Origin of the sequence: Laedolimicola ammoniilytica (genome assembly GCF_025567165.1) — a bacterium.
In the GTDB taxonomy this organism is placed as follows: domain Bacteria; phylum Bacillota; class Clostridia; order Lachnospirales; family Lachnospiraceae; genus Laedolimicola; species Laedolimicola ammoniilytica.
Genome location: NZ_JAOQKC010000010.1, coordinates 57,672 through 115,342 on the forward strand (window position 1 = coordinate 57,672; position 57,671 = coordinate 115,342).

General features: G+C 50.2%; 54 protein-coding genes (2 of these 54 cut by a window edge). 42 read left to right on the plus strand and 12 right to left on the minus strand.

Annotated features, from left to right (window positions below; genetic code table 11):
* The 4 genes from OCV63_RS08915 to OCV63_RS08930 all read left to right on the plus strand — a co-directional run.
* A protein-coding gene (locus OCV63_RS08915) for a SpoVA/SpoVAEb family sporulation membrane protein (RefSeq protein ID WP_158363489.1) crosses the window boundary here: on the plus strand, positions 1–27 show its 3' end. The gene continues 330 nt to the left of window position 1, outside the view; 27 of the gene's 357 nt are visible here — the last part of the coding sequence; its start codon lies off the left edge, out of view; it ends in the stop codon at positions 25–27.
* A gap of 93 nt (positions 28–120) precedes the next feature.
* Positions 121–987, plus strand: coding sequence for a DegV family protein (locus OCV63_RS08920; protein ID WP_158363490.1), 867 nt, complete (start codon positions 121–123; stop codon positions 985–987).
* Between the two features lie 117 nt (positions 988–1,104).
* On the plus strand, positions 1,105–3,531 hold the full coding sequence (locus OCV63_RS08925) for a P-loop NTPase family protein (RefSeq protein ID WP_158363491.1): 2,427 nt from the start codon (positions 1,105–1,107) through the stop codon (positions 3,529–3,531).
* 1 nt (position 3,532) lies between these two features.
* Entirely contained in the window at positions 3,533–4,915 is a 1,383-nt protein-coding gene (locus tag OCV63_RS08930) for an MATE family efflux transporter (RefSeq protein ID WP_158363492.1), read from the plus strand.
* A 116-nt stretch (positions 4,916–5,031) separates the two neighbouring features.
* On the opposite strand, the gene pfkB is transcribed toward OCV63_RS08930, so the two are convergent.
* The gene (gene pfkB / locus OCV63_RS08935) at positions 5,032–5,964 is read right to left on the minus strand and encodes a 1-phosphofructokinase (protein WP_158363493.1); all 933 of its coding nucleotides are present in this window, start codon (positions 5,962–5,964) and stop codon (positions 5,032–5,034) included.
* Between the two features lie 202 nt (positions 5,965–6,166).
* Here pfkB and OCV63_RS08940 point away from each other — a divergent pair, with 202 nt between their 5' ends.
* From OCV63_RS08940 to glgB, 3 genes are read left to right on the plus strand one after another with little or no spacing between them, the layout of a single operon-like run.
* Entirely contained in the window at positions 6,167–6,745 is a 579-nt protein-coding gene (locus OCV63_RS08940) for a TetR/AcrR family transcriptional regulator (protein ID WP_158363494.1), read from the plus strand.
* Positions 6,746–6,783: 38 nt separating this feature from the next.
* Complete coding sequence (locus OCV63_RS08945; RefSeq protein WP_158363495.1) at positions 6,784–8,136, plus strand: alpha-amylase family glycosyl hydrolase; 1,353 nt, start codon at positions 6,784–6,786, stop codon at positions 8,134–8,136.
* 16 nt (positions 8,137–8,152) lie between these two features.
* Positions 8,153–10,189, plus strand: a complete 2,037-nt coding sequence (gene glgB, locus OCV63_RS08950; RefSeq protein WP_158363496.1) for a 1,4-alpha-glucan branching protein GlgB — start codon at positions 8,153–8,155, stop codon at positions 10,187–10,189.
* Between the two features lie 99 nt (positions 10,190–10,288).
* Here the strand turns inward: glgB and OCV63_RS08955 are convergent, their stop codons facing one another.
* Both OCV63_RS08955 and OCV63_RS08960 read right to left on the minus strand, forming a co-directional pair.
* Positions 10,289–10,741 (minus strand): FMN-binding protein, encoded by a 453-nt coding sequence (locus OCV63_RS08955; protein ID WP_158363497.1) that lies wholly within the window; start codon positions 10,739–10,741, stop codon positions 10,289–10,291.
* Positions 10,742–10,969: 228 nt separating this feature from the next.
* Positions 10,970–11,833: a YitT family protein gene (locus OCV63_RS08960; protein WP_158363498.1), complete on the minus strand. Its 864-nt coding sequence runs from the start codon at positions 11,831–11,833 to the stop codon at positions 10,970–10,972.
* A gap of 331 nt (positions 11,834–12,164) precedes the next feature.
* On the opposite strand from OCV63_RS08960, the gene OCV63_RS08965 reads away from it, so the two are divergent.
* From OCV63_RS08965 to eno, 14 genes are all read left to right on the plus strand, one after another.
* Positions 12,165–13,253, plus strand: coding sequence for a PucR family transcriptional regulator (locus tag OCV63_RS08965; protein WP_158363499.1), 1,089 nt, complete (start codon positions 12,165–12,167; stop codon positions 13,251–13,253).
* A gap of 32 nt (positions 13,254–13,285) precedes the next feature.
* Positions 13,286–13,975 carry a cell division ATP-binding protein FtsE gene (ftsE, locus tag OCV63_RS08970; RefSeq protein ID WP_158363500.1) on the plus strand — a complete coding sequence of 230 codons (690 nt, stop codon included), beginning with the start codon at positions 13,286–13,288 and terminating at the stop codon, positions 13,973–13,975.
* The gene (ftsX, locus tag OCV63_RS08975) at positions 13,965–14,873 is read left to right on the plus strand and encodes a permease-like cell division protein FtsX (protein WP_158363501.1); all 909 of its coding nucleotides are present in this window, start codon (positions 13,965–13,967) and stop codon (positions 14,871–14,873) included. The genes ftsE and ftsX overlap by 11 nt, the downstream gene beginning before the upstream one ends.
* 28 nt (positions 14,874–14,901) lie before the next feature.
* Positions 14,902–16,116 (plus strand): murein hydrolase activator EnvC family protein, encoded by a 1,215-nt coding sequence (locus tag OCV63_RS08980; protein ID WP_158363502.1) that lies wholly within the window; start codon positions 14,902–14,904, stop codon positions 16,114–16,116.
* Between the two features lie 38 nt (positions 16,117–16,154).
* Positions 16,155–17,372: a S41 family peptidase gene (locus OCV63_RS08985; protein ID WP_158363503.1), complete on the plus strand. Its 1,218-nt coding sequence runs from the start codon at positions 16,155–16,157 to the stop codon at positions 17,370–17,372.
* Between the two features lie 511 nt (positions 17,373–17,883).
* Entirely contained in the window at positions 17,884–18,987 is a 1,104-nt protein-coding gene (gene ulaG, locus OCV63_RS08990; RefSeq protein WP_158363504.1) for an L-ascorbate 6-phosphate lactonase, read from the plus strand.
* Positions 18,988–19,013: 26 nt separating this feature from the next.
* Positions 19,014–19,472, plus strand: coding sequence for a PTS sugar transporter subunit IIA (locus tag OCV63_RS08995; RefSeq protein ID WP_158363505.1), 459 nt, complete (start codon positions 19,014–19,016; stop codon positions 19,470–19,472).
* A 71-nt stretch (positions 19,473–19,543) separates the two neighbouring features.
* The gene (locus OCV63_RS09000; protein ID WP_158363506.1) at positions 19,544–21,034 is read left to right on the plus strand and encodes a PTS ascorbate transporter subunit IIC; all 1,491 of its coding nucleotides are present in this window, start codon (positions 19,544–19,546) and stop codon (positions 21,032–21,034) included.
* Between the two features lie 46 nt (positions 21,035–21,080).
* Positions 21,081–21,377, plus strand: coding sequence for a PTS sugar transporter subunit IIB (locus OCV63_RS09005; protein WP_158363507.1), 297 nt, complete (start codon positions 21,081–21,083; stop codon positions 21,375–21,377).
* A gap of 102 nt (positions 21,378–21,479) precedes the next feature.
* Positions 21,480–22,238 carry a DeoR/GlpR family DNA-binding transcription regulator gene (locus tag OCV63_RS09010; RefSeq protein ID WP_158363508.1) on the plus strand — a complete coding sequence of 253 codons (759 nt, stop codon included), beginning with the start codon at positions 21,480–21,482 and terminating at the stop codon, positions 22,236–22,238.
* Between the two features lie 43 nt (positions 22,239–22,281).
* Positions 22,282–23,331 (plus strand): hypothetical protein, encoded by a 1,050-nt coding sequence (locus OCV63_RS09015; RefSeq protein ID WP_158363509.1) that lies wholly within the window; start codon positions 22,282–22,284, stop codon positions 23,329–23,331.
* Between the two features lie 28 nt (positions 23,332–23,359).
* Positions 23,360–24,208, plus strand: coding sequence for an L-ribulose-5-phosphate 3-epimerase (locus OCV63_RS09020; protein WP_158363510.1), 849 nt, complete (start codon positions 23,360–23,362; stop codon positions 24,206–24,208).
* A 13-nt stretch (positions 24,209–24,221) separates the two neighbouring features.
* Complete coding sequence (locus OCV63_RS09025) at positions 24,222–24,923, plus strand: L-ribulose-5-phosphate 4-epimerase (RefSeq protein ID WP_158363511.1); 702 nt, start codon at positions 24,222–24,224, stop codon at positions 24,921–24,923.
* Positions 24,924–25,372: 449 nt separating this feature from the next.
* Positions 25,373–26,671 (plus strand): phosphopyruvate hydratase, encoded by a 1,299-nt coding sequence (gene eno / locus OCV63_RS09030; protein WP_158363512.1) that lies wholly within the window; start codon positions 25,373–25,375, stop codon positions 26,669–26,671.
* A gap of 95 nt (positions 26,672–26,766) precedes the next feature.
* Here eno and OCV63_RS09035 read toward each other — a convergent pair whose 3' ends face one another.
* Genes OCV63_RS09035 through OCV63_RS09045 form a run of 3 tightly spaced genes read right to left on the minus strand, consistent with a single transcriptional unit; the run spans position 26,767 to position 30,205 of the window.
* A complete protein-coding gene (locus tag OCV63_RS09035) occupies positions 26,767–29,220 on the minus strand; it encodes a CotH kinase family protein (protein WP_158363513.1) in 2,454 nt (817 codons plus the stop codon).
* Positions 29,217–29,885, minus strand: a complete 669-nt coding sequence (locus OCV63_RS09040; protein WP_158363514.1) for a YigZ family protein — start codon at positions 29,883–29,885, stop codon at positions 29,217–29,219. The genes OCV63_RS09035 and OCV63_RS09040 overlap by 4 nt, the downstream gene beginning before the upstream one ends.
* Positions 29,886–29,896: 11 nt before the next feature.
* Positions 29,897–30,205, minus strand: a complete 309-nt coding sequence (locus OCV63_RS09045; protein ID WP_158363515.1) for a DUF6514 family protein — start codon at positions 30,203–30,205, stop codon at positions 29,897–29,899.
* Between the two features lie 278 nt (positions 30,206–30,483).
* Here OCV63_RS09045 and OCV63_RS09050 point away from each other — a divergent pair, with 278 nt between their 5' ends.
* Genes OCV63_RS09050 through OCV63_RS09060 form a run of 3 tightly spaced genes read left to right on the plus strand, consistent with a single transcriptional unit; the run spans position 30,484 to position 35,169 of the window.
* Positions 30,484–33,087: a transglycosylase domain-containing protein gene (locus OCV63_RS09050; RefSeq protein WP_158363516.1), complete on the plus strand. Its 2,604-nt coding sequence runs from the start codon at positions 30,484–30,486 to the stop codon at positions 33,085–33,087.
* A gap of 18 nt (positions 33,088–33,105) precedes the next feature.
* A complete protein-coding gene (locus OCV63_RS09055) occupies positions 33,106–33,753 on the plus strand; it encodes an HAD family hydrolase (protein WP_158363517.1) in 648 nt (215 codons plus the stop codon).
* 48 nt (positions 33,754–33,801) lie between these two features.
* Positions 33,802–35,169, plus strand: coding sequence for an MATE family efflux transporter (locus tag OCV63_RS09060; protein WP_158363518.1), 1,368 nt, complete (start codon positions 33,802–33,804; stop codon positions 35,167–35,169).
* A 45-nt stretch (positions 35,170–35,214) separates the two neighbouring features.
* On the opposite strand, the gene OCV63_RS09065 is transcribed toward OCV63_RS09060, so the two are convergent.
* Positions 35,215–36,243 carry an aldo/keto reductase gene (locus OCV63_RS09065; RefSeq protein WP_158363519.1) on the minus strand — a complete coding sequence of 343 codons (1,029 nt, stop codon included), beginning with the start codon at positions 36,241–36,243 and terminating at the stop codon, positions 35,215–35,217.
* A 215-nt stretch (positions 36,244–36,458) separates the two neighbouring features.
* Between OCV63_RS09065 and OCV63_RS09070 the strand changes: the two genes are divergently transcribed.
* From OCV63_RS09070 to tuf, 9 genes are all read left to right on the plus strand, one after another.
* Positions 36,459–37,400: a GTP-binding protein gene (locus OCV63_RS09070; protein WP_158363520.1), complete on the plus strand. Its 942-nt coding sequence runs from the start codon at positions 36,459–36,461 to the stop codon at positions 37,398–37,400.
* A 62-nt stretch (positions 37,401–37,462) separates the two neighbouring features.
* On the plus strand, positions 37,463–38,959 hold the full coding sequence (gene glpK / locus OCV63_RS09075) for a glycerol kinase GlpK (protein ID WP_158363521.1): 1,497 nt from the start codon (positions 37,463–37,465) through the stop codon (positions 38,957–38,959).
* A gap of 16 nt (positions 38,960–38,975) precedes the next feature.
* Complete coding sequence (locus OCV63_RS09080; RefSeq protein ID WP_262670758.1) at positions 38,976–39,143, plus strand: DUF1667 domain-containing protein; 168 nt, start codon at positions 38,976–38,978, stop codon at positions 39,141–39,143.
* Positions 39,144–39,316: 173 nt separating this feature from the next.
* Positions 39,317–40,684, plus strand: coding sequence for a dihydrolipoyl dehydrogenase (gene lpdA / locus OCV63_RS09085; RefSeq protein ID WP_158363523.1), 1,368 nt, complete (start codon positions 39,317–39,319; stop codon positions 40,682–40,684).
* A 30-nt stretch (positions 40,685–40,714) separates the two neighbouring features.
* The gene (locus tag OCV63_RS09090; RefSeq protein ID WP_158363524.1) at positions 40,715–41,479 is read left to right on the plus strand and encodes an MBL fold metallo-hydrolase; all 765 of its coding nucleotides are present in this window, start codon (positions 40,715–40,717) and stop codon (positions 41,477–41,479) included.
* 202 nt (positions 41,480–41,681) lie between these two features.
* Positions 41,682–42,104 carry a 30S ribosomal protein S12 gene (gene rpsL / locus OCV63_RS09095; RefSeq protein ID WP_158363525.1) on the plus strand — a complete coding sequence of 141 codons (423 nt, stop codon included), beginning with the start codon at positions 41,682–41,684 and terminating at the stop codon, positions 42,102–42,104.
* Positions 42,105–42,467: 363 nt separating this feature from the next.
* Positions 42,468–42,938: a 30S ribosomal protein S7 gene (gene rpsG / locus OCV63_RS09100; protein WP_178038305.1), complete on the plus strand. Its 471-nt coding sequence runs from the start codon at positions 42,468–42,470 to the stop codon at positions 42,936–42,938.
* A gap of 21 nt (positions 42,939–42,959) precedes the next feature.
* Entirely contained in the window at positions 42,960–45,080 is a 2,121-nt protein-coding gene (gene fusA / locus OCV63_RS09105; RefSeq protein WP_158363527.1) for an elongation factor G, read from the plus strand.
* A 186-nt stretch (positions 45,081–45,266) separates the two neighbouring features.
* Complete coding sequence (gene tuf / locus OCV63_RS09110; protein WP_158363528.1) at positions 45,267–46,460, plus strand: elongation factor Tu; 1,194 nt, start codon at positions 45,267–45,269, stop codon at positions 46,458–46,460.
* 158 nt (positions 46,461–46,618) lie between these two features.
* Here the strand turns inward: tuf and OCV63_RS09115 are convergent, their stop codons facing one another.
* A complete protein-coding gene (locus OCV63_RS09115; RefSeq protein ID WP_158363529.1) occupies positions 46,619–47,101 on the minus strand; it encodes a helix-turn-helix domain-containing protein in 483 nt (160 codons plus the stop codon).
* Positions 47,102–47,345: 244 nt separating this feature from the next.
* Here OCV63_RS09115 and OCV63_RS09120 point away from each other — a divergent pair, with 244 nt between their 5' ends.
* From OCV63_RS09120 to OCV63_RS09140, 5 genes are all read left to right on the plus strand, one after another.
* Complete coding sequence (locus OCV63_RS09120; RefSeq protein WP_158363530.1) at positions 47,346–47,540, plus strand: DNA-binding protein; 195 nt, start codon at positions 47,346–47,348, stop codon at positions 47,538–47,540.
* A 13-nt stretch (positions 47,541–47,553) separates the two neighbouring features.
* Complete coding sequence (locus OCV63_RS09125) at positions 47,554–48,639, plus strand: site-specific integrase (RefSeq protein WP_158363531.1); 1,086 nt, start codon at positions 47,554–47,556, stop codon at positions 48,637–48,639.
* Between the two features lie 88 nt (positions 48,640–48,727).
* A complete protein-coding gene (locus OCV63_RS09130) occupies positions 48,728–49,711 on the plus strand; it encodes an AAA family ATPase (RefSeq protein WP_158363532.1) in 984 nt (327 codons plus the stop codon).
* Positions 49,712–49,815: 104 nt separating this feature from the next.
* Positions 49,816–50,049: a complexin-2 gene (locus OCV63_RS09135; protein ID WP_158363533.1), complete on the plus strand. Its 234-nt coding sequence runs from the start codon at positions 49,816–49,818 to the stop codon at positions 50,047–50,049.
* 267 nt (positions 50,050–50,316) lie between these two features.
* On the plus strand, positions 50,317–51,735 hold the full coding sequence (locus OCV63_RS09140) for a MobA/MobL family protein (RefSeq protein WP_158363545.1): 1,419 nt from the start codon (positions 50,317–50,319) through the stop codon (positions 51,733–51,735).
* A 366-nt stretch (positions 51,736–52,101) separates the two neighbouring features.
* On the opposite strand, the gene OCV63_RS09145 is transcribed toward OCV63_RS09140, so the two are convergent.
* The 3 genes from OCV63_RS09145 to OCV63_RS09155 all read right to left on the minus strand — a co-directional run bounded on the left by OCV63_RS09145 (position 52,102) and on the right by OCV63_RS09155 (position 54,638).
* The gene (locus OCV63_RS09145; RefSeq protein WP_055274453.1) at positions 52,102–53,295 is read right to left on the minus strand and encodes a tyrosine-type recombinase/integrase; all 1,194 of its coding nucleotides are present in this window, start codon (positions 53,293–53,295) and stop codon (positions 52,102–52,104) included.
* A 78-nt stretch (positions 53,296–53,373) separates the two neighbouring features.
* Positions 53,374–53,577 carry an excisionase gene (locus OCV63_RS09150; RefSeq protein WP_015527885.1) on the minus strand — a complete coding sequence of 68 codons (204 nt, stop codon included), beginning with the start codon at positions 53,575–53,577 and terminating at the stop codon, positions 53,374–53,376.
* A complete protein-coding gene (locus tag OCV63_RS09155; protein WP_268698017.1) occupies positions 53,577–54,638 on the minus strand; it encodes a replication initiation factor domain-containing protein in 1,062 nt (353 codons plus the stop codon). The genes OCV63_RS09150 and OCV63_RS09155 overlap by 1 nt, the downstream gene beginning before the upstream one ends.
* 487 nt (positions 54,639–55,125) lie before the next feature.
* Here OCV63_RS09155 and OCV63_RS09160 point away from each other — a divergent pair, with 487 nt between their 5' ends.
* The 4 genes from OCV63_RS09160 (at position 55,126) to OCV63_RS09175 (ending at position 57,236) form a co-directional block, all read left to right on the plus strand.
* Entirely contained in the window at positions 55,126–55,761 is a 636-nt protein-coding gene (locus OCV63_RS09160) for a helix-turn-helix domain-containing protein (protein WP_015527883.1), read from the plus strand.
* A gap of 269 nt (positions 55,762–56,030) precedes the next feature.
* A complete protein-coding gene (locus OCV63_RS09165; RefSeq protein ID WP_015527882.1) occupies positions 56,031–56,672 on the plus strand; it encodes a DUF2178 domain-containing protein in 642 nt (213 codons plus the stop codon).
* A gap of 3 nt (positions 56,673–56,675) precedes the next feature.
* Positions 56,676–56,879: a helix-turn-helix transcriptional regulator gene (locus tag OCV63_RS09170; protein WP_015527881.1), complete on the plus strand. Its 204-nt coding sequence runs from the start codon at positions 56,676–56,678 to the stop codon at positions 56,877–56,879.
* A 99-nt stretch (positions 56,880–56,978) separates the two neighbouring features.
* On the plus strand, positions 56,979–57,236 hold the full coding sequence (locus OCV63_RS09175; protein WP_055157184.1) for a hypothetical protein: 258 nt from the start codon (positions 56,979–56,981) through the stop codon (positions 57,234–57,236).
* A 177-nt stretch (positions 57,237–57,413) separates the two neighbouring features.
* Here OCV63_RS09175 and OCV63_RS09180 read toward each other — a convergent pair whose 3' ends face one another.
* A protein-coding gene (locus OCV63_RS09180) for an IS3 family transposase (protein WP_262670762.1) crosses the window boundary here: on the minus strand, positions 57,414–57,671 show its 3' end. It continues 636 nt past the right edge of the window; only the last 258 of its 894 coding nucleotides appear in the window; its start codon lies beyond the right edge, outside the window; the stop codon is at positions 57,414–57,416.

Below are 57,671 nucleotides of genomic sequence, written 5' to 3' on the forward strand. Positions count from 1 at the left end.
ATTTTCCAGCCGAAGATGAAGAAATAAGTTAAAATGAAGTGTAAATTCTTGCCTTTTTCCAAACAAATTGCTATACTTGTGGTATTTGCAGTGGAAAAGTAATGGAAGGGGGCAGCCCAGTTGAAAAAGATAGCGGTTGTGACGGACAGTAACAGTGGTATTACGCAGGAAGAAGCACAGAAGATGGGAATCCATGTGTTGCCGATGCCTTTTACAATTGATGGAAATGAATATTTTGAAGGAATCAATCTGACACAGGAAGAGTTTTACGAGAAGCTGAAAGGAGATGCGGATATCGCGACCTCCCAGCCGTCTCCCCACGCGATCCTGAAGCTTTGGGACGAGCTTCTAAAGGAGTATGACGAGATCGTACAGATTCCCATGTCCAGCGGCCTGTCAGGCTCCTGCCAGACAGCGGCAGCGCTGGCGGCGGATTATGAAGACAGAGTATTTGTAGTCAATAACCACCGGATTTCCGTTACCCAGAGACGTTCCGTGGACACAGCCCTTGCCATGGTGAAGGATGGAAAAAGCGGTCAGGAGATCAAAGATTTCCTGGAAGAAACCGGAAAGAATTCCAGCATCTACATCACCGTAGCCACCTTAAAATACCTGAAAAAGGGTGGCCGTCTGACTCCGGCAGTAGCGGCCATCGGGACCATGCTCCGTCTGAAGCCGGTGCTGACCATCCAGGGCGAGAAGCTGGACAGCTGTGCCAAGGCCCGCACCATGCACCAGGCCAAACAGCTGATGATTGACCATATCCGGGAGGACATTGAGACCCGTTTCGGCGGCGTGGCGGCTCATAAGGTTCACATGGATATCGCGCACACCAACAACGAGGTCGAGGCCCTGAAATTCCGCGACGAGGTCGAGGCGGCATTTCCGGGATATCAGGTCGGTTTTGTAGACCCGCTGTCCTTAAGCGTATCCTGCCACATCGGCGACGGCGCGCTGGCGCTGGCTATTACAGAAATTACAGAATAAAAGTATGTTACACCCGGAGAAATGGCGAATTTCTCCGGGTGTTTTGCTTTGACAAGCATACAGCCCTGTGATACACTAAAGTTTAAGAATGTGCGGAAATAACTGAGGTGAATATCGTTGGATAAATATGAATTTCAGATAAAGACAGAACAGCTGGAAAAGCAGCTGGACAGGAAAAATTACGAGACGGCGGCGAAGATTGCGGACTCCATCGACTGGAGAAAGGTCCGCAATGTGGGCCTTTTGATGGAAGTGGCGGAAGCCTACGAATATACGGAACGTTATGAGGACAGCTATGAGATTCTGAATATCGCCTATGACTGCGCGCCCATTGGACGTATGATTGTATACAAGATGGCGGAGCTGGCGGTGAAGATGGAGGATTACGACGAGGCGGTGGATCTGTACAAGGAGTTCGTGAAGATCGCGCCGCACGATCTGGGCCGCTACGTGCTGAAATACAAGATTTACAAGGGCAGAGGCGCTGCCATCGAGGATCAGATCGCGATTCTGGAGGAGTATAAGAGCCGGGAATATCAGGAGCAGTGGGCTTATGAGCTGGCAGAGCTTTACTATCAGGACGGACAGCTCTCCAAGTGCGTGGAGGAGTGCGACGATCTGATTCTGTGGTTCAGCGAGGGCGAGTATGTGCGCAAGGCCATGGAACTGAAAATGAAGATCCAGCCGCTGACCGCGTCCCAGGAAGAGAAGTACCGCCAGATGGTGGGTGAGGAGCGGGCAAAGGATATCGAGATCAGGCCCGTAAATATGGAAGACAAGTTCAATACCGTGAATCTGCAGGCAGCCCTGGCGGAGGGCGTGCAGGATTATATTGAGGAAGAGCTGCACCATGAGGAGCAGGCGGAAGAACTGAACCCGGAAGAGCCTGAGAAAGAGCTTCCGACGGCTCCGGAAGAGGTACCGGAAGTGCGGGAGGCGCAGCAGTTTGAGGCCGTGGATCCGGATAAGCTTCTGCGGGAGAAAAAAGAGCCTTCAGAGCCTGTAAAGCCTTCGGGGTTTCTGGGACAGACCGATACCGGACAGATTACCTTCGATCCGGACGAGAGTGTCGTAGAGAAACAGATCACCGGCCAGATGAGCATCGAAGACGTGCTGAGCAGCTGGGAGGAGAAGAAGCGGGAGACCGAAGCGGCCATTGCTGAGGCAGCCAGGCGTGACGAAGAGCGAAAGAAAGAGCGGGACTACTTACGGGCCACCGGCCAGCTTCCGGATCTGAATATCGAAGTGAAGCAGACGGTACCGGAAGAGGTATTGCGTCTGATCGAAGAGATCGAGGGACGGTATCCCTATAAGGTTCATGTGGATCCCATCGAGCGTGACAGCTCATCGCAGACGGTGAAGGCGGCGATGGAGCCGCAGACGGAAGCGTCTGTTGTGGAGAAAAAAGAACCGGAGAAATCGGTGGATAATAGAAAAGAACCGCAGGAAATTCTGGAGGTTCTGGAAGCACCGTCAGAGGTCGAGACAGAGTGTGAGCCGGAGAAGACAGAAATTGCGGAGCAGTCTGTGGATACTGTCGGGACAGTGAAAGAGCCGCAGGAGATTCTGGAGATTCTGGAAGCGCCGAGTGAAGCAGCCGCGACAGAGGAGCCTGCAGCAGAAACTGTGGTGGAAGGTGTAAAAGAAGAACAGCCTGCGCAGACAGAGGCGACGGCGCCTGAGGAGCAGTCACAGCCGGAAGAGGAAGAGACAGAGACAGAGTACATCTCCCCCATGCTGGACAACCTGAAAAAGGATCTGGAAGAAACCGTAGCGACCCTGCCCTCCGGACAGCTTTCCGAGGAGCAGAAGAAGCTGTTTGCATACTTCACCTCTGTGCGGGGCATGAACCAGCAGCTGGCAGCCCTCCTGGAAGAGGATCGGATGCGGAAAGAACGCAGGGACGATTCTCTGCTTGGCAATATCGTCATCACCGGCGAGAGCGGCAATGGCAAGACCACGCTGGCGGCCGATATCGTAAAGGCACTGCAGAAGCAGCGCCGCATTAAGGGCGCGAAGATGGCCAAGATACCGGCGGATAACCTGAACGGCAAGAATGTATCCGGCGTGATTCAGAAGCTGGGCGGCGGAGCCCTGCTGATTGAAAAAGCGGGAGCTTTGAGGAGTGAGACTGCCGTACAGCTGTCCCACGCCATGACCCGTAAGACCGGCGGCCTTCTGGTCATCCTGGAGGATGAGAAAGAGGAGATCCGCAAGCTGTTTATCCGTTGTGAGAGCCTGGGAGCAAAGTTCACCCGCACCATCGATATCCCGGTGTTTACCAACAAGGAGCTGGTAGCCTTCGGAGAGTCCTATGCGCTGGAGCAGGAATGCGTCCTGGATGAGATGGCCGTGCTGGCCCTGTACAACCGCATCGGCAACAACCAGCGCAGCGATCACCTGGTCAACGTGGCCGAGGTCAAGGAGATGGTAGACGAAGCCATTGACCGGGGTGGTAAGAAAGGACTTTTTGGCAAGGTGAAGAAGAGCAGACTGGATGAGTTTGGTCATACCATTTTGTTGGAAAAGGATTTTGAGATTTAAAATGAGACATACAAATGATTTGGGAAAGGATCCGATATTCCCGCTGGTGCTGCGGCTTGCGATTCCCACCATGCTGGCACAGTTTGTAAGCGTCCTGTATTCCATCGTGGATCGGATGTACATCGGCGCAGGTGTGGGAAGTCTGGCATTGGCCGGAGTGGGCGTGTGCGCGCCCATTGTCACCCTGCTGTCTTCCTTTGCTTCTCTGATTAGCCTGGGCGGATCGCCGATTATGGCCATGCGGATGGGAGCCGGGGACGAGCGGGAAGCCCAGAAGATATTGAATAACAGCTTTTTTATGCTGCTGGTGACGTCAGTGCTTCTGACCTTTGGTTTTCTGGCCCTAAAAGAAAAATTTCTGATGTGGTTTGGCGCGAGTCAGGCCACATTTGCTTATGCGAACACCTACGTGACGATTTATACGCTGGGAACGCTTTTTGCGTTGTTATCCACGGGCATGAACAGCTTTCTGATTGCCCAGGGCTTTTCCGGCCTGGGTATGGTGACCGTCATGCTGGGAGCCGTGCTCAATATCGTTCTGGATCCGGTCTTTATCTTCGGCTTTCATATGGGAGTGGCCGGCGCGGCTGTGGCCACTGTGATTTCCCAGCTTGCCTCTGCGGTTTTCGTGCTGGTCAGTCTGCGGGGAAAAAGAATGCCCATAAGACTTGGCTGGGGCGGCTTTGCCAAACAGACGATGCGGAAAATCATAAGCTTCGGATTTTCTCCGTTTCTGATTATCGCCAGCGACAGTATCCTGCTGATTGTACTGAACACGGTGCTGCAGCGCTACGGAGGTCCGGGCGAGGGCGATATTCTGGTTACCTGCGCCACCATTGTGCAGAGCTACCTTCTGATCATTACCATGCCCATGAGCGGCATTACCCTGGGCAGTCAGCCGGTGGTCAGCTTTAATTATGGCAGGGGCGATGCGGGACGGATTCGGAAAGCCATTTGGTGCATCACCGGACTTTGTGTGATTTTCTGCAGTCTGATGATGGTATTTACGTATACGCTGTCGCCGCTCTATGTGAGTATGTTCACGAAAGACACGGAAATCAAGCTGCGATCCGTACGGTATATCAAAGTATTTACCGCCATGATTGTGCCGCTGGCTGTGCAGTATCCGCTGGTGGACGAGACTACGGCGCTGGGGCACGTGAAACGGGCCCTGTTCTGTTCCGCTTTCCGGAAGCTGATTTATTTTTCCTGCCTGATACTGCTTCCGATGCTGGTGAGCGCGGAAGCGGCGTTCCTGTCAGAGCCGGCTGCGGATGTGATAGCCGCGACGATGACGACGGTTCTGTTTTTGAAGACATTTCCGGGGATAGTGCGGGAGACGGAAGCGATGGAGAAAGCAAAAGAGAAGAAAGGGCAGATATAAAAGTACCGCCAGTCTGTAGAGGACTGGCGGTATCGTATTTTCAGATATTCAGCGTTCAGGAGGAAGAGTTATGTCAACGGAACGCTTTTGCTGTCAGAACTATTTTCAAAAAACAGTCAGGCGATGATCTCCAGCTCCACCTGGGGCAGAAGTTCCTTCACGTCGGCCTCCTGGGCCAGCAGGGTGCCTTCCTGGCGGACGGAACCGGCCGCACAGGCCATGGCATAGCGGAGCATATCGGCGGTATCCAGGCGCTTGCGGAGAGCATAGCACATACCGGCCACCATGGAATCGCCGGCGCCGGTCAGCCCCTTAGCCTCCACAGGAACGGCTTTCGCCCGGTAGGTGTGCTCCTGATCCAGCAATAGCGCGCCGTCGGCGCCCATGGAAATGCAGACATAGGGGATGCCCCCATCTACGATTTGGCGGGCAACCTCGAGGGGACCCTTGCCGGATTTCAGTTCGTTCTTGAAGGCCTGCTCAAATTCCTTACTGTTGGGCTTAATCAGGAAGGGCTTCTCTTCCAGTCCCAGCCGGAACGGTTCACCGGTGGTGTCCAGCACAGTCTTGACATCTTTTTTGTGGGCCAGGTGGATGAGGCGCTGATAGATATTGGCGGGGACGCCGGGCGGCACGCTGCCGCTTAACACCAGAATATGTGTGTGATCCAGTCGCACATCAATTTCGTCCACCAGCTTTTCGATGGCAGCGAAGGAGACGTTAGGTCCGGCCTCATTGACCTCAGTCAGGATGTGGTTGGACTGGTCAAAAAGCTTGATATTCGTTCGGATAGCGCCCTCTGAACGGACAAAATAGTATTGCAGGCCCCGGGCTGTCATGGCATGTTCCAGAGTATTGCCGCTTTCACGGAAGTTCAGTCCCATGCACATGGTTTCTTCTTTCAGGTTATTCAGCACGGTGCTCACATTCAGTCCTTTTCCGGACAGGTCTACGCGGGTATTCTTCACCCGGTTGTAAGCGCCGACTTCCAGATTATCCAGATAAATGGTTTTGTCGATGCAGGGATTTAAAGTTACAGATAAGACCATAAGTATACCTCTCTTAAAAGTGATTCACGAAACTCCCTCTGAATTTATTATAAAAAATACAGAAAAGAAAGTCAACGCCATCCAATAATCTGAAAAATAAAAAAGAGAGGAAAAGATTGGTGAAAATGTTGACGCATTATACCGTTCGGTATATAATGAAATAAAACACAGGATCAGCGGCATTTTAAAGAGGGCAGACAGTATGGATAACAGGGAAACGATTCTTGAGACAGCGCTGGATTTATTTTACACCAGAGGCTACGACGCGGTGGGCGTGCAGGAGATCGCGGAGCGGTCGGGCGTGACGAAGCCGACGCTGTACTATTATTTTAAAAGTAAATATGGTCTTCTGGAGCAGCTTCTGAAGAGCCGGAGCGAGGGCTTCGCGGCGGAGCTTAAAGAAGCGTGCGCTTACCACGGCGACTTGAAGAACACCCTGTGCGCGGCGGCCCGGACGGCGGCGTCCTTCGTGGCGCGGGAACCGGAGTTTTCGGCGCTTTTCGTGGCGCTCTATCACTCGGCCAGGGGAAATGACGCCTATAAGGCGGTGCGCCCCCTGGTGCTCCGCCTGCAGCAGGCCATCGAGCAGATTTTCATTGACGCCTCGGCGGATCTGGGCAATATGCACGGGCGGCAGCGGCAGTTTTCTTTAGGTTTTATCGGCCTGGTTCTGTACTATATCGTCATGAAGCAGGAGACCAGCAAACGGGAGGACGTGCAGATTACGGAAGAGGAGATCGAGGCGCTGGTGCATCAGTTCATGCACGGTATCTATTCATGATGGATTTTAGAAAAGACTTGTAAAGGGAGGAAGATAAGATGGCCAAATGGTATGAAGAAGCCATTTTTTATCATATTTATCCGCTGGGACTTCTGGGCGCGCCCAAGACCCATACGGAAGAGGGAGTAACGCATCGGCTCCGGGAGCTGGATGAGTGGGTGCCGCATATGAAGGAGCTCGGCGTCACAGCGACCTACATTGGGCCGCTATTCGAGTCCACCACCCACGGCTATGACACGAAGGATTACAGGCAGGTAGACAGCCGCCTGGGCGACAATGAGGACTTCAGGCGTTTCGTAAAGCTCTGCCATGACCATGGTATCCGGGTCGTGGTAGACGGTGTGTTCAACCACACCGGCCGCGAATTTTTCGCATTCCAGGATATTCAGAAGAACCGGGAGAATTCTCCCTACCGCTACTGGTATCAGGACGTGAGCTTCGAGGGCAACACCCATTACAACGACGGTTTTTACTACAAGGCCTGGCACAACTGCTTCGAGCTGGCGAACCTGAATCTCTGGGATCGGGGCGTGAAGGATTACCTGCTGGACGTGGTGCGGTTCTGGATCGATGAGTTTGATATCGACGGCATCCGCCTGGACTGCGCCGACTGCCTGCAGTTTGATTTTATGAAGGAGCTGCGCTGGGTGACGTCCCAGAAAAAGGCGGATTTCTGGCTGATGGGTGAGGTGATTCACGGGGATTACGCCCGATGGGTTAATGATGAGATGCTTCATTCGGTGACCAACTACGAACTGTGGAAGGGCCTGTATTCCGGCCACAATGACCACAATTATTTTGAAATCGCGCACACGATCCGACGGCAGTTTGACGCGAACGGCGGCATCTACAAGGGCTGCAGGCTCTACACCTTCGTGGAGAATCACGACGTGGATCGCATCGTAGATAAGTTAAACGAAAAGGGCTTTTTACAGTCTGTATACACTCTGATGTACACGCTGCCCGGTATCCCCTCCGTCTACTACGGCGGCGAGTGGGGCGTGGAGGGTCGGAAAGAGGGAGCCTGCGATGATCGTCTGCGGCCGCGCCTGATTCTTTCCGAGATGGAGGCGAATCCTCCGGTTCCGGAACTGAAAAAATTATTATGTAAACTGGGAGCCATCCATCAGGCACAGCGAGCGCTGACCGACGGCGTGTACCGGGAGCTGCTTCTGACGAACCGGCAGTACGCATTTGCCAGAATCCTGGGAAATGAGGCCGTGGTCACAGCGGTGAACAACGATGCAAACCCGGTCCACATGGAAATCAACTGTCCGGTGTCCGCATCAGGCGCACAGGAAGTGCTGACCGGCACGGACGCAGAGATCCGGGACGGCAGAATTATCTGGGAAATGCCCGCGTATGGAAGCGCGGTATTCATTTTGAAATAAAAGCAGGGGTGAGATTATGAAGGGTAAGAGAACACGGGCGGATGCTAAAGTAAGAGAGGCAGAGAAAGCGGCGAAGAGAGCCGCGCAGGGAAATAAACCGAAGAAAATAGCTGCAGTAAAAGCGACAGAAGGAAAGGCGGTGGCACAGAAGCCGGAGGTATCCTGCTTCATCAGCGATTTTGACCAGTATCTGTTCGGACAGGGCAATCACTATGATATTTTCCGGAAGCTGGGGGCGCATCTGACGGAGCATGAGGGACAGAAGGGCGTACATTTCGCGGTCTGGGCGCCCCATGCGGTGCAGGTGCATGTTATCGGCGAATTCAACGGCTGGAATGAGACAAGCCATCCCATGAACCGTCTGGAGCCTTTGGGCATCTGGGAGCTGTTCGTGCCGGGCGTACAGCTTGGCTGTCTCTATAAATATCTGATTGAGGCGCAGGATCACAGTCTGCTTTACAAGGCCGATCCTTACGCTACCGAGGCGGAGATGCGTCCGGGTACCGCGTCGAAGGTATCCGATATCTCGGATTTCCGTTGGTCGGACAAGGACTGGATGGAGAAGCGGAAAAAGAAGGATCCGAAGGAAGAGCCCATGGCCATCTATGAAGTGCATCCGGGCTCCTGGAAGAAGCATCCCCATGGTCCCGATGAGGACGGGTATTATAATTACCGGGAGCTGGCCCATGAGCTGGCAGATTATGTGCTGGAGATGGGGTACACCCATGTGGAGCTGATGGGCATCGCTGAGCATCCCTTCGACGGTTCCTGGGGTTACCAGGTGACCGGCTACTATGCGCCCACCTCCCGCCACGGCAGCCCGAAGGATTTTATGTATCTGATCAATTATCTGCATCAGAAGAAGATTGGCGTCATCCTGGATTGGGTTCCGGCCCATTTTCCCAAGGACGCCCATGGTCTGGCGGACTTCGACGGCCAGCCGTTGTATGAGTATCCGGATCCCAGAAAGGGCGAGCATCCCGACTGGGGCACCAAGGTATTTAACTACGAGATGAACGAAGTGAAGAACTTCCTGATTGCCAATGCCCTGTACTGGGTCGAGGAGTTCCATGTGGACGGCCTGCGCGTGGACGCGGTGGCTTCCATGCTGTACCTGGATTACGGCAGAGAGTCCGGCCAGTGGATTCCGAATAAGTTCGGCGGCAATAAGAACCTGGAGGCCATCGAGTTCTTCAAGCATCTGAACTCCGTGCTGCTGGGCCGCAACCCGGGCGCGGTGACTATCGCCGAGGAGTCTACGGCATGGCCCATGGTGACGGGCAGCCCCGAGGAAGATGGTCTGGGCTTCTCCTTCAAATGGAATATGGGCTGGATGAACGATTTCCTGGAATATATGAAGCTGGATCCTTATTTCCGGAAGGGCGCGCATAATCTGATGACCTTTGCCATGACCTATGCCTACAGCGAGAATTATATTCTGGTGCTGTCCCATGACGAGGTGGTGCATCTGAAGCGCTCCATGATCAATAAGATGCCGGGCGAGTACGAGGAAAAATTCGCGAACCTGAAGGCGGCTTACGCGTTCATGCTGGGCCACCCGGGCAAGAAGCTACTGTTCATGGGGCAGGAATTCGCCCAGCTCCAGGAGTGGAGCGAGGTCAGGGAGCTTGACTGGTATCTGCTGGAGCAGGACCAGCACCGGGAGCTTCAGGCCTTCGTAAAGGCATTGCTGCATCTCTATCAGAAGACCCCGGCGCTCTACCAGCTGGATACCCATCCCGATGGTTTCCAGTGGATCAACGCCAACGACGGATACCGCAGCATCTTTTCCTTTATGCGCTTCGACAAAGCCCGGAAGAAGAACCTGCTCTTCGTCTGCAACTTCACGCCGGTGGAGCGCCCCGATTACCGTGTGGGCGTGCCGAAGAAGAAGCAGTACAGGCTGGTACTGGACAGCGATGCGGCGGAGTTTGGCGGAAGCGGCGTAGAGAAGCCGACCGTCTACAAGGCCGAGGTCGGCGAGTGCGACGGTCAGCCGTACTCGATCGCTTATCCGCTTCCGGGGTATGGAGTGGCTGTGTTTGAGTTTTAGAGAATAAAGGATAAGAGTATAAAATAACCAGGTCGTTTTGCAATATCATTTCTGATAAAGAAAGATATTTGTAAAACGGCCTGGTTTCTGTTTATTTGGTCAGGGTGTATCGTCTGCCTGCGGCGCAGCCGCCTTCTCCAGCGCCCGCTCTACGGCCCCGAGGATCACCTGAGAGGTGTACTGAGTGTCCTCTGAGTAGTCCAGTCCTTCCAGAGACTGGGTTTCGCAGATCTGCTCCGCCAGGTTGTCGAGGGCGGGTTGCATCAGGGGGTACATGGTTTCGATGGCTTCGCTCAGGTTATTATAGGCGATGGATTCGATGCGGGTCTCGCTTACGGTGACAGCTACGTCTACGGCGTTGCCGCCCAGGGTGATGGACGAGGTGTAGACGCCGGGGGTGTATGCAGCATCGGCAGATGCAGGGCTCTTTTTGCCCTTCGGCGCGAACATGTAGACCAGCAGCAGAATCAGAAGGATTCCCAGCGCCACAAAGATTCCGGTGTAAATGAGCTCCTTCATGCGGAGCACGACAATTTTGGTTTTCGAACTCAAGGAAAGCCCTCCTGCGGGGGATTCGATTGTTATAGGATATGCGGGAGGGAAGCGGGATATACGTATCATACCACAAACGGGCAGGGACTGTGTATTTATCTGTGCGCATCGTTTATCTGACACTGTATGTCTCCCACGGACGCAAGATCCGCAGGAGACACACAGCGTCCGCTAAAAAGCTGCACACATGATAAAATACACAGTTCCTGCCCTGTTGTATCGTATAGATTAGCGCTCGATGAAGCCTTCCCCGAGGACTTCCCGGACATCGGTTACGATGACGAAGGCATTGGGATCACACTCTTTCGTCAGTTCTTTGAGCTGTACGATCTCCTTTTTCGCGACCACACAAAAAAGCATGTTCTTCGCGTCTCCGGAGTACATGCCGGTGGCGGAGATGCCGGTGACGCCGCGGTCCAGATCGGTCATGAGGATCTGGGACAGCTCGTCGGGTTTTTCGGTGATGATGAAGGCGGCTTTGGAGAATTTCAGGCCGTCTATGAGGCCGTCGGCGATGTGGGAGGTCAGGTAGATGGCGATGATGGCGTAGAGGGTCATCTGGACGCCAAACAGGTACGCGCCGAACAGGACGATGAGGGTGTCCAGGATCCACATGATGGATGCTGTGCTATAGTGCCGAAGGAAGTGTTGAATCAGGGCGGCGATGAGATCAGTGCCGCCGGTGGTGGCCTGGGCTACGAAGACAAGGCCGATGCCGACGCCCATGATGAGGCCGCCGTAGAGGGCTGACAGCAGCAGGTCGCCTTCGGCGATGGGGATGACCGGAAGGACGGACAGCCAGAATGACAGCATGACGGTGGCGAAGCCGGTGCGCAGCAGGTAGCGGAAGCCTTTGAGCTTCACAGCCAGCAGCAGGAACGGCACGTTCAGGATCAGGTTGGTGACGGACAGCGGGACGCCGCCGGGCACCAGTTTTTTGGTGAGCTGGCGGATGATAATGGCCAGACCGGAAAAGCCTCCGGTGATCAGGCTGGACGGATCGAAGATGGACGCCACGGCGAAAGCCATCAGGGCGGTGCCGACGACGATGAGCAGGATGTCCCGGAGTTTCATTTTTCTTGTAACTGACATATGATAGTTTCCCTTTCAAGTATTTCTCTCCGGGATCAAAATTATCATAGGAAGGAAAAAAAAGCAAGGGGGAAGTGCTGGGAATCTCTTTGTGAACTATGTATAGGAAATATTTGGGTTGATAAATGAAAAAAGCTTGAGGAAATGCATAAAAATTTTGCATTTCCTCTTTTCAATTTTGTTGTTTTGCATTAATATATAAATTAGGTTTCTAGTGTTTTAAGAAAAAGAGGGGTATTTTCATTGTAAATATTGCCAGAAACGGGGTTGGAGAAGGATTGGCGATATGCACAAAGCGAAAACTATATGAACAAAAGGAGCGGAGAGATTTATGATTTCAAATCAGGTATTGCAGAACACGATTGACGGACTCAAAGGAATTACCAGAATCGATCTTTGTGTGATCGACACGGAGGGGAAGGTACTCGCGTCCACATTTCCGGAGGCGGACGCCTATACGGGTTCCGTATTGGCTTTCATAGATTCTCCGGCGGACAGCCAGGTGATTCAGGGTTTCCAGTTCTTTAAAATATTTGATGATAATCAGCTGGAATACATTCTTCTGCTGAACGGCGGAAGCGAGGATGCCTACATGATCGGCAAGCTGGTGGTATTCCAGATCCAGAATTTACTGGTTGCATATAAGGAGCGATTCGATAAAGATAATTTTATCAAGAACCTGCTTCTGGACAACCTGCTTCTGGTGGATATCTACAACCGGGCCAAGAAGCTGCATATCCAGACCGAGGTGCGCAGAGCAGTCTTTACCATTGAGACCGGCCGGGAGAAGGATACGGCTTCCCTGGAGAATGTGCGGACTCTGTTCGGCGCAAAGTCCCATGATTTTATCACGGCGGTGGACGAGAAGAATATCATCGTGGTGAAGGAGCTGGCGGACAATGAGGGCTACCCGGAGCTGAACCGCACGGCCAAGGTCATCTGCGATCTCCTGAACAATGAAGGGGACGAAAGGGTGCACGTGGCTTACGGTACAATCGTGGGCGAAATTAAGGAGGTGTCCCGTTCTTATAAAGAGGCGCGCATGGCTCTTGACGTCGGCAAGATTTTCTTTGATGACAAGGATATTATTGCATATAGCACTCTGGGCATCGGACGTCTGATTTATCAGCTTCCGATTCCTCTGTGTAAGATGTTTATCCGGGAGATCTTTGACGGCAAGTCTCCGGACGATTTCGACGAGGAGACGCTGACTACCATCAACAAGTTCTTCGAGAACAGCCTGAATGTATCGGAGACCTCCAGACAGCTCTATATCCACCGCAATACGCTGGTGTACCGTCTGGATAAGCTGCAGAAGAGCACCGGCCTTGACCTTAGGGTGTTCGAGGATGCGATCACGTTCAAGATTGCGCTGATGGTAGTGAAATATATGAAATACATGGAGTCCATGGATTATTAACAATTGGTAAGCTAAGGCTGAGGAGTGAAAAAATGATTGATATACAGAACGTGACAAAGTCCTATGCCACGGGCGTGCAGGCCTTAAATGGCGTCACGCTGCACATTGACAGGGGCGAATTTGTCTTTATCGTGGGAAACAGCGGTTCCGGCAAGTCCACGCTGATCAAGCTGCTCTTGAAAGAACTTGACCCCAGTTCCGGAACCATTAAGGTCAATGGAATCAACCTGAATAAGATGAAAGCAAAGGCGATTCCGAAGTATCGCAGAAAGCTGGGCGTGGTGTTCCAGGATTTCCGTCTTCTGAAGGACCGGAACGTCTATGAGAATATCGCCTTTGCCCAGCGGGTTATCGCCACACCCAGCAAGGACATCCGGAAAAATGTGCCGAAAATGCTTTCCCTGGTAGGTCTGGCGGAGAAGTACAAGTCTTTCCCGAAGCAGCTCTCCGGAGGAGAGCAGCAGAGAGTTGCCCTAGCGAGGGCTTTGGTAAACCGGCCGAATATTCTGCTGGCCGACGAGCCTACCGGTAACCTGGATCCGAAGAATTCCAGAGAAATCATGAAGCTTCTGGAGACCATCAACGAGCGCGGTACGACCGTGCTGGTGGTAACGCATAACCAGGAGATTGTAGATCAGATGAAGAAACGGGTAATTGTCATGAACAAAGGCGTCATAATCAGTGACGAGCGCAACGCTGGGTACACACAGAATGCGAATTAGTTCTATCGGCTACTGCCTGAAGCAGGGCCTGAAAAATATCTGGCGCAACAAAATGTTTTCCCTGGCGTCGATTGCCACCATGTCCGCCTGTATTTTCCTGTTTGGAATCTTTTTCTGTGTGGTAGAGAATTTCCAGTATATGGTAAAAGAGGCGGAGAAATCCGTGGCGGTTACCGTATTCTTTGACGAGGGAATGTCTGAGGAGGACATTCAGGCGATAGGTGAAAAAATCCAGGCCCGGAGCGAGGTGTCTGAGGCGGTCTTTGTATCCGCGGAGGAATCCTGGGAGCAGTATAAGGAGATTTATTTTAAAGATAACCCTCAGCTTGCGGAGGGCTTTGCAGATGATAATCCGCTGGCCAATCAGGCCCATTATGAGATTTATTTGAAGAATGTGGAACAGCAGGAGAGCCTGGTAGAATGGCTGGGCAGCGTGGAAGGCGTCCGTAAGATTAATCAGTCTGCCCAGGTGGCAGATATTCTGACGAATTTCAATATGCTGATTGGTTATATTTCTGTGGCAGTGATTATTTTGCTGCTGTGCGTATCGGTCTTCCTGATCAGCAATACGGTCACCATCGGTATCGCAGTCCGCAAAGAAGAAATTGCAATCATGAAGCTGATCGGAGCCACCAACGGTTTCGTCAAGGCCCCCTTTGTAGTGGAGGGTATTATCATTGGAATCCTGGGCGCTGCTTTCCCGTTGGCGCTGCTGTATTATCTGTATACACAGCTCGTGGGCTTTGTGGGAGATAAGTTTAATGCGCTGACAGGGCTTCTGCAGTTCCTTCCGGTAAATGAAATGTTCCGGATTCTGCTTCCGGTGGGCCTGGCGCTGGGCGTGGGCATCGGCTTCTTCGGCAGCTTCTTTACCATTCGGAAGCATCTGAAGGTGTGATGAGGTTAAAAAGAGGATATGTAACACAATGAAAAGAATGCGTGTGGCAGGCTCTCTCCTTGCGGTGGCGCTTGCAGTTGGCTGTATTTTCACGAATGAGAACCTGCGGGTGTCCGCGACGGCGAGTAAAATCGATACCAGCGATCTGGAGGATAAGAAGCAGGATACCCTGGATAAGATCAAGGATATCAAGTCGGACATCAGCGACACCAAAAAGCGAATCTCGGATCTGGAGAACAGCAAGAGTAATCTGGAGACGTATATCTCCAAGCTGGATCAGGAGGCCAATAACCTTGCGAAGCAGATCGACAAGCTGAACAAGGATATTGAGGCCAAGAAAGAGGAGATTACCGTGGCGGCGGAGAAACTTGCCGAGGCGGAGGCCACGGCGGCTCAACAGTACGAGGACATGAAAAAGCGGATTCAGTATCTCTATGAAAATGGGAATCCGTCTTACCTGGAGCTGTTCCTGACGTCGGAGAGCATGGCCGATTTTCTGAATAAATCCAGCTATGCGGAGCAGGTGACGGCCTACGACCGGAGTATGCTGGAGGAATATATTGCCCAGAAGCAGGCGGTGGAGGAAAAGAAAAAACAGCTGGAAATCGAGAAGGAAGATCTGGACGCCATGGCGGACGCGGCTTCCGAGCAGAAGAAAACCGTGGACGGCCTGATTAAAAGCAAGACAGCCCAGATTCAGAGCTATCAGGATCAGATCGACAGTGAGAACAGCAATGCGGCCGAATATAAGGCAGATCTGACCAAGCAGCAGAAGTTGCTCGATCAGATTGAGCAGCAGATCGCGGCGGCAGCAGCGGCTAACGCCCAGGCCGGCGACGGCGACGGCGGAGCCTCCGGTTTTCTGTGGCCCTGCCCCAGCAGCAAGCGGATCACTAGCGGCTTTGGGAACCGCGCCCAGCCTACGGCGGGAGCTTCAACCAATCATAAAGGCATCGATATCGGTGCTTCCTACGGAGCATCGATTATAGCTGCGGCAGGCGGGCGTGTGACCACGGCGGCCTACAGCAGTTCTGCGGGCAACTACGTAGTCATTTCCCATGGAAACGGTCTGTCTACCGTATACATGCACTGCTCCGCATTGTATGTGAGCGCCGGACAGACGGTCAGTGCGGGCCAGTCTATCGCTGCAGTGGGTTCCACCGGCTATTCCACCGGCAATCATCTGCATTTTGGCGTGATTAAAAACGGAAGTTATGTAAACCCGCTGGGCTATGTGGGCTAGGCGGAATTGGACGAAGGATAAGGACATATACTGGAATTATGGAAAATAAAAAGCAGTTTATCAGGGGAATTGCCGTCGGCGTGGTGATTACTGCGCTGGTGGCGGGCGGAGTTTCCTTCGGAAGCCGGGCGCTTACGAAGGTCTCCGATGAAAAGAAGGCGGAAAGCGGCGAGCTGAATCTGACCAGCACAGCGGTCGAGGATAAGATCACCGAGATTGAGACACTGGTTCAGAAGTATTATCTGAATGAGATTGATACGGAGCAGGTGGAGAACTATCTGTATAAAGGTATGATCGCAGGCCTGGATGACGCCTATGCGGCCTACTATACGAAGGAAGAATACCAGAGCATGATGGATTCCACCAACGGAAGCTACTATGGCATCGGTGTGGAAATGAGTCAGAATATGACCACCGGAATCATCACCATTACCCGGGTCTTTGAGGGATCGCCCGCGGAGGAGGCAGGCCTGCTTCCGGGAGACGTCATTTACAAGGTGCAGGATACAGAGGTGACCGGAGAGGATCTGACCAAGGTGGTCTCCATGGTAAAGGGAGCGGAAGGCACGACGGTTCCGATTTCCGTGGCCAGGGAAGGGGAAAGCGATTATCTGACCTTTGACGTGGAACGCAGAACCATCGAGATCGCTACGGTAGAGCACAGGATGCTGGACGGCAATATCGGCTATATCTCCATCGCCAGCTTTGATGATGTGACGGTCAATCAGTTCCTGACCGCTCTGGAGGATCTGGAAAATCAGGGAGAGACTGCGCTGATTATCGACCTTCGCAACAACGGAGGCGGCCTGGTGTCAAGCGCGGGCAGCATTCTCGACCGCCTGCTACCGGAAGGCCTGATTGTATACACAGAAGACAAATACGGCAACCGGGAGGAACTGAAGTCCGACGCCGAGAACTATTTTGATAAACCGCTGGCTGTCCTGGTCAACGGAAACAGCGCCAGTGCTTCGGAAATCTTCGCCGGGGCCATCAAGGATTACGGAATCGGCACGCTGGTGGGAACCCAGACCTTTGGCAAGGGCATTGTCCAGAAGGTGTATCCCTTAAGCGACGGTACGGCTGTGAAGCTGACCGTATCCAAGTATTATACGCCCAAGGGCAACAATATCCATGGAATCGGCATAACGCCGGACGTGGAGGTGGAGCTGGATGCGGACGTGGCCAACGCGATCACGATTCCGGAGGAGAAGGATAACCAGCTTCAGAAGGCTGTGGAAATCTTAACAGAAAAATAGAGAGCGAAACCCCTGTCCGGAGAATTACGGACAGGGGTTTTATGTAATAGGAAATTCCTGTGGAATTCCCTATTACATAAAAGCAAGCAGAGCTTGCAAGGATGCGCACTCGGCGTAGTGGTAGATGGTTGCTGAAGCAACCGCGCCTCGGCGCGAGAATGTGCCAACGGCACATTCTTTTTTTGGTAAATCTAAAAATATTCTAAAAAGTCATAAAAATCTGTAAAACCCCATGTGACATAACATGCATACAAAACATAAAAATTCAAAACGTTCATATAAATGAAATAATTTAGTCAAAATGCAAAAATATTGTTTTTAAACTCGTGCAATAAGCACAGAAAATTTGTTTAATGCTACAAAAATATCAAAACACACATAAAATGAACATAAAACAATACAGAATGTTCATATAAAACCTTGCAAGATAAGAGGCGATTTTGTATGATAAGCACATAAGAAAAAAGAAACCAAGAATATAAATATCCAAGAAGAAAGGGAGATTTGAGAAATGTCCAAAATTAGTGAAATGACAAGAGACAGCTGGATCAAAAGCACCTTCCCGGAGTGGGGAACCTGGCTCGTAGAAGATATCGAGAACGAGGTTGTAGCGCCCGGAAACGTGGCTATGTGGTGGCTGGGATGTACCGGCGTATGGTTTAAGACACCGGCTGACACCAATATCACCATCGACCTGTGGTGTGGAAACGGTAAGAGAACCCATGGCGACAACAAGATGAAGCCGGGCCATCAGATGGCAAATATGTGCGGCGGACGTCTGATGCAGCCGAACCTGAGAAACGTACCCTTCGTCATTGACCCGTTTGCTTTCAAGCATGTGGACGCAGTTCTGGCAACCCATTACCATCAGGACCATATGTCAGCAGAGTGGGCAGCACATGTTATCCAGAGCGGAATGACTACGACCGATGAGAACGGAAAAGAGATTCCGGTACCCTTCATCGGACCGAAGAAGTCTGTAGAGACCTGGGTAAAATGGGGCGTTCCGGAAGAACGCTGCATTACTGTGAAGCCGGGCGATACCATCAAGATCAAGGACCTGGAGATCGTTGCTCTGGACAGCTTTGACCGTACCTGTATCGTTACCACAGACGATACCAGCGAGAACAGAGAAGAGCTGACAGGCGTTTGCCCCACGGATATGGACGATAAGGCAGTAAACTACCTGGTTAAGACTCCGGGCGGAAACATCTATCACTCCGGTGATTCTCACTTCTCCATTTACTTTGCAAAGCATGGTAAGGATTATGATATCGATGTTGCATTTGGTTCCTTCGGTGAGAACCCCATCGGTATGCAGGATAAGATGAGCTCTGTAGATATCCTTCGTATGGCTGAGAACCTGCGGTGTAAGGTTGTTGTCCCGATTCACTGGGACGTATGGACCAACTTCCAGGCAGACTGCGACGAGATCAAGCTGCTGTATGATTTCAAGAAGGACAGAAACGAGTACAAGTTCCATCCGTTCTTCTGGCAGGTAGGCGGAAAGTACACCTATCCCCAGGACAAGGATAAGATTTACTATCATCACAGAAGAGGCTTTGAGGACTGCTTCGAGCATCCCCAGAACATTCCGTTCCGTTCCTGTCTGTAAGCTTTGGAATAAGGGAGAAAAGGATTATGTTAAGAGAGTTTGTGGAAAAGAAGCATTATCTGTTTGCCAAGGAAGCAAAGGACTGGGAAGATGCTATCATCATGAGTTGCAAATCCCTGGAGGCAGACGGAACGGTAGAATCCAATTACGCCCATGATATCGTAGAGTGCGTTCGCAAGTACGGTCCGTATATCGTAATCATGCCGAACATCGCGATGCCGCATTCCCAGGAGGGCGCAGTCGGAGTCAACAAGACGGCCATCGGCTTTATGAAGCTGGAGAAGCCGGTCAGCTTTGACCCGAATGACCCGGAAAAGGACGCTCAGCTGTTCTTCACCCTGGCATCCTGCAATCCGGATCAGCATCTGAACAATATGATGCGTCTGTCGGAAATGCTGATGAATGAGGAGCTGGTAGCAGAGCTTCTGAAGGCTGAGGGGCCGGAGGATCTGCTGAAGCTTCAGGAGAAGTATCTGGACAAATAAGAACCTGACCGCGGCCTGTGAGGACGGGCTGCGGTTAAAGATAAAGGGGAAAATGTAGGAGGAAAAGAGTTATGGATATTTTAATGAGAGCATGGTCGTACTTTGCTACGAACATTCTGCAGCAGCCGGCATGGATGATCGGCCTGATCGTACTGATTGGTTACATTCTGCTGAAGAAACCCTGGTATGATGTACTTGGCGGAACCATCAAGGCAGTCGTAGGTTACATGATCCTGGCAGCAGGTTCCGGCGGACTGGTAAGCAACTTCCGTCCGGTGCTGGTAGGCCTGAAGGATCGTTTCAATCTGGACGCTATGGTTATCGACCCGTATTTCGGACAGAACGCGGTAACCGCAGGCCTGGAGGAAGTATTTGGAAAGCCGTTTTCACAGGTTATGATGCTTCTTCTGATTGCGTTTATCATCAACATTTTACTGGTTCGTTTCAGTAAGGTAACAAAGCTTCGTTCTCTGTTTACCACAGGTCATATACAGGTACAGCAGGCTTCCACAGCTTACTGGCTGATCCTGTTCGCACTGCCGGGACTGGCTACCAATAACACAGCGCTTCTGGTGGTAATGGCAATCGTACTTGGTCTGTATTGGGCAGTAGGCTCCAACCTGACCATCAAGCCGACCCAGGAGCTGACAGACGGCGCAGGCTTCTGTCTTGGACATCAGCAGATCATGGGAGTGGCACTGTTCTCCTGGATCGCAGGCAAAATGCATGAGCGCGATGTAAAGAAGGGCAAAGAGGCTTCCAAGAAGCTGGAGGATATCGAGCTTCCGGGCTTTATGTCCATCTTCAATGAGAACATGGTATGTACCGCAATCCTGATGACGGTATTCTTTGGAGCAATCCTTCTGGTTCTTGGCAGAGATTATCTGACTGAGGCCGGATTCATGAAGGAAGGACAGAGCTTCCTGTTCTATATCCTGACTGTCTGCCTGAACTTCGCAGTATATCTGGCAATCCTGCAGCTGGGTGTTCGTACCTTCGTAACAGAGCTGACCAATTCCTTCCAGGGTATTGCCAATAAGTGGCTCCCGGGTTCTGTACCGGCAGTAGACTGTGCGGTATCTTACGGTTTCGGTTCCCCGAACGCAGTACCGATTGGTTTCCTGGCTGGTGCTCTTGGACAGTTTATCGCAATCGGCGCTCTGATTCTTCTGAAGAGCCCGGTACTGGTAATTGCCGGATTCGTACCTGTTTTCTTTGACAATGCGACCATCGCGGTGTATGCTAATAACAAGGGCGGTCTGAAAGCAGCGCTTATCCTGCCGTTTATCTCCGGTCTGTGCCAGGTATTCGGTTCTGCGCTCATCGCAGGCTGGGTAGGCATGGCAGCATACGGCGGATACCTTGGTATGTGGGACTGGGCAGTTGTATGGCCGGTATTCACAGTTCTGATGAAGTACTTAAGCTACGCAGGTCTGGCAATCGTAATTGTTGCCCTGCTGGCTATCCCGCAGCTGCAGTACAGAGCTGACAAGGAAGGCTACTTCCTGATGACTGAGGACTGGGAAGCATACAAAGAGCTGAAGGCTAAGAAGGCTGAATAAAGATTCGCCAAATATACACTAGTTAATCCGATAGGAGGAAACGACAATGCTGAACATTTTGGTTTGCTGCGCAAACGGCGCCGGAACAAGTCTGATGATGAAGATGACTACAGAGAAGGTTGTAAAGTCTCTGGGTATCAAGGTTGGAAAGCTGCATCACTGCTCTCTTTCTGAAGGAAAGAGCTCTGCAACCCAGTTTGATGTAGTATTCTGCCCGCTGAACTTCATCTCCATGTTCAAGGAAGCAGAAGCAAAGGGTGTCCATGTAATCGGTCTGAAGAACGTAATGTCTCAGGCAGAGATGGAAGAAAAACTGAAAGCATCCGGAGTACCGCTTGACTAAAGCTTAGACAAGACGAGGGCGCTTCCCCGTGGCTGGAAGGCCATGGGGGAGCGCTTTTCTGATGGATATGATTCAAAAGGATACAAGAAGGAGTGAAATGCCGTGAAAACAAGCCGTTCCATTGTGAACAGTCGAAGAGAGAAAATCCTGGAGACCGTAAGAAATGACGGAGATGTGTCAGTCAGCAGCCTGTCGGAAATGCTGCAGGTTTCTCCCCTGACGATTCGGCGCGATCTCCAGTATCTGGAAGAACATAAACTCCTGGAGCGCTTTTACGGAGGCGCAAGGACAGGAAATGCGGAAGTACCGCGAAAAAACAGCAGAGAGCTCCGGAAGGAACGGATTGCAAAATATGCGGCCGGTCTGGTGGAGGATGGAGACAGCATTCTTCTGAATACCAGCTCCACAGCTCTTGCTATGGTAAAATACATTACCAGCCGGAATGTAACAATTATTACAAATAACGGAAATATTATCAACGAGGAGAATCCCTCCCAGGCAACGATTATTCTTCTGGGTGGGGAACTGCGGTATCAGAAGGGCGCTATGGTTGGTGACTTTACAAAAAATAGTCTGGCGTACGTGACCGCGAAGAAAAGCTTTATCGGATGTACGGGAATCAGTCCGGACATCGGTATGGTGACAGAGATGGTGAGCGAGGTAAACCTGAACCAGATGATGTTTCAGCGGGTAACCGGCGCATCTTATATTCTGGCAGACAGCTCCAAGTTCGGAGAAAGAGCAGGAGGAGTATCCTGTCCGCCGGAGAAAATAGAAAATATTATCACGGACATGAACGCCCCGGCGGATATGCTCCGTGAATTTCGTGAAATGGGAACCTGGGTATATCAGGTAGATTAGGTAACTGGTCAGGTACTGAACAGTTACAGATTAGGAGACTGGAATGAAAGTAAATAAAATCAAAACACATGAACTGGAAAAATGCTATTCCATCTGTCCGCTGACCTACAACGGAGCAGAGCATATGCTGGTAGCGGCAGAGAAGGTGAATAAGTGTCTGCTGTTTGATCTGGATGGAAATCTGGAAGAAACCGTATGGGACGAGCCCGGCGGAGTCATGACCATGGTTCAGATTCCGGGAAGCAACGGCGAGTTCCTGGCTACCCATAAATTCTATTCACCGAACGATTCCAAGGAGGCGAAGATTATCCTGGCTTCTCCCAAGGGAAAAAATGACTGGGCGGTAAAAACCATTGCGGATCTGCCCTTCGTACATCGTTTCGATATCCTGACCAGAGGCGGCGTAAACTACATCGTTGCCTGCGCGCTGAAGTCCGGTCATGAGTTCAAGGATGACTGGAGTATGCCTGGTAAGATCTGGGTAGGCGAGCTTCCGGCGGACTTAAGCGATATCAACGAGGATAACCAGGTGAAGCTGGTGCCGCTGAAAGAGAACCTGTTGAAGAACCATGGTTACTGCCGCGTAGAGAAGGACGGCGTCATGAGCGGTATCGTGGGAACTGAGAATGGTATTTTCAAGGTGACGCCGCCGGCAGAAAAGGGCGGTGAGTGGACCGTAGAAACTCTGACAGAGGATCCGGCCAGCGATATGACCTTTGCTGATTTCGATGGAGACGGCGAGGATGAAATGCTGGTTATGACCCCGTTCCACGGCGATACCATCAAGATTTACAAGAAGGTAAACGGCAAGTACGCCTGCGTAAAGACCTTTGAGGGTTCCTATGAGTTCCTGCACGGTATCTGGGGCGCAGAGATTCTGGGCAAGGGTATGGCGATCATCGGAAACCGTAAGGGCGATCGGGATCTGATGGCATGCTATCACGACGGTAAGGATTATGTCCTGGAGGTTCTGGATCATAACGTAGGACCGGCCAACACCCGTGTATACAAGAAGCCGGGCAACAAGCTGGGCATCCTGTCTACCAACCGCGAGATCGACGAGATCGCGTTCTATGAGATTGAGAGCCTGTAAGCAGGATCTTTGTAGGAAAGGATAAAACATGAAAGCATACAGCATTGGATTATACGAAAAGGCTATGCCGAATACGCTGACCTGGAAGGAAAAGCTGGAGGCAGCGAAAGAGGCAGGTTATGATTTCGTGGAAATCAGCATCGACGAGACCGACGCGAAGCTGGCCCGCCTGGACTGGACCAAAGAAGAGCGTCTGGAGCTGGTAAAGACCATGTATGAGGTGGGACTGCCCATCCGCAGCATGTGCCTGTCCGGCCACCGGAAGTACCCGCTGGGAAGCAGCGATCCGGCTACAGAGGCAAGAAGCCTGGAGATTATGGAGAAGGCCATTCAGCTGGCAGACGATTTGGGCGTCCGCATCATCCAGCTGGCAGGCTATGACGTATATTATGACGAATCCACACCGGAGACTGTAGAGCGTTTCGGACGGAATCTCAAAAAGGCAGCCCGTATGGCAGCCAGAGCAGGCGTGCTGATGGGCTTCGAGACCATGGAGACCGAGTTCATGAACACCTGTGAGAAGTCCATGAAATACGTAGACAAAATCAATTCCACTTACTTGAATGTATATCCGGACTGTGGTAATATCAATAATGCGGCAATTACCTATGGAACCGATGTGCTTGCAGACCTTAGAAGCTGTGATGGCCATGTGGTTGCCATGCATTTAAAGGAGACTGTTCCGGGCAAATTCCGCGACATGATGTACGGAGAGGGACAGGTTGATTTCCCGGCGATGATTGACACCGCATGGAAGATTGGTGTGCGCCGTTTTGTAACGGAGTTCTGGTATCTGGGCAAGGAGGATTGGAAGGCAGATCTGCATTTTGCCAATTCTGCCATGAGAAAGCTCCTGGATCAGAAGGCGGACGACTAAAGGAGGAGAAATCATGTTAGAGGAACTGAAAAAACAGGTTTATGAAGCCAATATGGAGCTTCCGAGAAGAGGACTTATCACCTATACATGGGGAAATGTCAGTGGAATCGACCGGGAAAAGGGTCTTTTTGTAATCAAACCCAGCGGAGTAGAGTACGATCTGCTGAAGCCGGAGGATATGGTAGTTATCGACCTTGAGGGCAATAAGGTAGAGGGTGATTACAATCCGTCCTCCGATACACCGACCCATCTGGAGCTGTATAAGGCGTTCCCGAAGATTGGCGGCGTAGTACATACCCATTCTCCGTGGGCTACCTCCTGGGCACAGGCAGGCCGCAGCATTCCCTGCTACGGAACCACACACGCAGATTACTTCTACGGCGAGATTCCCTGCGCCAGAAGCCTGACCGCAGAGGAAATCAACGGCGAGTATGAGAAGAATACAGGTCTTGTAATCGTTGAAACCTTCAACAACAGAGGTATCGACCCGATGCATGTACCGGGCGTTCTGTGCACCAACCACGGACCGTTCACCTGGGGAACAGACGCAGCCAATGCCGTACATAACGCAGTCGTTCTTGAGGAGGTTGCCAAGATGGCATGTCGTACCGAGATCCTGAACGCGAGAGTACAGCCGGCTCCGCAGGTTATCCAGGACAAGCATTTCCTGAGAAAGCATGGCGCAAATGCTTACTACGGACAGATTAAGAGATAATAGAAAATAAAAAAGGCAGCAGCCAGATCCCATGTGATTCGACTGCTGTTTTTTTTAATTTGTTCACGTAGCTGCTTTCGTTTCCAAAATTTTAATCGATGTTTTCAAAGTAAATAATTTGATAATCTTTGTCAATACTATGAAAAAAGGGCGTCCGTGCATTGACTTTAAAAATGGATTCTGTTACGATACAGGAAGTTAGGCAATACTAACTGCATGTGAATAAATCAGGCAGACTCCTTTGGGAAGAATTGGCTTATCCTTCCTGTGTCCATGAGACTGGGAAGATGTATCGGGTGGCTCCTTTGCATCTTCCGGTGTTCTGCCCTATTGAAATCCCTTACAGGGATACCTATATGCGCTGAAAAATGCGCAGATCAGAGAAATCCCTTACAGGGATACCTATATGCGCAAAAATATGCGCAGATCAAGGAAAGGAGATTTTTAAAATGGATTATTTACAGATTGAGAAGGTTGTGGGAAGAGAGATCCTGGATTCCAGAGGAAATCCGACCGTGGAGGCGGAGGTAACTCTGGCAGACGGAACTGTGGCTCGCGGAACCGCCCCCAGCGGCGCTTCTACCGGTGAATTTGAGGCGCTGGAGCTGCGTGACGGTGACAAAAGCAGATACCTGGGAAAAGGCGTTACAAAGGCCGTAGAGAATATCAATACCATTATCAATGAGGCGGTGAAGGGACTGGATGCTTCTGACATCTACGCGGTAGACCGCGCCATGATTGAGGCAGACGGAACCGGGGATAAGTCCAAGCTGGGTGCAAACGCGATTCTGGCCGTATCCATCGCGACCTGCCGTGCGGCAGCAGCAGCTCTGGATATCCCGCTGTACCGTTTCCTGGGCGGCATAAATGGCAATCGTCTGCCGGTGCCGATGATGAATATCGTAAACGGCGGCTGCCATGCGCTGTCTTCCGGACTGGATGTGCAGGAATTCATGATTATGCCGGTGGGCGCGCCTTCTTTTAAGGAGTGTTTAAGATGGTGTGCGGAGGTATTCCATGCGCTGGCGTCTATCCTGAAGGAGAGAGGGCTGGCCACATCCGTTGGTGACGAGGGCGGTTTTGCTCCGGCGCTGAAGTCTGATGTAGAGGCCATTGAGACGATTCTGGAGGCAGTGAAGAAGGCCGGATACGAACCGGGTAAGGATTTCATGATTGCTATGGACGCAGCGTCCTCCGAGTGGAAGAGCGAGAAGGGCAAAGGCTTCTACAAGCTGCCGAAGGCTGGCACAGAGTTTACGGCAGAGCAGCTCATCGAGCACTGGGCTGACCTTTGCGGGAAGTATCCGATTATCTCCATCGAGGATGGTCTGGATGAGGAGGATTGGGAAGGCTGGCAGAAGCTGACTGCCCGTCTGGGCGACAAGGTACAGCTGGTTGGCGACGACCTGTTTGTTACCAATACGGAGCGTCTGTCCAAGGGTATCGAGATGGGCTGCGGTAACTCCATCCTGATTAAGCTGAATCAGATTGGTTCTGTGTCTGAGACTCTTGAGGCTATTAAGATGGCTCATAAGGCTGGGTACACAGCTGTTACTTCTCATCGTTCCGGTGAGACAGCAGACACCACCATCGCTGACCTGGCAGTAGCCCTGAATACCTGCCAGATCAAGACCGGCGCGCCCAGCAGAAGTGAGCGTGTGGCGAAATACAACCAGCTGCTCCGTATCGAAGAGGCACTTGGCAAGAGCGCCGTATATCCGGGAATTAAGGCGTTCAATGTAAAGTAGTTTAAGACGGACATAAATAAAGCCGTACAGTATGTGCGAAAACGTAAATTGACCCGAGGGGGGATTTCCTGCCCCTCGGGTCTCACAACCTAAATTTATTTCTTCTCAAAAACCGCAATTATCCGCGTATCTCCATCCAATCTCACCTGTATCTCCGAATCTTCTATCGCTCCATTCGCGATCTCTCCGCCAGTGATCTCCCAGCGGACAAACTCAGAATCTTCTGCAGGCTCAGCCTTCAGGGTAATCGGGTAGTCGGTGTAATACTGCCCGGTCCAGTCCGCGTTGTCCAGATCCGGCGTGATGGTATTCAAGACTACAGATCCCTGATCTGCCGGAACAGAAGTCAGCGTCACATCCGCCAGAGTGCCCTCCAGTCCGAAATGATCGGCCAGCATGGGAATGATGTATTCCGCACGGTGTTCGAAGAACGTATGGAGATCCTGCAGCTCCTCGTCAAAGGTCGCGGTCTCAGGAGCGGCGTTCCAGCGATCCCAGCTTTTGTCGGCCCAGGGCTTTTGCTCAGCAGTCTGGTCTAAAAGAGCCTTTACGCGGTCCCAGCGGAAATTTTCGTTAGCCAGATCCAGAAAGGTCAGGACAAACTGGCGGCGGAAGTCCTCATTTTTCATGAGGGCGGGCATGGGCTCGTCATCCAGAAAGCCGAGGGCGGCGTAGACGGCGTGACCGGTAAAAGAGTCGAAGGCATAGGCCGGCGTGGTGGCCAGATCCGTGCCGACGCCCAGAGAGTCGTCCAGGTCGTAAAGGATCCAGCGGAAACGGCCGTCGCCTTCGGTGTCATTTTCAGGGGTGACGGTCTGCCAGGTCAGCACATTGCCGCCCAGGGGCTTGGTATCAGTGTTGGCGATGTAGATATTGGTACACATCCAGTCGATGAAGCTCTGCATGTCCATTTTGGTGAGCAGTTCCGCGTAATTCTCCGGGTCAGAGAAGTCGGCCTGACTCAGAAAATCGCGGAGATCCCGGTAATTCTGGAGGGCTTCGTAATCGCCGTCCTCCACATAACGGGTATCTTTGATGAGCAGGGTATTGTCCTGCTCCACATCATAGTGTCCAGCCAGGTATTCTGCGGAATATTTCTCCATCAGGTAATACATCCCCCAGTATTCCCCGTTGAGAAAGACCTGACAGGGGAGATAGCGCTGGGTGGCGGTATCTCGGTCAGCCACCAGGTCAAAGAAGAACGCCTTTTTCAGCGTGCGGCTGCAGCTGAGAATCAGGTTGGGGTAAGAAATGTCAGTGTCAAAAAGCACCGGATCGAAGGTGGATTTGCCATACTTTTTTCTGGAAAATAATGTAAAACTCTTTTGAGGAAAATGGCGCGACTCATTTCCACGGATACGGATACCGCAGTCCTGGCTCAGGGCCAGATTGTGGGACGCGTCGAAGAGCTGGACGTGGGCGGCCCGTTCAGAGCTCCGGCCCTCCAGATAATAGTTGGTGTAATCGGTCAGGAAAGACCAGGGCAGGCCATTGTATATGAGACCGGCATCGATGGCGTTGTCATACAGCGCACCCCGGACATAGATTCCTTTTTCAGAGGAAAAAAGGTTCTCTGGGTCAGTGACCAGGGAGAGGGTCACGGCGTCTTCGTAGCCTTCTTTTTCAGAAAAATCAAGAAAGTAGGTGGCAGTGACCGTGTTGCTGACTCCGCCCTGGGAATCGAAGGCCGCTGCGCGCAGCACGACAGCTTTGTCTACGGGAGTCTCCGGAGGCAGATAGCCGCTGTCCTCCTCGGTGATATCGGTGCGGGACGCATACTGATCCGGATTTTTGCTGGGATCGGTCAGGGTCAGCGGAACGGTATATTCCGGGGAATCAGAAGTGGGATCGCTGCCGTCCAGGGTGTAGCGGATCGTCATCCCCTTCTTTGCGGTGATGGTGACGGCAACTTCATTTTCATAGAAGCCGCTGGCAGTTTCGATGACGGGCGCTTCCGGGACAGAAGACGCATCCTGGTTGGAACTTCCCGGGGTGGGGCGCAGCTGGTCGAATTCCGGGCCGCCGTCCCCGGTGCGGGCGTAGACAGCTCCGGGCCGTATGGAGGAAGGAAGGGTGACGCTGTCCACCAGGAGGGAAGTGGTGATACCGCTTTCGCTCTGATGCTTCCAGGCCAGGGTGATAGTCTCTCCTTCCGAGACAGAGAGGGGAACAGAAGGCTGTCCCTCCGGAGAACCGCCCTCTGAGCCGACGGCGTAGATGCAGAGAAAGCCGTGGGGCTCGATGGTTTTGTCCGGAAGCGGAGCCAGATCGCAATGCCTGGGATTGTCGGACAGCCAGAGCTCTCCCAGGGAAATGGCTTCGTCGGTGGGATTATACAGCTCGATATAGTCCTCGTAGGTGGTAGCCTCATCGATGGCCGTGCCCGGGTTCACGGTACAGATTTCATTGATCCGGAGCTGACGGATGGCGCTGGCGGGCCGTGCGTTTCGGAACTTCCAGAACAGGAGGGCGCCGAAGCAGGTGAGCAGTCCCAGGGTTACGAGAAAAACCGGCAGCAGAAGGCGGGATCTTACGGAGGTGGTCTTCATAGCGTGTCCTCCCTGTCGAAGAGCAGAATATCTCCTTTGTAAACCGCGTAGGAGCAGGCGTCGCCTTTGGTCAGGACAGCTTTTCCGGCGGTTCCTTCCGTGAGATCCTGACAGAAAGAGTCCAGAAGGGAAGCAGGAACCAGAGCCTCCAGATAGACAGAATCGGTGTAAGAAGAGTTCAGGGTGGGAATCTGCTGCTGGCCCATCAGGTACTGAATTTTCCCCAGATCGCCGTAATCTGCGGAGATCTCCAGCCGGATGCCGGCCTGGCGCTCCAGGATGACGGACGCGGCCAGACCGGTCTGTACGGCTTTGGAATAGGCTCGCACCAGGCCGCCGGTGCCTAACAGCGTACCCCCGAAGTAACGGGTGACGACTACGGCCACATTGTGGATGTTTTCTTTCAGGAGCACGTCCAGCATGGGTCGGCCAGCTGTCCCGGCCGGTTCGCCGTCGTCGCTGCAGCGGGTGAGCTGGTGGCGGCTGCCCAGGGTGAAGGCGGTGCAGTTATGTCTGGCGTCCCAGTATTGTTTCTTCGTCTGCTCGATGAAGCGCAGCGCTTCCTCTTCTGAGGCAATGGGGGCTACCGTCGCGATAAAACGTGATTTTTTTTCCACGATCTCTCCGGTACCGCCCTGATATGCAAAATAATATGTTTCTGACATGGGATTTCCTTTCAGGAAGCCTGTCCGCTCTCCTGAGTCATGATATCATCCACGATTTCCAGAAGACATACGGGAGTTACCGCGTTCTGAATCAGGCGGGAAAGCAGAGAGCGCGCCCGGCTCTCGGAATCGGACACGGGCGGCGTGCTCTCGGTCTCCTCCACCTCCGGATTCCCGGACAGGGCTTTCTTGATACAGATCCGGTACAGGGGAAGGGGAGAGCAAGCTTGTTCTTCTTCGATGAGATAATATTTCAGGTTCAGCAGGGTTCCTTTTTCGTCCGCGACAGCGCGGGTCTCGATCAGATATTCTTTCTGCATGGCAAGCTCCTTTTGAAAATGGTGTGATTTTTTCATGATTATACAGGAGCGGAGCCGAAAAAAATGTCGAAGGCTGTCACAGAACTCAATTTTTTTAAGTTCTTTTGTAACTGGTCAGGTACAGAACAGTTATATTCTTTTTATTATAGTATAAATCCGTGGGACTGTACAGCGGATTTATGTACCGCGAATACTTAAGAAACTGTGAATTTATCAAATAAGTCTTTATTATGCAGGCACTTTTTGTTATAATGAACTGATGTATAGGAGGATAAAACATGAATTACGGAAAACGCAGTACTTCGAAAAAGCAGAAGTCCATGCACTCCAAGACGGCAAAAGCTGGTAAAAAAGCCAGCGTTATATTTATAAAAGCATTTCTGATCTGCCTTCTGGCGGTGGGCGTGGTAGGCCTGTGCGCGGGTGTCGGAATTGTAAAGGGAGTCATCGACAATGCGCCGGATATCGACAGCACCAGTGTCATCCCGAGAGGTTACAAGTCCGTGATGGTAGACTCGGAAGGCAATAAAATGGCAGAGCTTATCACAGCGGGATCCAACCGTGTCTGGGTGGACATTGACAAGATTCCGGAGCATGTGCAGAACGCCTTTGTGGACGTGGAGGACGAGCGCTTTTATGAGCATAACGGAATCGACCTGAAGGGTATCATCCGTGCGGGTGTCAAGGGCATCGCCAGCGGCTTTAAGAAGACCGAGGGCGCCAGCACCATTACCCAGCAGCTTCTGAAGAACAGTGTCTTCGACTTCATGAGCGAGGATACGCTGGTGGAGAAGATCGAGCGTAAGCTGCAGGAGCAGTACCTGGCCCTGGAGCTGGAGAAGATCATGACCAAAGATGAGATTCTGGAAGCATACCTGAATACCATCAACCTGGGCCAGAACACTTTGGGAATCCAGGCGGCGGCCAACCGCTATTTTAACAAGGATGTCAGCGAGCTGACCGTCTCCGAGGCGGCGGTCATCGCGGGTATCACCAAGAGCCCCACCAAGTACAATCCGGTCACTGATCCGGAGGAGAACGCCAAGCGGCGTGAGATCGTCCTCGAGGATATGAAAAAATGCGGTGACATCACCGAAGAAGAGTATCAGGATGCCCTGGCGGACGATGTTTACAGCCGCATTCAGACCACCAATGAGACCAAGAGCACCACGGCCGTGTACACTTACTATGTGGACGCAACCATCGCCCAGGTGATTGCGGATCTGCAGGAGGTCAAGGGTTATACCTCCCAGCAGGCGTACAATCTGGTATACAATGGCGGCCTGACCATCGAGACTGCGCAGGATCCGGCTGTCCAGCAGATTATGGACGAGGAGACATCCAACGAGGATAATTATCCGGCAGGCTCCAGGATCGGCCTGGAATACGCGCTGACGGTGGTGAAGCCGGACGGCACCCAGACCAATTACAGCAAGGAAATGATGGAGAAGTATTTCAGGGAAAATGAATCCTCCAGCTTCGAATTGCTGTTTGACAGCAAAGAAGACGCCCAGGCGCATATTGACACGTACAAAGCGGCGGTATCCGAGGAGGGCGACAAGATCTATGAGACCATCAACATGACCGTGCAGCCGCAGATTTCCATGGTAGTCATGGATCAGTCCACAGGCTATGTGAAGGGCATCGTGGGTGGCCGCGGCGAGAAGACCGAGAGTCTGTCCCTGAACCGCGCAACCGATACGACCCGTCAGCCCGGTTCTACCTTCAAGGTGGTGGCGGCTTATGCGGCGGCTTTGGATTCCGCGGGCATGACCCTGGCGACCACCCAGTATGACGCGCCGTATAATTACAACGGCGGAAAAGGACGTCCGGTCCGCAACTGGAACGGTGAGAATTATCAGGGCTGGACTTCCCTCCGGAAAGGTATCGAGCAGTCCATGAATATCGTGGCGGTAAAGACCATTACCGATATTACCCCGGCTCTGGGTATCAATTACCTGAAAAATATGGGTATCACCACCATGCAGGAGGAACTGAAGAACGGCAAGAACGACTACACCCAGGCCATGGTTCTGGGCGGTATCACCAACGGTATCAAGAACGTGGAGCTGACCGCGGCCTACGCGACCATCGCCAACGGCGGCGTCTATGAGAAGCCGGTCTTTTACACCCGGATTCTCGATCACGACGGCAATGTCCTGATTGACAATACGGAAGGCTACAGCAGAACGGTGCTCAAGGACAGCACCGCATGGCTTCTGACCAGCGCCATGCAGGACGTAGTCACCAAGGGTACCGGTAAAGCTGTGAATTTCAGCGGTATGAGCGTCGCCGGAAAGACCGGTACGACTTCTGATAACCGGGATGTGTGGTTTGTGGGCTACACCCCCTATTACACGGCAGGCATCTGGGCCGGATACGATAATAACCATGAGCTCTCCAGTAAGAAGGGCGAGACCAGTTATCATAAGAAGATCTGGAAGGCGGTCATGTCCAGACTGAGCTCGGGACAGTCCGATATCGGATTTCCGAAGCCCTCTTCCGTGACCAGCGCTACGGTCTGCGCGATCTCCGGCAAGCTTCCGATTCCGGGTATCTGTGACGGCACCCTGAAGACTGAGTACTTTGCGGAGGGCACGGTGCCCACGGAATACTGTGACGTCCACGTGACCGGTGAGGCCTGCGTGGAGAGCGGCGCTCTGGCCACAGATGCCTGCCCGGATCATCAGTTCCGTGTGATTACGCTGATTCCGGAGGACAACAGCGTGTCCGGTTCCCCGCTGACGGCACAGCCCTGTCCGCTTCATCCGGGCAATGTGCTTGGTTCTGTGGTTCAGCCGGCTACAGACGGATCCGCGGCGATTCCGGAGGAGTCAGAAGACTCCGAAGAGGAAGCGTCCCAGGATACGGAAACGGAATAACAAGACAGGAGAGACGATATGTATCAGACCATATTTTTTGATCTGGATGGAACGTTGACAGAATCAGCCCCCGGCATTACTCGTTCTGTGGCCTATGCCCTGAAAAAGTGGGGGATTGAGGTGGAGGATCTGCGCACGCTGGAGCCCTTTGTGGGACCTCCGCTGGCGGAATCCTTTGCCAGATATTTTGGTTTTACGCCGGAGCAGTGCAGCGATGGAATCCGGTATTACAGAGAATATTATGTAAACAAAGGACTCTTTGAAAATTCCGTATATCCGGGAATCGAGGATATGCTGCGGGAACTGAAAAACGCGGGGAAGCGGCTGATTGTCGCGACTTCGAAGCCGGAAGAGATGGCCGTGCGGATTCTGGAGCATTTTCAGCTGGCAGATTGTTTTGAGCGGATAGCGGGAGCCAGCATGGACGAAAAACGGGTGGAGAAGGCAGATGTGCTCCGCTATGTGATGGAAGACCTGGGACAGGTAGATCTGACGAAGGCCGTCATGGTGGGCGATCGGGAAAATGATGTGCGCGGCGCCCGGGAGAACGGATTGCCCTGCATCGGCGTCCTGTATGGATACGGAAGCCGGGAAGAGCTGACAGAGGCCGGAGTCGCGAAAATCGCGGATACGGTGGAAGAGCTGAAGAAGATGTTGAAGGAATAAGTATGAGCTGTCCGGTATCGGACAGCTCAAAATAACGGGAGTAAAAAGATGAGTGAAGTGAAAGCAGGAAAAATGCATGACATGACGGTGGGGAGTCCCGTGAAGCTGATTCTGCATTTTATGGTACCTGTGTTTCTGGGCAATGTGTTCCAGCAGTTTTATAATGTGGCCGATTCCATCATCGCCGGTCAGTTCCTGGGCGTGCGCGCCCTGGCAGCCATCGGAAGTACGGGATCGCTGATGTTCTTTGTGACGGGCTGGCTGAACGGCCTGACCAGCGGTTTCGCAATTCTGGTGGCCCAGTGGTTCGGTGCGAAAGAGTATGAGCGGATGCGGCATTATGTGGCCATGTCCGTGTATCTGTCCCTGGGCTTCGCCGTATTGATGACGATAGGGCTGGGGTTGGCCAATGTGCCGATTCTGCGGCTGATGAATTATTCGGATGAGATTATGCCGGATGTGAAGGCTTATATGGGAATCATTTACGCAGGCCTGGTGGTGACAGCTGCCTATAACGCGCTGGCGGCATTTCTGCGGGCATTGGGTGATTCCAAGTCGCCGCTGTATTTTCTGATTATTTCCGCGGCCATCAATGTGGCGCTGGATATCGCCTTTATTATTTACGGCGGTATGGGCGTGGAGGGCTGTGCCTACGCAACGGTCATCGCCCAGGGGATATCAGCGGCGCTGTGTTTTATTTACATTGTGAAAAAGTATCCGATTTTACATTTGAAAAAGGAAAATTTCGCATTTTCCATGGAGTCCTGCGGCCGACTGCTGTCCCTTGGTATCCCCATGGCACTGCAGTTTTCCATCACGGCCATTGGCACCATCATCGTGCAGGGTGCGGTCAATGTGTACGGCGAGAACTATATGGCGGGCTTTTCCGCAGCCGGAAAGCTCCAGAATATCGTTGCCACAGTATATGTGGCCTTCGGAGCGACCATTGCCACTTATGTGGGACAAAACTGGGGAGCAGGCAAGAAGGAACGCGTGCTTATGGGCGTGAATTGTACGCAGATTATGATTCTGATTTACAGCGTCTTTGCCATGGCGCTGGTATTTTTCTTCAGTAAATATATGACGCTCTTATTTGTCAGCGCTTCGGAAACAGAGGTCATCGATGTGGCGGTGTTGTATTTTCGTATGGTATTCTGGTGTTACCCGTTCCTGGGCAGCATCTTCCTGTACCGGAATACGCTGCAGGGTCTGGGCTACGGCCTGGTTCCCATGCTGGGTGGCGTCTTTGAGCTGACTGCCCGGGCTGGCATCGTCCTGATGGTAGCGGGAAAGGCAAGCTTCGCGGGCGTCTGCCTGTCAGACCCGGCGGCCTGGATTTCCGCGCTGATTCCGCTGGTGCCCTATTACTTCTATGTGACGCGGAAGTGGAGGAAGGAATTGAAAAAAAAGGCATAAAGAAAAGCAGCCGACCGGAGGAAAAATCTGGTCGGCTGTTTGCTTTTAATTCACTTTCACTTCCCCGGCCAGGATCTTCTTATAATCTTCATAATTCTTCTGAAGCAGCTCCGGCGTGTTCAGATCGTAGGGGCATTGTGCCATGCACTGGTTGCAGTGGAGACAGTCTTCGATTTTTTTCATGTTCTCCTGCCACTGTTCGCTTAACCAGGCGGCGGAGGGAGCGCGGCGGACCATCAGGGACATGCGGGCGCAGCTGTTGATGAGAATACCGGCGGGACAGGGCATGCAGTAGCCGCAGCCGCGGCAGAATTCGCCGTTCAGCTCCGCTTTTTCCTTCTCGATAAAGGCAGTGATTTCCGCGTCCAAGGCGGGCGGCTGGTCCATGTAGGAGAGCCACTCTTCCAGCTCGGTCATTTTCTGAATACCCCAGATGGGAAGTACATTGTCGAACTGGGACATAAAAGCGAAAGCGGCCCGGGAGTTGTTGATGAGGCCTCCGGCCAGTCCCTTCATGGCGATAAAGCCCATGTTATGCTCCTTACAAAGCTGAACCAGCTCCAGCTCTTTTTCAGAGGAAATATAGCTTAAGGGGTATTGCAAAGTCTCATAAAGACCGGATTCAATGCATTCTTTGGCTACGCCAAGCTTGTGGGCGGTGACGCCGATGTGGCGGATTTTGCCCTGGGCTTTGGCTTCCAGCATACATTCGTACATGCCGGTACCGTCGCCGGGACGATAGCACTGATCCACGCAGTGGAATTGATAGATGTCCAGGTAATCTGTTTTCAGGAGCTTTAACGAAGTATTCAGCTGTTTCCGGAAGGCTTCAGGCGTGCGACCCATGGTTTTGCTGGCAATGTAAATCTGATCGCGCATGCCTTCGAAGGCATGGCCCAATTTCTCCTCGCTGTCGCTGTAGGCCCGGGCCGTGTCGAAGAAGCGCATGCCGCCTTCGTAGGCCCTGCGGAGAATGGAGGCTGCAGTTTCCATATCGACGCGCTGTACCGGGAGCGCGCCAAAGGCGTTCTGTGGCACGGTGATACCGGTGGTGCCGAGGGTGATCATTTTCATAGAGAAATCCTCCTTTAAGAATCGTTTGAATTTTGAAATTCAGGGGATGATAATTTTTATCAGAATCTGGATTTATTTTAATATGATCCATGAGGTATTTCAATATAAAATTACAGAGAGGCGCGATGGAAAAGCAACCCGCATTTGACGTTTCCCCGAATCCATGATACCTTGTAACTAGTGCCGTCAGAAAGGCGGCGTGGAGGAGATTTCATATGGTAAAAATAGATTTGATCACAGGCTTCTTAGGCTCCGGCAAGACCACCTTCATCCGCCAGTACGCCCAGTGGCTTATACGTCAGGGCTATCACATCGGCATCCTGGAAAATGATTTCGGCGCGGTCAACGTGGATATGATGCTGCTCCAGGATCTGGAGGGCGACAGCTGCGAGCTGGAGATGGTCTCCGGCGGCTGCGACAGGGACTGCCACAGACGGAGGTTCAAGACAAAGCTCATCGCTATGGGCATGAGCGGCTATGACCGGGTGCTGGTGGAGCCTTCGGGCATCTGCGACGTGGACGAATTTTTCGACGCCCTCCACGAGGAGCCCCTGGACCGTTGGTACGAGATTGGTAATGTATTCGCCATCGTGGACGCGAAGCTGCCTGAAAATCTGTCTGAGGCGGCGGATTACCTGCTGGCCACCGAGGCAGCGGACGCAGGCGCGGTGCTTTTAAGCCGGGCCCAGGAGGCCAGCGCGGCAGAGATGGACGCGACCGTGGCGCACCTGAACCGGGCGCTTAAAAAAGTCGGATGCAGCAGGCAGCTGGACAAGGAGATACTACGTAGTAACTGGTTTGAATTTACAGATAAAGATTTCGAACAGCTTCTGCACGCGGGCTATCAGATGTCCGATTACTGCAAGGAGACGCAGCAGGAGGACGCTTTCGATTCCTTATTTTTCATGCATGTGAAAATGACGGAAGAGGAGCTTAGGGCTGCGGTTCAGGCAGCCTTTGCGGATTCGAATTGTGGTCACATTTTTCGAATCAAGGGTTTTATGCCCCTGGGCGAGGACTGGATTGAGCTGAACGCCACGCGCCGGGAGACCGTGATAAACCCCATTTCCAGGGGGCAGGAAATTCTAATCGTCATCGGCGAGGGTCTGTCGAAAAAAGCTCTTCAAAAATATTTTCAAGATCCGGGAAATGATTAATAACCGGGACTACGGCTTTATAGGATGCAAATAGAAGCAAGGCGACCTGAAGGAGGATAACTATGGGAAAATATGTAATGGCATTGGATGCGGGAACCACAAGTAACCGTTGTATTCTGTTCAACGAGAAGGGAGAAATGTGCAGCGTGGCACAGCGGGAATTCAAGCAGTATTTCCCGAAGCCAGGCTGGGTGGAGCATGACGCGGACGAAATCTGGGCAAGCATGCTGGGCGTAGCCGTGGAGGCCATGAGCCGCATCGGCGCCACGGCGGCGGACATCGCAGCCATCGGTATCACCAATCAGAGAGAGACATCCATTGTCTGGGATAAGAGGACGGGGGATCCCATCTATCACGCTATCGTGTGGCAGTGCCGTCGGACCAGCGAGTATTGCGACTCCCTGAAGGAGAAAGGACTGACTGAGAAATTCCGGAAGAAGACGGGGCTGGTTGTTGATGCCTACTTTTCCGGAACCAAGGTAAAATGGATTCTCGACCATGTGGAGGGAGCCAGAGAGCGGGCCTGGAAAGGCGAACTGCTCTTCGGAACCGTGGAGACTTGGCTTATCTGGAAACTGACCAAAGGCGCGGTACATGTGACCGACTATTCCAACGCATCCCGGACCATGCTGTTCAACATCAACACCCTGCAGTGGGACGATGAGATTCTGGCAGAGCTTGGTATCCCCAGATGTATGCTGCCCGAGGCAAAGCCGTCGAGCTGCATCTACGGCCAGACCGCCCCGTCCTTCCTGGGCGGCCCGATCCCCATTGCGGGTGCGGCGGGCGACCAGCAGGCGGCACTGTTCGGACAGACCTGCTTTGAGCCCGGCGAGGCTAAGAATACATACGGCACTGGCTGCTTCATGCTGATGAATACAGGCGAGAAACCGGTATTTTCCGACAATGGGCTGGTGACTACCATCGCCTGGGGGCTGGACGGCAAGGTCAATTACGCCCTGGAGGGCTCCATCTTCGTGGCTGGCGCGGCGATTCAGTGGCTGCGGGATGAGCTTCGCATCATCGACTCTGCGCCGGATTCCGAGTATATGGCGAAGAAGGTGCCGGATACCAATGGTTGCTATGTGGTGCCCGCGTTTACGGGGTTAGGGGCACCTTACTGGGATCAGTACGCACGGGGAACTATCGTGGGCATCACCCGGGGCGTGAATAAGTACCATATCATCCGGGCGACACTGGAATCCCTGGCTTATCAGGTAAATGACGTGCTGGTGGCCATGGAGGCGGATTCCGGCATCAAGCTGTCAGCCCTCAAGGTGGACGGCGGCGCCAGCGCCAATGATTTCCTGATGCAGACCCAGGCCGACATCATCAACGCTCCGGTGAACCGCCCCTGCTGCGTGGAGACCACGGCCATGGGGGCGGCTTATCTGGCAGGTCTGGCGGTAGGCTACTGGACGGATAAGGAAGACGTGCGGAAGAACTGGGCTATCGATGCGATCTTCAAGCCGGAGATCGGCGCGGAGGAGCGGGAGAAGAAGATTAAGGGCTGGAAGAAGGCCGTGAAGTATGCTTACGGTTGGGCGAAAGAAGACTAAACAGACGGAAAAGCATATGGTTTACATAAGGCGAATGACTGCGAAAACGAAGGTGCGCGCCTGTGTGCAGGCCCTGAAGGGTGTGACCGCGGAAGCGCCGGTGCAGATCGGCGATGTGATTCTGGCAGACATGGCTGAGACAGACGTAGACATTATTGCCACAAAAGAAATTTCAGAAATTTAAGATAACTTTACCGGAAAAATATGGGTATCATAATTTTCTGAAAAATATATGATAAAAAATTGACAATCTTGCAGGCGGAAGGTATAATCGGGATATGGCAGGAAGGCGGAAGCCTTTGAAGGTTTGGACGGGTAATATGCAATGCGGCAACGAAAACAAGGAGGAGAAGAGGCATGCAGAATTTTGATGTCATTGTTGTTGGCGGCGGTCCGGCCGGGTATAACAGCGCGGAGTACGCGGCGCACCAGGGAAAGAAGGTGCTGCTGGTGGAAAAGAAGAGCCTGGGAGGGACCTGTCTGAATGTGGGATGTATCCCGACAAAAACCTTTCTTTACGCGGGGAAGATGTATCATTACGCGTCGGGAGCCGGAGAGGCGTACGGCGTAACGGCGGAGGGCCCGGTTCACGTGGATCAGGCTGCAGTAGTGGCGAAGAAAGACGAGGTTGTGAAAATGCTGGTGCAGGGCGTAGGCAGTGCCCTTCGCCGCAGCAAGGTAAAAGTAGTAAACGGAACAGCGAAGCTTGGCAGAATGGATGGAAAACTGGCGGTATTCGTAGGGGATGAGACCTACACGGCGGAGAATTTGATTCTGGCTACCGGCTCGACTCCTGCGGTTCCGCCCATCGAAGGCGTGAAAGAAGGCATGGCGGACGGAACGGTCATGACCAGCGACGAGATTTTGGATATGAAAGAGATTCCGAAGAAGCTTCTGGTCGTGGGCGGCGGAGTCATTGGTTTTGAGATGGCGGCTTATTTTCAGGAGGTTGGAGCGAAAGTAACCGTGATCGAGATGCTGGATAAGGTTCTGGGCGGCAATGACCGGGAGGTCAGCGAACTGCTTCAGAAGGAGCTGGAAAAAAAAGGCGTGACTTTCCATCTCTCCTCGGGAGTGAAAAAGCTGGCAGGCGGAGTCGTGACTTATGAAAAGGATGGAAGGCTTCAGCTGGCAGCCTATGATAAGGCTCTGATGTGCGTGGGCCGTCGGGCCAACAGCCAGATCGAGGGCCTGGAGGAGCTGGGCGTACAGACCGAGCGGGGAGCCATCGTGACAGATGAGCACATGCAGACCAGCGTGCCGCATGTCTATGCCATCGGCGATGTGAACGGCAAGGTCATGCTGGCCCATGTGGGTTACCGGGAAGGTGAAGTGGCCGTGAACCACATCCTGGGCGAGGACGATACCATGAGCTACGATGCGATCAGTGGCGTGGTTTACACCAGCCCGGAGGCGGCCTTTGTAGGTCTGTCCGAGGAGCAGGCGAAGGCGTCAGGCCGGAATTATGAGGTGAAAAAGGTATCCATCAATTTCAGCGGACGCCATGTGGCGGAGAACGGCTTAAGTAACGGTATCTGCAAGCTGATTGTGGATAAGAACAAAGAAACGCTTATCGGGGCGGCGCTGATGTCATCCTACGCGTCGGAGTATATCTATGCGCTGGCGCTGATGATTGACCTGCAGCTTCCGCTGAGACAGGTTCGACGGACGATTTTCCCGCATCCCACGGTATGCGAGATTATCCGGGAAGCACTTATGAATTAAAAATACGGCGGAGTGAGGATGGGAACGGAAATGACAGCCTGGCACACGGGAAATGCAGGCGTAGTAATACTGGTTACTAATATAGAAGAAAAGGGCTGCGCGGCCATCGGCTTCGACGTGTTCGCGAAGCAGCCCGGCGGGATTTACCCTGACACGCCAGAGGCGATCCGACAGGAACTTCTGCGGGATATCCGGAAAAAGAAGCTGGAAACGCTGGTATTTACCCATGAGCACGCGGATCATTTCTGCCCGGAGGATGTGGCGGAGGCCCTGAAAATGAATCCGGATCTCCGCATCATTTCCACGGAGGAGACCATTCGGCGGATCCGGGCGCTGGAGCCGGAGGCAGGACGGCTGACGGCTGTGGCCGCGTCCGAGCAGAAATACCGGGTCGTGAGCCTGCCGGGTATGCGCCTGACTCTGTTCAACAGCATCCATATGGGTGACCGGTTCGCGGATATCCAGAATCTGGTCTGTCTTCTGGATGCTGGCGGAAAACGCCTGATGCTGCCCGGCGACGCCAGACCCGAAAAGCTTTTATATGAAAGGGCGGCGGCCTGGTCGAAGAAGATCGACTGGCTGATTGGTCCATTTCCACTGATGGGCCTGCCCTCATCCCGGAGGCTGATAGCCCGGTATATGGAACTGGGGCATGTGCTGGCGATTCATTTTCCCCGCCCCGATAAGGATACGGAGGGCTGGCGGAAAAACGCGCAGCACATCTGTGAGACGGCGGACGACGGGCTGCCGGTACCGGTGTTCGGTGATGAGCCCGGAAAGCGTTATGAACTCTGAAAAAATACCCAAAAACGTCCTGAAAATCCAATGCTTTTTTACAGAAAAACCCCTTGACACAGGGGGTTTTTCTTATTATACTAATCTAGTGTGCGCGAAAAGCATAGGGTATTTTTGCGCGCCTGAAACAGTCGAATTACCGACACAGCAGCCTGACAGGGCCGGCAACATTGCCTGCCACTCATCACAGGAGGTGAAAGGAATGCCAACATTCAACCAGTTAGTTAGAAAGGGACGTCAGACAACTGTAAAGAAGTCTACAGCGCCCGCCCTTCAGAAAGGATTTAACTCTCTGAAGAAGAAAGCAACTGATACATCCGCACCGCAGAAGCGTGGCGTTTGTACCGCAGTAAAGACCGCTACCCCGAAGAAACCGAACTCTGCTCTTCGTAAGATCGCCAGAGTACGTCTTTCCAACGGTATCGAGGTAACAAGCTACATCCCCGGAGAAGGACATAACCTTCAGGAGCATAGCGTTGTTATGATCCGTGGCGGTAGAGTAAAGGACCTGCCCGGTACCAGATATCACATTATCCGTGGTACACTGGATACAGCAGGAGTTGCAAAGAGAAGACAGGCACGTTCCAAGTACGGTGCCAAGAGACCGAAAGACGCAAAGAAGTAATTTAAAGGTCGTTTGGTTTTGTAACTAGTACAGGTAACACGCTGTGAACAGAGAAGGGTACAGCCAGTGTCAGAATAAGGAAACACCGCGGTCACTAGGCTCGGAAAGACCTCGCCAAGTGTCCGGGTGTACGTTCACACTAGGCTCGAAAGTACCTCGCCAAGTGTTCACAGTAACAGAACTATTCGTTGGATAGACAATTGTCTATATTGCCGGAATGAAATATCGTCCCTTAGGCTGCGGGTCGTATATAGATTTGCCGTGCACGACACAAGTAGAAAGACACATGTGAGTACCTGAGAATTAAGAGTGAATCTTACTGAATCACTGATTCAGTAAGCATGTATTAAGGAGGGAAGTATTGTGGCACGTAAAGGACATACTCAGAAAAGAGATGTATTAGCGGATCCGCTGTACAACAACAAGGTAGTCACCAAGCTTATCAACAACATCATGCTGGATGGTAAGAAGGGCGTGGCTCAGAAAATTGTTTACGGAGCATTCGAGAGAGTAGAGGCTAAGACAGAAAAGCCGGCTCTGGAAGTATTCGAAGAGGCAATGAACAACATCATGCCGCTTCTCGAGGTAAAGGCAAGACGTGTCGGCGGAGCAACCTACCAGGTTCCGATCGAGGTTCGCGCTGATCGTCGTCAGGCTCTGGCTCTTCGCTGGATGACCATGTTCTCCCGTAAGCGCGGTGAGAAGACCATGGAAGAGCGTCTGGCAAATGAGATTATGGATGCAGCAAACAACACAGGCGCATCTGTAAAGAGAAAAGAAGACATGCACAAGATGGCAGAGGCAAACAAGGCGTTTGCACACTATCGTTTCTAATTATTTGAGGAGGAAAATCCCGTGGCTGGAAGAGAATATCCATTGGAGAGAACCAGAAATATCGGAATTATGGCTCATATCGATGCTGGTAAGACCACACTGACTGAGCGTATTCTGTATTACACTGGTGTAAACTATAAGATTGGTGATACTCATGAAGGTACTGCTACCATGGACTGGATGGAGCAGGAGCAGGAGCGTGGTATCACCATCACTTCCGCTGCTACAACCTGTCACTGGACGCTGCAGGAGCACTGCAAGCCGAAGCCGGGCGCATTAGAGAACCGTATCAATATCATTGATACCCCGGGCCACGTAGACTTTACGGTTGAGGTAGAGCGTTCCCTTCGTGTACTGGACGGCGCTGTCGGCGTGTTCTGTGCGAAGGGTGGTGTAGAGCCGCAGTCTGAGAACGTATGGCGTCAGGCTGATACCTACAATGTTCCCCGTATGGCATTCATCAACAAGATGGATATCTTGGGAGCAGATTTCTACAATGCAGTAGATATGATTAAAACCAGACTTGGCAAGAATGCCATCTGTCTGCAGCTTCCGATTGGTAAGGAAGACGAGTTCAAGGGAATCATCGACCTGTTCGAGATGCAGGCCTACATCTATAATGATGAAAAGGGCGAGGACATCTCCATCACAGAGATTCCGGAGGACATGAAGGACGAAGCAGAGCTCTATCACCAGGAGCTGATCGAGAAGATCTGCGAGCTGGATGACGACCTGATGATGCAGTACCTTGAGGACGAGGGAGCATCTATCGCGGTTGAGGATCTGAAGAGAGTTCTTCGTAAAGCAACCTGTGAGTGTACAGCTGTTCCGGTTTGCTGCGGTACCGCATACAGAAATAAGGGAGTTCAGAAGCTTCTGGACGCTATTATCGAGTACATGCCGGCTCCGACAGATATCCCGTCTATCAAGGGAACTGATATGGATGGCAATGAAGTAGAGCGTCATTCCTCTGATGATGAGCCGTTCTCCGCGCTTGCATTCAAGATCATGGCTGACCCGTTCGTAGGAAAGCTTGCATTCTTCCGTGTATACTCAGGAACCATGAATTCCGGTTCTTATGTATATAACTCAACTAAGCAGAAGAAGGAGCGTGTAGGACGTATCCTTCAGATGCACGCAAATAAGAGAGCAGAGCTGGACAAGGTATATTCCGGTGACATCGCTGCAGCAGTTGGATTCAAGTTCACCACAACCGGTGATACCATCTGCGACGAGCAGCATCCGGTAATCCTGGAGTCCATGGAGTTCCCGGAGCCGGTTATCGAGCTGGCTATCGAGCCGAAGACCAAGGCTGGTCAGGGCAAGATGGGCGAGGCTCTTGCAAAGCTGGCAGAGGAGGATCCGACCTTCCGTGCGCATACCGATCAGGAGACTGGTCAGACTATCATCGCCGGAATGGGAGAGCTGCATCTGGAAATCATCGTAGACCGTCTGCTGCGTGAGTTCAAGGTAGAGGCTAACGTAGGCGCACCGCAGGTAGCTTACAAGGAGACCTTCACCAAGGCTGTTGACGTAGACAGCAAGTACGCTAAGCAGTCCGGTGGACGTGGACAGTACGGACACTGTAAGGTTCGCTTTGAGCCGATGGATGCCAACGGAGAAGAGCTGTTCAAGTTCGATTCCGAGGTTGTTGGTGGTGCGATTCCGAAGGAGTATATCCCGGCAGTCGGCGAAGGTATCGAAGAGGCGGCACAGTCCGGTATTCTGGGAGGCTTCCCGGTACTCGGCGTTCATGCTACCGTATACGATGGATCTTACCATGAGGTCGACTCCAGTGAGATGGCATTCCATATCGCTGGTTCCATGGCTTTCAAGGAGGCTATGCAGAAGGGTAATCCGGTACTGCTTGAGCCGATCATGAAGGTTGAGGTTACTACTCCGGAGGAGTACATGGGCGACGTTATCGGTGATATCAACAGCCGTCGTGGACGTATCGAGGGTATGGATGATATCGGCGGCGGTAAGATGATCCGTGGTTATGTACCGCTTGCAGAGATGTTCGGTTACTCCACAGACCTGCGTTCCAAGACTCAGGGTCGTGGTAACTACTCCATGTTCTTCGAGAAGTACGAGCAGGTACCGAAGAATATCCAGGAGAAGGTACTCGCTGCTAAGAAATAATGATAAAATAACTGCAATCCGGTAATTTTAGCCGGATTGCGGTAAAGAAATAAGCAAAATTCCTAAATTTTGCTTGAAAAATAAGGCTCTATGAAATATAATCAGAAGTAGCCGAGTTTTAATATCGAAACAGGAAAAAATCAACTTTTACCCTCAGGGTGAATGAATTCAAGGAGGACAATCAAAATGGCTAAAGCTAAATTTGACAGAACAAAACCGCATTGTAATATCGGTACCATCGGTCACGTAGACCATGGTAAAACTACTCTGACTGCAGCTATCACAAAGGTTCTGGCAGCTCGTGTTGCTGGTAACACAGCTACAGACTTCGAGAACATCGACAAGGCTCCGGAAGAGAGAGAGCGTGGAATCACCATCTCTACTGCACACGTTGAGTATGAGACAGAGAAGAGACACTATGCACACGTTGACTGCCCGGGCCATGCTGACTATGTAAAGAACATGATCACTGGTGCAGCACAGATGGACGGCGCTATCCTGGTAGTAGCAGCTACCGATGGTGTTATGGCTCAGACTAAGGAGCACATCCTTCTGTCCCGTCAGGTAGGCGTTCCCTACATCGTAGTATTCATGAACAAGTGCGACATGGTAGACGATGAGGAGCTGCTTGAGCTGGTAGACATGGAGATCCGTGAGCTGCTGAACGAGTACGAGTTCCCGGGAGATGACACTCCGATCATCCAGGGTTCCGCTCTGAAGGCTCTTGAGGATCCGATGGGACCGTGGGGAGACAAGGTTATGGAGCTGATGGATGCAGTTGATAGCTGGATTCCGGATCCGAAGCGTGCTACAGACCAGCCGTTCCTGATGCCGGTCGAGGACGTATTCACCATCACAGGTCGTGGTACTGTTGCTACCGGCCGTGTTGAGCGTGGTGTTCTGCATCTGAATGAGGAAGTTGAGATCGTTGGTATTAAGGAAGAGACTCGTAAGACCGTTGTAACCGGTATCGAGATGTTCCGTAAGCTGCTTGACGAGGCTCAGGCTGGTGACAACATCGGAGCTCTGCTTCGTGGTGTTCAGAGAACCGAGATCGAAAGAGGTCAGGTTATCGTTAAGCCGGGCAGCATCACCTGCCATACAAAGTTCACCGCTCAGGTTTACGTTCTGACAAAGGACGAGGGTGGCCGTCATACACCGTTCTTCAACAACTACAGACCGCAGTTCTACTTCCGTACAACTGACGTTACTGGCGTTTGCAACCTGCCGGCTGGTACAGAGATGTGCATGCCTGGTGACAACGTAGAGATGACCATCGAGCTGATCCACCCGATCGCTATGGAGCAGGGTCTTACATTCGCTATCCGCGAGGGTGGCCGTACAGTAGGATCTGGACGTGTTGCTACAATCGTTGAGTAATCACAATTTATACAGTAAAATCAAGGCTTCTGGGGAATTCCCCGGAAGCCTTTTTTATGTCCGTATGTGTGAAAACAGAGCTGAGCGGTGCCAAAACGGTGCCAAAAATCAAAATTCCGGTGCTTTTATAGAACCAAAATAGAACCACGGGTGGTAATTTACCAGCCTTTGATCTGCTTGATCTGCTCTGCCCGTTCCGGATCTCGGTGATACTGAAGCTTGAGTTGTATGGTGTCTACGACTTCTTTTCTGGCCTCGTCGTCCAACTGATAAAAAGAGGTAAGTAAGTTATCCACGTCCGGCATACTGTTTTTGCCGAAAAGGTACATCAGCGGGAACATGGAATTTTTCAGATATGTTTTTACACGGCTGCCATCCAGTGCTCCGTTCAGTCCGTCCGGCAGCGTCGGATAGATTTCTTCTTCTTTAATCGTTCCAGAGAAAGGGCTGGCGGAGCAGATCTCGTTGACGTCAATGCCCAGCTCATTTGCTAATCGCAGCGCAAAATCAAAGCGTATGTTGGAATCCTTCTGAATAATAGAATAGAGTGTCGTGGCGCTGATTCCGGTCGCCTTAGAAATTTTCCTTACGTTCGTTCCTTTTTCATCCAGATATTCTTTTAACTTTTTCCCGTCTCCCATAATGACCTCCTAAATTCATAAACAGGATTGTTACGATTTACATACATATATTTCATCATAACATATTTACGAAAAACATAAAAGCAAAAATTCCACAAAATAAATATACGAATATCGTAAAAATATTTGATACGAGATATTGACATACGTGCGAAGCAGTGATAATATGAATTTACGAAATTCGTACACCAAGAAAATACAGAATATGTAACGAAGTTCGAAAAGGAGAAGGGAGGAAGAATGAATGGCAGATTACAAGTATATGATGAATGCCGACGATGTAGCAAGAGAGCTCAACTGCTCAAAGTCTCATGCGTACAAGCTGGTCAGGAGAATGAATGTTGAGCTGGCACAGCAAGGTTATCTTACCATGGCGGGCAAGATTCCAAGAGCATACTGGGCGAAGAAGATGTACGGGTACGAGTTATCCGCAGGCTGAAAGGAGTGAGAAGATGGCCTATAAGGAAAAGGACACGAAGACGTGGACGGCTCAATGGTTTGAAAGAAATGCCAGAGGCGAAAACAAAAAACGAAGAAAGAGGGGATTTACTACAAAACGAGAAGCATTGGAATATGAACGGCAAAAGAAGCTGAGTAACGTGCGAAGCATGAATATGAAGCTGAGCGAGTTTATGGAGGTATATTTTGCAGACAAACAAAACGAATTGAAAGAGCGGACAATGAAGAATAAACGATATATGATGGAGCAACACATTATCCCATATTTTGGCGAGCAAATGTTGAGTGAGATAAGCGCCGGGCAGATTCTTCAGTGGCAGAATGAAATGCAGATGAAAGGGTTTTCGGAATCATATCTGCGAATGATACAGAATCAGCTGACCTGCCTGTTTACTCATGCCAGCAAGATTTATGATTTAAAGACGAATCCTTGTAAAAAGGTGAAACGTATGGGAAGCTCAGATAATCGAAGCCTGGACTTCTGGACAGTAGAGGAATACCGGAAGTTCATTCAGACTATGGAGCCGGGGACAAGGTACTATCTCATTTTTGAAATCCTGTTCTGGACAGGTTGTAGAATCGGAGAGTTGCTGGCCCTGACGCCCGGAGATATTGATTTTCGGAAGAATCAGATCAGTATCACAAAAACCTATTATCGCACGGATGGAAAGGATATGATTACGGAGCCAAAGACAAAGCAGTCCGTGAGAGTGATAGAAATACCGGAGTTTCTGAAAAAAGAAATCGAGGAATTTGTCGATGGACATTATGGCATGCCCAGAAATGAAAGGCTGTTTCCAATCGTACAAGAAGCAGTACAGCATAAAATGAAGCGGGAGATAGAGAAGGCCGGACTGAAAAGAATCCGGGTGCATGATCTGAGGCATTCGCACGTGGCGTATCTGATTAACAGAGGCATTGAACCAATTTTGATAAAGGAGCGATTAGGACATAAGGATATTCGAATTACACTGAACACTTATGGTCATCTGTATCCGAATCAGCAGAGAAGGGTGGCGGATTTGCTGGACGATGAACAGGAAAAAAGTCCCGACAGCGGCAACTGTCAGGACTCATGATAACAGGAACAATCTGCTATCCGTATGTAACTACAACATCAGTATAGCAGGTTGTTCTCCACGTGACAAATAGAAAATGGAGGACTTTATGGAAGATATAAGAACAGAATTGAAAATGATTAAAATGTCGGATATCGAAGCTCAGGAGATAGAATGGCTCTGGTATCCGTATATCGCTTATGGCAAGCTGGCAATCGTCCAGGGCGACCCGGGAGACGGCAAGACCACGTTAATACTGAATCTGGCAGCGAAACTGACCAAAGGCGAAGGCCTGGATGAAAATATGAAGGTGACGGAGCCTATGAACGTCATTTATCAGACTGCGGAGGACGGGCTGGCCGATACCGTGAAACCGAGGCTGTTGCAGGCCGGAGCTGACTGCGAAAAGGTACTGGTGATTGATGAAAGCGAGAAATCCTTGTCCATGCTGGACGAACGAATCGAGGAAGCACTGATAAAGACAGGAGCTAGAGTTCTGATTCTGGACCCGATACAGGCTTATCTGGGTTCCGGCACAGATATGAACCGGGCCAATGAGGTGCGGAACATGACCAAGCGGCTAGCAGCTCTGGCAGAAAAATATAAATGTGCAATTATCTTGATTGGACACATGAATAAAGCCGCCGGGAACAAGGCTGCATACCGGGGTATGGGTTCAATAGACTTCTATGCGGTGGCCAGGAGCGTGCTTCTGGTCGGCAGAGTAGAGGGAGAACCGAATATCCGGGCAATGGTGCAGATTAAGAATAACCTGGCAGAATTTGGTCATGCAAAGGCCTTCAGACTGTCGGAGGAGGGCTTCCGCTGGTTGGGAGATTATGAGATTACTGCCGACGAGGTACTGGGAGGCTATGCGCCGAAGATAAATAAGTTGGAACAGGCGAAGGATTTGCTGCGGGAATTATCGAAAGAACTGGAAAAAGTAGAGAGTAATAGTATCTACGATATGGCCAAAGAGCAGAACATTTCCAAAAGGACATTGGAAAACGCCAAGAGGGAAATGGGGATCCGGGCGAAAAGAGAGAATGGTAGCTGGTACTGGCCTCTGGACAGGGAAAAGTTATTAAAGTAAGAACGCAACAACGCAGAGTATCTATATTTTGCGGAGAAGGACATTGCAAGGTCGCAATAAACGATAGACCTTGCAGTGTTGCGGCCTTAGAGAAAGGAGCGAAAATGAAGCAGGTACAGATTTCAGAAGAATTGTTTCAGGCATTGGTGAAATATCATCTTGTAGGAATGGAAGACTACCGGGAGGAGATAGAAAAGGGACTGGAAAGCAAACTGGAGAGTATGACCAGACGGCAATTCTATTCGACTTACAAGACAGCAGCGACCGAAGGAGAGCGGGAAGAGGCAAGACAGAAATATCTGGACAAGGTGGGAATGCACCGGGATTTTCAGAGATAGGATTCCTCTGTAGATAGGAAAACGAGAGCGTGACACGCTCCCGTAAAAGACAACCAGGACGGAAGTCACAGGGCGAAGACGGGAGTTTGAAGCTGCTCCGGGAAAGGATTTAGAAGCCCTCGGCGTTTGAGAGCGAAATACACCCATCGCACAAACTTCGTTTATGCTCTGTGTATTTCGCCCTTGCAGGGGGCTTGGCTGCCGAAAGGCAGAGAGTTCGTAAACAGGCGCCGGAGCGCCTACTCACAAAGAAAGATGGTGTTGCTTATAGCGAGAAATTCATTTATTCAGTTATCGAAGCTGCCAAACGTAAAGGGCAGAATTAACTATATCGCCAGTCCTGTCAGGCAGGAAAATCTCTATGCCGTGTATGAGACTACGGAGCGGAAATTCTGGTCTGAACTGGCAAAATGTAATCAGGAAGAGTTCCGGAAGAGCGGGGCAGAGGGCCAGTGCATTGAGGCCAGGGAGTTGATTATCGCCTTGCCAGAGAGCTTTACGGAGTATTATCCCCGCCGCTATGTATTAGCGTTATTTACAGACCATTTTAAAGAACAGTACGGAGTGGAGTGTATTGCGGCGCTGCACCACAATAAGCGAAAGACCAACTACCACATCCACCTGATTTTCTCGGAGCGGAAGAAGCTGGAGAAGCCTATTATAAAGGTGGCTTCCAGAAACATGTTCTATGATGAACGAGGCGTCCATGTCAGGACGAAGAAAGAGATACTAGACGAGTATGGGGAGATACGGCCGGGCTGCAGCGTCATAAAGAAGGGAGAGGTTTACGAAAAAAAGTTATTTGAAGCTAAGAACAGCTGGTTTAAAACGGCGGCTTTCCTGGATGAAGTAAAGCATTCTTACACAGAACTGATCAATCAGGAAGTGCCGGACGAGAAGCAGAAGCTGCAGGTATTCGAGCATGGCAGCCTGTATCTGCCTACTAAGAAAATCGGAAAGAACAATCCCAAGGCCGAGGAGATAGCAAAGGACAATGAAATGCGACAGGTGTGGAACGCTACGGTGGATCAGGCGCTGGTCAGCGGAGCGGCAGAGGAGGAGATCCGGGAGATAAAGCGGGTGTGTATTTCGGAAGAGATAAAGGCGAGTATTGATAAGAGAGGAAGAAGGCCAGAACTGTTTTTTCTTTATCTGTTCGAGGCAGTTTCCAAGCTGAAAGAGCTGATTGAGAAGGTAAGGGAAAGAGTAGCGGAGGCGAAAGAAGAAAGACTGGAGTTCCCGGTAAGAAGCCCGCTTGCAGCCAAATATCAACAGCTTGAATCAATCCAACGGAAGCTGGATGATCAGAACGAAGCCATTTTCAACAGGGAGCTTGAACTGGGACGGGTAAGGAATGAACTAGCCTGTGCGACAGGGATATTTAAGGGGAAAGAGCGGAAAGGTCTGCAGGAGCAAGTGGATTCATTGGAACATCAGGTAGCAAGCATGAAACGCTGGCTATCCGGGATTGTACGGGAGCATGGATATGAAACAGTCCAGGAGTTTATGCAGGAATATCAGGCGGCCAGAAAAGAGTATAAAGCATATAGGGCTGCAGTAGAGGAATGGAAGAGACGGACAGAAGCGAAAGGGTTTGTGGATATGCAGATCCGGGAAGCAAAGAAGAGAACGGAGGAGAGAGAAGAATACAGAGATTATCGTAGTAGTGGCAGAGGAGCCAGATAGTGAAGAATCCTTCAGGAGAGTGTCCTGGGGGATTTCATTCTGCCTGGGAATTAACAATAACAATATATGAATATAGATATTTTATGAATGAAAATTTTGTAGTAAAATATTGTATGAAGTTTTAAATAGTAACTGAAGTAAATGAGAAAAAATTGGGTGAAATAATGGCTGAAATAAAAATGAGTTATATAATTATTCTAAATTATATATGTCTTTTTGACTATCTTTTTATATCTTCCTAAATGTCCGCAAAGCCTTATTTTATCGGCTCTACGGGCATTTTGCTTTTGTGGTAAACCTCGCATATCTAGGTCTATCTTCTTATATTTTCCCTGTCAATCGTGGTTAAAATCATGGTAAATACTTCTATGCGATTAGACGCTGAACCTCTGATTTTGCGGTATCTATGGACGCATGAGCGTACCAGTTCATTGTGATACTGATGTTTGAATGTCCCATGATATACTGTAAATCTTTTGGGTTCATGTTCTTGTTTGCCAATCTTGTGCAGAATGTATGGCGTAGCGTATGCGGTGTGATATGTGGCAAGGGATTGTCCTTGTGGTGCTTGTTGTATTTCTTTACCATACGGATAAATAAGGCGTTGTAGTCAATCGCAACTTTGGGCTTGCCTTTATGATTGACAAACAGAAAATTGCTCCGTCCGTCTATCACAAATGGTTCTGCCTTTGGGCGTTTCTTCATAACCCGTTGAAATGCCTGTATCGTTTCTCTGCTTAATGGCACTTGCCTTATTCCGCTTTTTGTTTTAGGCGTTTCAATATAATAGCCCTGTTCCTTGCTCTTTAGTAACTGGTGGTCGATAATCACAACTTCATTCTTAAAATCAATATCGGCTACTGTCAGTCCGCACAGTTCCGAGATACGAAGTCCTGTCTTTAACAGTATCAGCACATCATCATAATGCTTGTGATACACATTGTCCGTCTTAATAAATGACAATAATGCTTGTTCCTGTTCCTCTGTCAATGCGACTTTCTCTTTGGTATCATTTTCTAGGACTTCATTTAACTTGAAATCAAAAGGGTTCTTCCTTACGCAATCGTCTTGTATAGCGATATAGAATGACGCTTTTAACGAGCGTTTATGGTTGTTAATGGTGTTATAGGAAAAGCCTTTTTCTTTCATGCGTAACGCCCATTCCTTAGCGTCAGAGGGTTTTATCGTATCAATGCTCCTAGCACCTAACTTATCCTCTTTTAATAACCGCATGAGTTGTTCCCGTTGTTTCTGTGTGCTTTTCTTCACATTTGCCCTCTGTGCGTTCTGTTTGGCGTAAAGTTGGCAAAGCGTCATTTTCTTGCCTGTGCTGTCGATACCGTCCTCAATATCCCGTCTTATCTGCTGTTCCAGTTCTCGAAGTGAGGGTTTTTCCCGTTTTCCCTTTGGTGTCGGGTCTGTGGGTGTCAATCTCCAAGCATACACATATTTTGTGTTTCCAAATGCGTCTACATATTTATATAAGTATTTCCCGTCTGTTCGTTGGCTCTCTCCAGTATGCAGGATACGACCTTTGTTATCCCGTCTTTTTTCTTTCATGGTGTCTGCTCCTTTCCTTGTTGGAAAGAGCCTTGATATGACTTGTGTTCATCATAACACATACAAGGCTCATTTGCATTAGATTGCGTTCAATTTGTCAATGACCTGTTCAAATTGTCGGCGTTTAATCTGTATGCGGTTGCCATTCATAATGAACCAGCCAGCGTCCTTGTTTTCCTCTGCCAATCGTCTTAACTTGTTTTCTCCGATACGGAAATACCTTGACGCTTCTTCAATGGTAAGGGTGTATTTTTCCCATACAGGAATATCGTTGTTATTCATCAGATACCCCCTTTCCCATGTTTCGTGTCATACTGGATATAGGGAATAAGGTCGGTGCGGTTTATCCTCTGTAAATGAGCGGTTAATTTACTGGAAAGGGAATTGCTGTATCTTGCCTTATCAAGCATAGTTCCCACTTTTTCCAGTCCACCTAATGCGTCATGTTCTTCCAAGAAGTAAAAACTTTTGACAGCGGAAATCACGCCACCCTCTGTGAGCCATTGCTGTGTTTCTTCAAGGGAATTTTGCTGTTTTGGTACTTGCAGTTTTAAGACTTCCACAGCCCCTAAAAAGCGTTCCCAAAACCGACAAGTTTTCCACCTGCTCTTATTACTTTCGTTTCTGTTTGGTACGACAAAGCGTAGGTTGTTTGCCAATAGCCCGAAAGCCAGTTCTCCAAGTTCCAGCGGTCTGTCCTTGAATGTCATGGCAAAAGCATGAGCCTTATCATCACGCAGTTGCATTTCTGTCCGTTTCCAACTGTCGACTTCCTCAAGCGTCTTATTATGTTTTGAACAGACTTCCTTATCCTTATCATAAAAGCGATAGGACAATCCCGATTTTCCAGCACCGATATAAACAGTCTTTGCGGTGTCGAAATCATCAAACTTGCTTTCGTCAAAGTGGTAGCCCTCACTATTAGAAATAAATTCCTCTTTTTCGCATTTCTTCTTTATCTGCTCTATGGTAAAGAATGGCTTTTCGTTCTTATCATCAATGGCAATATCAAGTCTTGTGAAATGGAAATTATCCAGTCCGTATCTTCGCTCACAGCGTCGGAACATATCCCCAAAGGTATAATTCCTACTGTCGAGAATACGGAAAATATCATCACAACCTCTGCCAGTCATAACAAGATAACAGCCTAACCCTTGTGGGTTGTCCTCTGTTTTCCTTGCGTTCCCCGATACATAAATATCTCCAATCTGCCAGCGTGCTTGATAGGTTTTGTATTTAATGCTTGCCGGATAGACATTGAAAATATCAGTCGGTAAACCTAAAATGTGCATGATTACATCTTCAGCGGTTACAGTATCAAATACAATACTGATGTAATCAATCTTAACGGATAAATTTTTGTGTGTAGTTATAGTGCATTTCTCCTTTCGTACTTCCCGTTTTTTTGCGGGGTAAAAATCGTGTTTTTTCCTTTATTTATCACAGTTCCTAGGTACTATGACATGTATGCGCAGGGCGGTGTTACATATACGCCCTTTATGAACGCCTAAAGGCGTTCCCTTTCCAAAAGGAACTGTCTGTCCGAAACACGTCTGGGGGACGTGCCCCGTCCAGCCAGCCCCTTTTGGAAACCACTATTTTCTGTCTGATAGTCCACGTTTATTCATTCTATCAAAATGAAAATACATCTTTTCTATGCTTACTCAAGCGTGTGATTGACCCTAGCGTGCTTAATCACTCTATCTGATACGATAATAACGCTATTAGAATTACTTGTCAAGAAGTTTTTGTTGACTTTTTGATATATATTAAGTATGATATGCTTATAAATACCAATAAAAGCAATGAAAGGAGTGTTTATACTGAGTTATGGAGCATTACGAAAAGAAAATCAGTTTCTTAGGAGAAAATATACAGACCATAAGAAAGCACAGAGGAATGAAACAACAGGAACTTGCGGACAAAATCGGTATCAATATGCAGAGCCTTTCCAAGATTGAACGGGGTGTAAATTATCCTACCTTTGATACATTAGAAAAGATAATGGACGTGCTGGGTGTAACCCCAAATGAATTACTGTCGGGAGAATGGAAGTATGTTAATCAAGCCGAAAAGGAAGTCTGCCAGTTTTTAAGAATTGAAGAACGACTAAATGCAGAATTAAAACATGGGCATTATGACAACTTCTTTGACAGCGAAGAAGAATGGCTGGAATATGAGTTGAAAAAGTTACGGGAATATATTACCGACTACATCAACGGAAAAAGCATTGTAGCGTCCGACCTTTATCCAATCAAAGAATTTATCCAGCATTTGAAGTTTCAAAAACTGTTAGACCACTATGATGATTTATACAGCATGGATATGTTCGGTGAAAGCATAGAGGGACATAAATATAGGACACCTTATCAAGTCGTAAAAATGATAAACCCCAATTCAAAAGAAGATATGGAATTATTACGGGAAGTATTGAAAAATAACGATTTTGATGATGAGGACGAGTAACCCTTTTCCTCTTTGTAGAAGATACAGCAAACAAAAAGCCCAGTAAAGAGTGCAAAGCACCACCAATGGTGGCAAGGCTCTTGACAGGGCTTTTCCTTTACTGTTTGTGGCAGACAAGAGGAAGAAAGGGACAAAATCTGATTTGTAGTAAATTATATAAAAACGATATGAGATGTATTTGTATCATTTTCTTGTTGACACCATTTATATTAAGTGATATATTTGTCTTATAAAGATACAAAAACATCACATTGAAAAGAGGGATGATTATGACAAAAAAACAAATGAAACAAGTTATCTTTATGGGAGTAGGGTGTGTAATATTACTGATTGCAGGGATAATTTACTCTTTATTATTTAACGACGCACGCTGGGTTAAAAACATGGATATGTCTAATTATGTATTTTCCATAAAGGATATACCAATGTTGATAGTCGGTGCTTTGATAGCTATTTATGTCTTATATGTAACAGTTATCTTCTTTAAAAACGCCTTTTCTAAAAATTTTAAAGACAAAAACTATTCAAGAACAGTATCTTCATATTGGGGACTGTGTGGAATATTTGGATTTCTAGGTTTTAGCGGTTTTTGGACTTATTTTGAATATGGGAAAATATATCCTTTTGTATTCTTTATATTTTTTGGCTTTTTCGGCTTTTTCTTTGAAGGAAAACTTTCCCACACTTTAGAAGATGAACTTTTTTTAGAAAATAAAAGAAAAGCAGAAATAAACGCCTATAAAGTAGGATTTAAACTTCTCTTTATAGTCATTTGGCTTATGGCAATAGGAATGTTTTCTCGTAATGTGGAATGGTGTGCAATTTTTATGCTCATTTCTGTTTCACTTATCTATGCTTTAGTCATTTTTCTTAGCAACTATTTATTATACCGCTACGAAAAAGGAGAATAAGTCATGGTAGAAGATTTCATGTGCAACTTAAAGGTATATCGTGTAGCACAAGGTTTAACACAAGAACAACTGGCAGAAAAAGTCGGGGTTCGTAGAGAAACAATTATGAGGTTGGAAAAAGCACAATACAATCCATCTCTAAAACTGGCGATTGATATTTCACGGGTTCTCAATGCACCGATAGAAGATATTTTCATTTTTAAATGAGATAGTGGTAGTAAATTCGGTTCTATGTGATATTGGGAACAATAGAATATTAAGTTTTACATCAATATAAGAGTAATGCAACTATAATGTTAATTTGTATTGCTTGGAGGAACAATACCTGATGAAGATGATAATGATGTCATCGCAGAACAACTTGCAAAAATCAGTGAACAGATGGCAATTAAGAATAGGCGTAGCAAAAAAATTTGGAAAATTGCTGGGGTTATATTCCTAGTAATTGTGCTATTGAATATCCTCTTGATAATATTTAATATGTCAGTATCTAAAAACGTTTCAACAGATAGTAGCACCACTTTCATAGAAATAGGTGAAGATGATGTGATTGATGTAGAATAATTTCCAACATACAATCCCAGTTTGACAACTTTATATCCATACACACAAAGCAGTTAGTCTTAGGATTGACTGCTTTTTAACAAAAGACACCACTCAGGTGTGGTATGCTCCCCGTCAAGAGGACAATAAAAAATAATAAATTTTTGTATCGTCAGCCATGCTATGGCTGGCGATATTTTATGCTGCTTTTGTATATTGCTCATGATATTTCATTGGTGTCATTACATGCAGTTTCCTTTGAAGTCGTTGGTTGTTGTAGTAATCTATGTAATTAGCTATCGCAGTAATCAAAGAGCTTCTGTCATTAAAACGCTGTTTATAATACATTTCTCGTTTTAGAATTCCCCAAAACCCTTCCATTGGTCCATTGTCAATACAGTGGGCAACTCTAGACATACTCTGCTTCATATGATGTTTTTTTAATCTAGTATAAAA

Bases quoted from the DNA above. Each gene is read 5' to 3' on its own strand.
- OCV63_RS09150 (WP_015527885.1), bottom strand. From the start codon at position 53,577: ATGAATAACAACGATATTCCTGTATGGGAAAAATACACCCTTACCATT.
- OCV63_RS08995 (WP_158363505.1), top strand. From the start codon at position 19,014: ATGTTAAGAGAGTTTGTGGAAAAGAAGCATTATCTGTTTGCCAAGGAA.
- OCV63_RS09165 (WP_015527882.1), top strand. From the start codon at position 56,031: ATGACAAAAAAACAAATGAAACAAGTTATCTTTATGGGAGTAGGGTGT.
- OCV63_RS08940 (WP_158363494.1), top strand. From the start codon at position 6,167: ATGGATAACAGGGAAACGATTCTTGAGACAGCGCTGGATTTATTTTAC.
- OCV63_RS09125 (WP_158363531.1), top strand. From the start codon at position 47,554: ATGGCCTATAAGGAAAAGGACACGAAGACGTGGACGGCTCAATGGTTT.
- ftsE (WP_158363500.1), top strand. From the start codon at position 13,286: ATGATTGATATACAGAACGTGACAAAGTCCTATGCCACGGGCGTGCAG.
- OCV63_RS09145 (WP_055274453.1), bottom strand. From the start codon at position 53,295: ATGAAAGAAAAAAGACGGGATAACAAAGGTCGTATCCTGCATACTGGA.
- OCV63_RS09080 (WP_262670758.1), top strand. From the start codon at position 38,976: ATGGTTTACATAAGGCGAATGACTGCGAAAACGAAGGTGCGCGCCTGT.
- OCV63_RS09005 (WP_158363507.1), top strand. From the start codon at position 21,081: ATGCTGAACATTTTGGTTTGCTGCGCAAACGGCGCCGGAACAAGTCTG.
- OCV63_RS09015 (WP_158363509.1), top strand. From the start codon at position 22,282: ATGAAAGTAAATAAAATCAAAACACATGAACTGGAAAAATGCTATTCC.
- OCV63_RS09055 (WP_158363517.1), top strand. From the start codon at position 33,106: ATGTATCAGACCATATTTTTTGATCTGGATGGAACGTTGACAGAATCA.
- OCV63_RS09160 (WP_015527883.1), top strand. From the start codon at position 55,126: ATGGAGCATTACGAAAAGAAAATCAGTTTCTTAGGAGAAAATATACAG.
- OCV63_RS09000 (WP_158363506.1), top strand. From the start codon at position 19,544: ATGGATATTTTAATGAGAGCATGGTCGTACTTTGCTACGAACATTCTG.
- OCV63_RS09120 (WP_158363530.1), top strand. From the start codon at position 47,346: ATGGCAGATTACAAGTATATGATGAATGCCGACGATGTAGCAAGAGAG.
- OCV63_RS08965 (WP_158363499.1), top strand. From the start codon at position 12,165: ATGATTTCAAATCAGGTATTGCAGAACACGATTGACGGACTCAAAGGA.
- OCV63_RS09130 (WP_158363532.1), top strand. From the start codon at position 48,728: ATGGAAGATATAAGAACAGAATTGAAAATGATTAAAATGTCGGATATC.
- OCV63_RS09135 (WP_158363533.1), top strand. From the start codon at position 49,816: ATGAAGCAGGTACAGATTTCAGAAGAATTGTTTCAGGCATTGGTGAAA.
- tuf (WP_158363528.1), top strand. From the start codon at position 45,267: ATGGCTAAAGCTAAATTTGACAGAACAAAACCGCATTGTAATATCGGT.
- OCV63_RS08985 (WP_158363503.1), top strand. From the start codon at position 16,155: ATGGAAAATAAAAAGCAGTTTATCAGGGGAATTGCCGTCGGCGTGGTG.
- OCV63_RS09035 (WP_158363513.1), bottom strand. From the start codon at position 29,220: ATGAAGACCACCTCCGTAAGATCCCGCCTTCTGCTGCCGGTTTTTCTC.
- OCV63_RS09070 (WP_158363520.1), top strand. From the start codon at position 36,459: ATGGTAAAAATAGATTTGATCACAGGCTTCTTAGGCTCCGGCAAGACC.
- OCV63_RS09025 (WP_158363511.1), top strand. From the start codon at position 24,222: ATGTTAGAGGAACTGAAAAAACAGGTTTATGAAGCCAATATGGAGCTT.
- ftsX (WP_158363501.1), top strand. From the start codon at position 13,965: ATGCGAATTAGTTCTATCGGCTACTGCCTGAAGCAGGGCCTGAAAAAT.
- ulaG (WP_158363504.1), top strand. From the start codon at position 17,884: ATGTCCAAAATTAGTGAAATGACAAGAGACAGCTGGATCAAAAGCACC.
- lpdA (WP_158363523.1), top strand. From the start codon at position 39,317: ATGCAGAATTTTGATGTCATTGTTGTTGGCGGCGGTCCGGCCGGGTAT.
- OCV63_RS09090 (WP_158363524.1), top strand. From the start codon at position 40,715: ATGACAGCCTGGCACACGGGAAATGCAGGCGTAGTAATACTGGTTACT.
- OCV63_RS09115 (WP_158363529.1), bottom strand. From the start codon at position 47,101: ATGGGAGACGGGAAAAAGTTAAAAGAATATCTGGATGAAAAAGGAACG.
- OCV63_RS08980 (WP_158363502.1), top strand. From the start codon at position 14,902: ATGAAAAGAATGCGTGTGGCAGGCTCTCTCCTTGCGGTGGCGCTTGCA.
- OCV63_RS08960 (WP_158363498.1), bottom strand. From the start codon at position 11,833: ATGTCAGTTACAAGAAAAATGAAACTCCGGGACATCCTGCTCATCGTC.
- OCV63_RS09050 (WP_158363516.1), top strand. From the start codon at position 30,484: ATGAATTACGGAAAACGCAGTACTTCGAAAAAGCAGAAGTCCATGCAC.
- glpK (WP_158363521.1), top strand. From the start codon at position 37,463: ATGGGAAAATATGTAATGGCATTGGATGCGGGAACCACAAGTAACCGT.
- pfkB (WP_158363493.1), bottom strand. From the start codon at position 5,964: ATGGTCTTATCTGTAACTTTAAATCCCTGCATCGACAAAACCATTTAT.
- OCV63_RS09040 (WP_158363514.1), bottom strand. From the start codon at position 29,885: ATGTCAGAAACATATTATTTTGCATATCAGGGCGGTACCGGAGAGATC.
- OCV63_RS09045 (WP_158363515.1), bottom strand. From the start codon at position 30,205: ATGCAGAAAGAATATCTGATCGAGACCCGCGCTGTCGCGGACGAAAAA.
- glgB (WP_158363496.1), top strand. From the start codon at position 8,153: ATGAAGGGTAAGAGAACACGGGCGGATGCTAAAGTAAGAGAGGCAGAG.
- OCV63_RS09170 (WP_015527881.1), top strand. From the start codon at position 56,676: ATGGTAGAAGATTTCATGTGCAACTTAAAGGTATATCGTGTAGCACAA.
- OCV63_RS09060 (WP_158363518.1), top strand. From the start codon at position 33,802: ATGAGTGAAGTGAAAGCAGGAAAAATGCATGACATGACGGTGGGGAGT.
- eno (WP_158363512.1), top strand. From the start codon at position 25,373: ATGGATTATTTACAGATTGAGAAGGTTGTGGGAAGAGAGATCCTGGAT.
- rpsL (WP_158363525.1), top strand. From the start codon at position 41,682: ATGCCAACATTCAACCAGTTAGTTAGAAAGGGACGTCAGACAACTGTA.
- OCV63_RS09020 (WP_158363510.1), top strand. From the start codon at position 23,360: ATGAAAGCATACAGCATTGGATTATACGAAAAGGCTATGCCGAATACG.
- OCV63_RS08945 (WP_158363495.1), top strand. From the start codon at position 6,784: ATGGCCAAATGGTATGAAGAAGCCATTTTTTATCATATTTATCCGCTG.
- OCV63_RS08930 (WP_158363492.1), top strand. From the start codon at position 3,533: ATGAGACATACAAATGATTTGGGAAAGGATCCGATATTCCCGCTGGTG.
- OCV63_RS09065 (WP_158363519.1), bottom strand. From the start codon at position 36,243: ATGAAAATGATCACCCTCGGCACCACCGGTATCACCGTGCCACAGAAC.